Raw genomic sequence first — 57,671 nt, forward strand, 5'->3', positions numbered from 1 at the left:
TTCATGGCCCCATCGGGTATACTTGGTCGGGTGTAAACACACGGTAGCGTGTCCGAGCGGCCGAAGGTGAAGCACTCGAAATGCTTTGTACGGCAACCCCGTACCGAGGGTTCAAATCCCTCCGCTACCGCTGAACAGAAAGCTCTTACATCGCTGATATTGCAACGATGTAAGAGCTTTTCTTTTCTCAGAAAATCCGTTTTGGGTTCAAAGATTTTGTCCCTGCCTCAGTCACGTCCTCCAGATCGGAATCGAATAAGTCGGCGTAAACATCGAGGGTCATCGAAGCAGACTTATTGCCCAGCAACCGCTGGACGGCTTTGACGTTGGCCCCTGCACTGAGGCCAGGCTGTTGGGGGTATCCGGTTGCCGTATTTCTAATTGTCGCGGGAGTCGTGGCTCTCGTGAACGACCTGGTTAATTGGCAAGGGTGGCTACTGATCGGTCTCGGTGCTCTTCAGCTGTACCTGCAAAGCTGGTACGCACGAGATTTCCAGCCAGTGAACTCCGACGACACGCTCGGTGTGTGAGAGTCTCCACAGTCGGGCAGACCGTCGTATGAACTTGCGAAAGCTGACACACGAAGGTGTGAGTTGTACCGACGCTATAGAGATGAAGGATCGTGTTTACCGAAAGTTGGCCCTGGAAGCGTGAGCTTCTAGCGTGCGCTCAGCGATTGCGCGACGCAGCTGACGCGAGTAGCTGGCCTGACTGGCCACCTGGTGTGGAATCCGACGATTACGGTCCCGAGGTCGAGGCCATCTACACAATCGAGCGAGACATCATGATCGGTTGCTTCGCTCTACGACGCCTGCTCAGCATGCCGTATAAAGTGACGCAGGAAATCCGCAAGAAAACCGTTTCCGTCACGAGTTATCCGATTCGTGAAGGACAGCAACTACCAGATGCCATTGACGCTCTCAACGCATACGGCTTCTATAACCTCGACCAACCATCAGACCAGAACATCACCACTCAACAGATGTGTAATCTGTTCATACACAGCCATGTACTGCATTTCGTCTGGGACCTCATTCGCATGAGCCCTCAAGAGTCCCTCACGATAGATGAAGACGACGCCCGCGTTCACGGACCTGTGCAACTGACTGGTTTCCTAGTCGCGACTGATACCAGCAGCAAAACTCATCTCACTCGCGTTGACTTGGAAACCCTGACAAGAGCTTTCGAGGAGATGGGGCGCGACACTGTAATTGGCATTAGCTGGAGGCGGGACCATCGCGGCCGACGACGCATCCATTCCGTCGAAGGCGGTCTCTTCAAGGAATAGGGTTGATAAAATTCGGGGTTAGATAGCTTCTTGCAAGCATTCCGGATATGCGCAAATCGATATGGTTGAGATACCTTGACAAACGTCTCTTCGTGGCCTCATTCTATTTTGATTCGATTGAGGGCAAGTGACGCGCCGACCACGGCTGCTGTGATGCTTACGGCAACACAAGCGGCGAGAATCAACGCCAAAATTGCTATCGGGACAATGGGTGATAGGGCAGGATTGAAAACGTGGAGCGCAGTGGCCATCCGCGTGTAAACCAGACCTGTAACTGTGATCGCAAGGATTGATGCGGTCACTGCGGTGATTCCGGATTCGACCACGACTGCCCAGACTCCGGAGCGTTGGCGTACGCCGATTTTGGTAAGAAGTTCGCGTTAAAGGTATTCTCCTTCCACGAACTATGAGCCGAGACTAACAACCCAACAAGATTCAACCGTGGCATGGCTCCTTGGCACAGTGACACCTTAGTTTGGGTCCTCGCGGAGTACAAACAGGTCCCCGGCGAGCAATCCAGTACTTCGTATTAGCGAGTTGTAAATCGCATCGTTCGTTCCGGTTAACTCTTTCGAGTGGCCATCACAGCGTCGTGAGGGCGGTATCCGGTTCCTGTGCGGGCGTGTGTTTCTCGGACTTTGAAGCCCATTGATTCAAGTTCCTTGGTTAGTGCGCTGATTGACCAGTAGTAAGCCGTGGTTATGGCGAGATCGAATGCCTTCACTGAAGATCCGATGAAGAAGCCAACAAGAATGCTGCCAGCCGTGACACGTGCTAGTTCTCGAAGCGCGATATGAATTGTTTTCGGATTGTGGTGGATGAGTGAATAACAGCAAAGTACTCCACTTATGCTCCCGATGTCTAAGATAAGTTTGTCGATTGAACCAGTAACAAAGGCCACGCCTGGGTAAGTAGCCTGAGCATGATCGATAAATTCGGGGACTTGATCGATACCTTCAACAGAACAACCACGATGGTCGAGATGAGCGGTCCAATGTCCGGGGTCGCAGCCGGCGTCGAGGATTCTACCTCCAACTTGATCAGCCCAGGTCTCGATCAAGTGGCGATCAGCAGCATGGACAGCCTCCAGCGTTCCAAGCTGCACTGCGTATTCGTTGGCGCGAGCTGCATATGCGCTTCGAGTGCTCTTCTCCATGACTCAGACTCTGCGCTGCTGTCGAGAGACAGTTATTGTATCGACAGCCCTGGTGTATGCCTACCTCGAGGCAGCCGCTGGATACTCATCCAGTAGCAGCGCGTAGTCGAAAGTGTCGCACCAGCTGCCATCTCGATGCAACGCATCTTGTCTACGGTGGGCTTCCCGGCGCATGCCCACCCGCTCCATAAGCCTCCATGATGGTTCATTTGCCGCAAAGCAGGAAGCCACCACTCGGCGAAGCTTAAGATGTTCGAAACACACACGGATTTGGGCTTGAACGGCTTCTGTCGCTAGGCCACGTCCAACATAGGCGGGGTCAAGACACCAAGCTAATTCAGCCTGGGTCGCCTGCGCCTGGTCGATGATTTCATCCTGTCCCCATGCGTCACCGATTCGAATCATCAAGTCTCCTATCACCTGACCACAGTGCTCGATGACGATTGTCTCAGACATCTTGAGCGGAGCACCATAGACGGCACGAAACGCTCGGCAGTCAGCGATCGAACGACTTACCCAGCGCGAAACTGAAGCAAGGCGTCGATAGGACCAAATTTGTGGAAGATCCTCATCAACCACCGGCCGCAATGTAAGCCGTTCGGTACACAACGGCCAGGCTATTTTGGCCAGGCTTGGGCTCACGCATGTCTCCTTGTACGAACCATTAGTCCAGGCTACCAGTCGGCCACGTTCCATTCGATCTATGGGTCTCGATCCAGTGTTGCTTCAAAATGAGTCAGAACGGAGTTTAAACAAGTCTCCAGGCGAACAATGCAACTCATCCAGCCTCTATGCAAACCGATGATCAGCATTGGCCTTCGTCATTCAAGGAACCGGCCCTGTTCACAAGCTAGGTGCGCTGCACATCTGAAGACTATTTACAGACCGCTGACGACAAGAATGGCAAGTAAAACACCCCACTTGTATGCCGTAGCAGCGGAACTCAAGCGGTCGCCAGGCACTCCCCAAGTGCCACATTCAGTCCAACCAGTGCGGCAATTACTGGTAGCGCGACTACGCATAACAACGCCATCAACTGTCATAACCACTCTCGACGTCGAAACCCGCAGCCCGTAAATCCGAGGATAATCACTCACACCACAGCGACGGTCACCGCAAAAATTATGAAACAAAGAATGGTGCAGTCCTTGCGTCTTAGATCAACCATGGCATGCATAACGTCCCCATTTCGAGGGCCCTAATCTTCCGTTGAATTCAAACCGGGGTGGTCCGTGCCTGCTGGTCATATGGTGTTTCCGAACCAGCCGAGACGTAGACGGAGCGAGCGGCGACCAGCGTCGGACCTAAATCGAGGTTGAGCTACTGTAGTTGCTCTTGAAGTGCTACTCGTCCTGTTGTCCCATAAGGTCACCTTTACCTTCAGTTGAGCTGTATCAATGGCCCGAGCTTTCGACCTGTTCAGTGGACAATGGTCTGTTTGCATGTACTATGGGGCGTCTTCTTTACGATCATGGTGAAGCTGCGATGAATCATGTATCCGGTCGCCGTATTTCTAATTGTGGCGGGAGTCGCAGCCCTTGTGATCGACCTTGCCAATTGGCAGGGTGGCTGCTGATCGGGCTTGGCGCCCTCAGCTGTACATTCAGGGCTGGTATACACGCGAGGCCCAGCGCGTGAACCCCGACGACACACTCGGTGTGCGACTTGCAAACCGGCTGCCTCATGTTTCCGTCAGGCGGTCTGATTCCTCTTGATCTTGACTAGTAGCACAACTAAACCCAGAATTATCAGTCCCTATTTAGACTCTGGTGTGATTGGCTGCCTCGACATCGATCGCAGAATAGCGATGAGGTCTTCGACTGGAATGCGTTCCTCCTGGCTGGCCTCAAGAAGTGCTCGAAGTTGCTCGATGATTTCTCGTGGTGCACGTGAAGCGCCCGGAGCCACACGCGTTCCAGCGGCTGTTCGCGTGACGACCAATCCGTCTTGTTCGAGCATTTTGTAGACTTTTGCTGCTGTAGCCTGGGCAACGCCGAAGTCTCGTGCGGTTTGACGCACAGTAGGTAGTCGCTCGCCATCGCCGAGCACTCCAGAGTGAATTGCTCCACGAAAGAGCTCGAGAATATCGTTGGCCGTGCTCGGGTCAGTATTGCTCATCGCACTGCCTCAAGACTCCCTTGGGATGCTGCCCTGCGTGGCAGAAATGCCGCTCGAACAGTATCGGTGGCGATTCGAAGGCCTAGGGCAACACCAAGTCCTTGCAAGGCGTAGCCAATCAGGTTCATCGGTTCTGCAATCGCACTATAGTTTCCGTCAACGAAAAGCCTCGGATAGGACGCCGTCTCGGAAACCCATCGTTCATCCAGGCCGACCAGTGACGTGCCGGCTGAACCAACGTGCATCCACACGGCTCCTAGCGTTGTTAGGATCCCAGCCAGGAGTAGCCAACTCAATACCCGGGCAGTGGCTTCGCGCGGCGCCTTGACCGTCGACAGAGAAGTATCCGCAAACGAAGGCCGATTAGCATCGGTGCGTAATACCATAACGAAAACAACCACCGCCAGCACAAGCAGCAGGAGCGTTGCAAGGTGATTGGGCCAACCGGCACCAGCCACGTATCCAAAGTTTTCGTTGAAACGCATATAGATCGGCAAGATGCTGTATTCCGGGACCTCCCCAAAGAAAGGGCCACCTCGCGATGCCGATACAGCAATCATGATGTGCCACACGACAGTCACCGTGAGCACTGCGGAACCGATCGATACACACCTCAGCACTACCTGGGGTGTAAACGTGCGCCACGATCGCTGCGGCATGATGGCCTGTTCTCCAGGTCTGGGCCGTGGCACGTGGCGTAGCAATACTCCGGCAATCGCAACGACCACTACCACAACCACCAACGGCAACGGACGTCTCCACCATCCATCAAAGCCAGAAGAGTCGTAAACCAGGACATTAATCAGGCTGCCCAAGGTTGCGGCCGCCACTACAAGCAGCGCCCCTACAGTCCCTGACCAGATCAACACCGTTCTCCTCAGGCCTGCCCCTGGAAGAGAAATGACACGTCGTGGCCAAAGCCATGAAAGAGCAAAAATAATAATCCCGAACGTCAGTGCGACTTCTAAGGGAAGAATACTTTTAAGGTCATATAAAAATGAGCGGAACAAGAGTCCCTCCGATGGGTAGCGCATAGCATCACAATCATTGTTCTACTAAGTTAGCACAATATTGTACTAGATTCGCATTACAAGATCTCGCGCGAGTGACTTCTAAAAATATCCACAGAACTGTCAGGCCGCCCGATCTACCACCCCTGATTCTTCGCCTAAGTTTGTGGGCTCATTTTGGGCTCAAGGTGCTGTAAAACGTGGCTATTTTGAGTGATGTAGATGAGTCAGAAACCGCATAAATACGCCAGTTTCGCATATCCATGCGGGGCCATAAAGGACTTCTAATTCCTACGTTACCGCTGAACAGAAAGCTCCTACATCGTTGATATTGCAACGGGTAGGATCTTTCTTTTTTCCTCAGTCCCCTTTTGTTGGGCGCATTCTGGGCTCAAAGTTTTCTATTACAGTGTGATCTACATGTCATAACAACGACAACCTACGTCATTGATGAGGCACGAGAAATAAGGGACGGCTACATGAATAGCTCAGCTTCAGCGTCAACCATAGCGGAGCGTCTGCTCGCTGGTCCCAGAGGCCGCCGGTTCTTACTGGAATATGCGTTGGCTTCGGAACTCGCACAGAATCCGGTCCGTAGTGAAGAGTCCTTCGGATCTGCGGCATTCGACGCCGCCTACCGCCTGGATCCGGCTGTTATCAGCGGCAGCGCACGCAAGTACCAATCACTATTTGGCGAAGTTACCGAGCAGCCCGATATGCCAGTGGTAACTCCCGCCGAAGCCGCAGAGCGCTTGGACATGGTCGAGCTGTTGGAACCCACTCCGAAAACTCTACGCAGTGCGTTAGCAGTCGCTGTAGATACCGCTCGCTACTGGCAGGAACCTGATGGTGACGACGTGCTAGCGGCAACACCCGATATGCTACATGGCCTGCGGCGCGTGGCCGAACACATCGCAGCCTCACCACTGCCAGGATGGTGGTGGACTCCCGTTGATCGATTTACACAACACTGCGTGTTATGGGAGGGTGCTGCACCAGTCACCATTCCTGACGACGTGCATGCAACGCTACTTGCGGCCAGTGATCAGCAACGGGCCGAAGAACGCTTGGCTCTTCAGGAACGCGATCAGGCCCCAACTGCCAACTGGAGCGGTGAATGGTGGTCTCACCCACCGGTCACCATGCCCTCATCGACCCGCAAGCTGTTTGATGGAAGCCCTGCTGGCCTGTGGTTCGTCGAAGACAGCTTCGGCTGGGAAGACGCCGAAAGCATGAGAGTGTTCGTGCCGCAGGATATTTCCGTATTCGAGATTGAAGATGCTTCCGACTGGGCAAAGCTATGTGCCAGGTTTCCGATGGACGTCACCGCGCAGAAACGCCACGATTGGTACCGAACCACGGGACGAATAGGCCGGTGGATAACTCCCGGCTGGGTGCAGGTTGCAGAACATTATGACGCCGTACATCTTCAGGTTGGTGCGTATCTCTCGGCCGCGGGTATTGCTATCCCCGTCGACGACATCACTGATTCCGCCAGTGTGATCGCCGGATGGGACCCCGATACGACCTATTGGTTTTCCTCGAGCATTGCTTACGACTACGAACGCATCGGATGGTTGCTCGTTGAAGCTGGCGTCGACATGGTGTGGAAGCCAGTGCCAGCCCAGGAGACACATACCTGATTCGGTTGGCAGTCATGGCCTAGAGGACACGAGCATGCACAGCGCATTGGCTCATCGCAGCCGTAATTCTGGTTTGAGCTCCCTCACCAGACTTGATAGTTCGATCTGACCGGGTTTAGTCGATTTGCTCCGAAGGCTGGATATCGGCATCACCTCCGTCGGCTTCGGTATCTTCTGGTGGATGGTTCGGGAAATAGCTGTCGCCCGGAATGATTCCACGCTGCTCGGCACGGTCATTTTCAACCTGCATGAGTTCCAAACTATCGCCTGGTGCGCACCCACCGACGGCTCCCACTTTGTATTTGTCAGCGCCGGGGATCTTCGACATGAAGCTTGCTCTCACCACGGGGCCTCCCGTTGCATAGACAGTTGGATACTCACCGTGGTCAACGATACGTGTGCTCACCCCCAGACTTTCCCAGTAGTCGATTACTTTCTGGACATCGGCATCCATGTCATAGGAGCGCTGGTCAGTGCGTAGGCTGTAGGAGTAGTAAGTGCCGTCCTCGCCGTTGGGCAGGGTACAGGTTCCCGGCCACGGAGTCCCGGAGGACGACTCCCAGTTATCAGATGCTAATATTTCCGTCGTGGCGGTGACCAAGTCGATGGGGTCCTGGCGGGCTTGTTCAATGGTGTAATCCGCCTGGGCCGTCTCCGGCAATGCGGGTGCAGTCTCTCGCTGTTCGGAGGAGCACCCGGTGACGACTATGAGGACCAGAAGCCCGGCGGCTGCGGTCCTGCTGAGGTGCCATCTCAACCGACTGCGCAATGATTATTCCTGGTCTGTGTCTTCTGGTGGGTGGTTGTGGAAGTAGTTGTCACCTGGGATGACTTCACGGTCTGCTCGGCGTTGACGCTCTTCTTCCTGCAAGTCAAGATCGTAGCCAGCAACACACTTACCCACAGCTCCCACTTCGTACATGTCATCGCCTGGGATCTTTGTTAGAAAGCTTGCTCTAACAACCGGTCCGCCGGTGGCATACACCCGCGGTGAGACGACGTCTTTGTGAACAACGCGGACGTCCATCCCGAGCTTCTCCCAATGATCGGCTACTTTTTGTGCATCGGCAAGCAAATCACCTGAGCGCTGCGCAGTGAGTAAGTTGTAGGAGTAGCTAGCGCCCTCTTCCCCCTCTGAGGAGCGGCAGAATCCAGGCCACGGGGTCCCGGAAGACGACTCCCAATTGTCTGAGTCCAGTAATTCCGTGGTGGAGGTGACCAGATCGATGGGGTCTTGGCGGGCTTGTTCCACGGTGTAATCGTTTGTCATGGGCTCCTCTGAGGTTTCGTTACTCGCATCGGGGGCGGTGCTGCATCCTGTTATTCCCAGGGTAAGCAACAGGCAAATACCACCAACCAGGATACGCTGCAGACCAGTTCTCAAACTGCGATTATGGGGTGCTATGGGAAACTCCTGGGACGTAGTGTTGGCGGCAGGTTCGGTGCCTGGAGGTTAGCGTACGGGTGGAATGGGTATTGGCGAGGAGCCGTCTGGTTCGGGCATCGGTAATCTCACTGGGAAAGGGTTGGTCGCCTCATCATATGCGTACTGGAGCTTTTGGATGGTTTCGTTGACCTCAGCCAACCCTTCCTGAAGCGGGGTCGGGCCCTTGTCAATATAGGGACTCATCTCGTCCAGCTCACCGTTCAACGCGTAGCCCACATTGTCCAGATTTTCGGTATCCACATCATAATGCCCTGCCCCATCCTCACCATGCCCAGCCAAGGCTCCATGCTGGGTGGTCGGCAGCCCAACATCCTCAGTCCCAGTATCGCTGCCATACGAGGTCGCCCCAAACGCTGGAGCCATAACATCCGTGGTACGTACCTTACTCAGGTCACGGCCCATCCAAGCAGCGTTATCACCGTCTACATCCGGCAGGAAACCAATACCATCTTCCAGGCCAATAATAGTGCTACGGATTCGGATGGCATAGACGTTGTCGGCATTAAGTTGGCTGGCGTGGGTGATCTGACTCTGCATCCCAGGTGTGGCAACAAAGAACACATTGTCAACGTGCACCCCGGGTTGAGTGATCGCATGAGCAAGCGTGGGACCGCCGTAAGAGTGGGCCTTCCCATTAAGCTGGGGCGCGTCATCGGCACGGACGGCTTGGACACCTCTGAGACTCTCCGCGAGACGCTCGCCACCAACAGCAGCGCGTTGATTGACCAGGACGTCAAAGGAGTTCCATGACAATGGAAGCGGCATTGGAGGCGTTTCATAATCCATCCATGCAACCGTGGCCGCATCGTCACTCCGAGAGATCGACTCATGGAGGTTATTTGATGCAGTCATCCACTCTCGCATATTCGCTGTAGTGTTGCCCATGCCGGGCACGTTATAGGTGACCTGTGTAGCAGTATCCATATCGCCCAAGGCAATCGCCGCTAATGGTGGGTGCCCGAATTCGTACGAGACCAGGGAGGTTGTGCTATCCCCGAAGTCCTTCGTCGATAGTGTCTTGAGCTCACCCAAGGTGGTTTGCAGCCCGGTGAGCTCGTCCAAACGAGCCAACAGATCGTCGTGTTGCTCGAGCCATTGCCGATCGTTTTGCCGATGATTCAGGCTGATGTTGGGAATCATATTCTGGCCAACGTTGTGCGGGGCCTGTTGCTCGTGCCAGGCAATCCGCTCCCTGAGTGTTTCGATACGCTTGGCGACTCCAACCATGTCACGATTCAGCACTATTTGATTTGCTCTAGCCCGAGCGGCGTACGGGATCCCCTCAAGGTTGCCAAAGATCTGCGGTAACGCGTGCACGACCGTGTTCTGCTGGCCAGAGCCACCGGGGGTTAGGCCGTGCCACCACTCATTAATGGTCACCGGATCGATCAAGTGCAGCTGGTTGGCTAAGGCCGGAGACGACTCGAACAACTTGGCCAGTTGCTCTTGGTCGAGACGCTTGAGGGCCTTCAACAGTTGTTGGTCAGACATCGCCGGGACTAGAGCTGACACAGCCATGCCATTCAACACGGAATCCAGCAGCCCCACCCCGCCGGCGACCTCAAATGCATCAGCAATGTAATCGATCCATTGGGCATCGGTTTCACATTCAACAAGATAGTCTGCAAACCCGTTCAGCAAAGTAAACGTATCGACAGTAACCCAGGAACAGGTAGCACGGAATGCCGACCAGGCCGACTGCAGGGTTGAAAGCTCTTCATCCAGGATCCGGTTACAGCTTTGACTCGTGGCCACAAACTCGCGCAGCAGATTGGGGCGGGCAGAACTGGTGTCTTCCGAGCTTCCGCCGCTAGTACGGATCCTGCCCCTCGGTTCGAAGTTTGCCGTGATTGTGGGTGGGGTAATTGGGGTTTCCGATGGCTTATTCATCCACCGGTCAACGGTGGGCGCCCCTTGGGCAACAAAGGGATTCAGCCCCGATGCAGCACCACCCGTAGTAAAAGCATCCCACAGTGGCTGGCGCTGCTCCCACAGTGGCTGGCGCGTTCCCACTCAGTCAGGTCATCAAGGCGTTGCTGTTCCTTCTGGGCTTGAGCCTTTGCGGTGCTGATCTGTGTACTCAGACTCAACAAGACATTGACTAACACATTGGCGTCAGTGACCGCATCATCAGCGGCTTGAATAAAGAGTTCCTTGTACGCACCAGCGAAATCTTGAAGCGCGTGTTCAACGGCATCCGAACGTTCCTGACGCTGCCGCTCTACCCGCTCCTGCGCTTGCTCGAGGGCCTTAATTAAATTGTCTGCAGCAGTCTCATCAAAAGGAAGAGTACGCACAAAAACCTGCATCTCCGAAAATATCGTAAAGTTTGTGTGATCCAGGCGGAGAGATCGACACCACGATTAGCCTGGCAGTGTCAGCTGAGCAAGTCAAATCACCCACTGAAGTTCAGCATGAGAATACGGGGTCACAATGCGCTGTGTTTCCATCCAGGCAGGTAAGGGGTTGATGAGGCTATTTGAGTTCCTCCACAATGCTGTTGCCTGTTTCAGGCCGAGACTCCCAGGCCCATGACTCATGCAAACGCACACGACCGTCGTCAAGAATCTCTACGGTTGAATCGCAAACTCCCGTGGACGTTTCTTTGCTGGTGCTCAGATGTGCATAGCGGAAGTGCAGCTTCTCGCCGCGGCGGGTGCCCATCAGGTAACCACGAATAATTGAGCCGCCTGAGTATTCAGCCCAAATAATGTCTTGGTCCTGGTGATAGGTAAAGATCGTTGATTGCCCGACTTCACCGGTCGATGAGTTCTCTACACCAGCAAATATTCGCCCCTCGAGCGATACAGCTTCAGCATCCATGGCCTCACCCTAACAGCAAATAAGGTAGTCAAAGCTGACGATGCCCTTGGGTTGCGCCGTCATGCACCGCCAGTGTTGTCCGCCTCTAATAGAGCCATCACCTCGTGTAGTTTTGCTGGCCTGCCCCAGGCATCCCAGGAAACACATACCTGATTTGGTCGGGTCACATCCGTTGGTGTTGGTTGGTGAGTGTGACCGTGAATGAGCGGGAGCCCATAATCGCGTAGTCGCCACTGGTTAAAGCGCTGCTCTACCGTGTGGTCGCCCTTATACGGGAAGTGGGATAGCAAGACATCACCACGATTGTGCCGGATCTTGGCAAAGGGCTGCACCGAGGTAAATACTCCGAAATATTTTGACTGTTCTTTATGGGCATGCCGGTGCATGGGATGACAGGTGTCATGATTGCCTGGAACGAGATGCATGATAACCCCGGTCTCAAACTGAACGTGTTGAAGCAAGGAAAGCGCATGTTCACGACGGGAGCTCCACCCCATTAAGTCACCAAGAATCCATAGCGTGGAATCTTCGAGCACGGTGCTGATCACGGTTTCCACGATCATGTCATCGTAGTCATGCACATTGCTGTAGCCGCGATTTCTGGCGACAAGTTCGTCCCCTAAATGCAAGTCAGCGGTGAAATACATTCTGCTCATGTGGTGATTCCTTCGCCACGATCGTGGCGCGCTTCTGGCACCACGGTATTGACTCTATTCTCCGACATTGCTGTCAGGTACTTCTAGGCCAACGAGCATTATTCACGGGGAACGCGTTTGTTGCTGTGCTCACCAGCCCGATTGTCAGGGCGTAGAACCTGAGGGGAATACGCCACCGATGCACCACGTTTTCGATGAAATAGGACCCTGATTTTCGTAGACACAGTTAGCAGCATGCGGTAAAATTATCAGTGAGGGAAAAGGAAATCAGAGGTGAAAATCAGATTGAGAATTCCCTCACGAAAGCCCTAACGGGTAATCGGAAAGGCCAGCGGTCACCGGAAGAAAGAAATTTTTTCCAAAGGTGACCGCTAGTTTTTTGTCCGGACTCAGGCAGAGATTCAAAAAGCCGCGAATCCCTGTGCTTGCAGGGATCCGCGGCTTTCAGTATGCCGTTATTGGGCTTAGATTTCGCGCTGGTCTGGGCCGTTGTAGGCAGACAGTGGGCGAATCAGTGCGTTGTCAGCACGCTGTTCGATAATGTGAGCGGTCCACCCGGTAATGCGCGAGGCAATGAAGATCGGGGTGAACATTTCGGTGTCGAAGCCCATCAGGTGATAGGTCGGGCCGGCCGGGTAGTCGAGGTTGGGCAGAATGTTCTTGGCCTCTGTCATGGCGTTTTCCAAACCGTCGTAGAGGCCCAGGATCTCGTGGCGACCGTAGTAGTCGATCATCCGATCCAGTGCTGCTTTCATGGATGGCACACGCGAATCACCAGATTTGTACACGCGGTGTCCGAAGCCCATAATTTTCTTCTTTTCGACCAGGGCTGCTTCCATCCATGCTTTGGCGCGTTCGGCAGCCGATTCACGGGATTCGTTTTCGTCAATACCGATGTCATGGAACGTGTGCATCACGGCTTCATTTGCGCCACCGTGCAGGTTACCCTTCAACGCACCGATTGCACCGGTGACCGCCGAGTGCAGATCCGACTCGGTTGACGTGATCACACGTGCGGTGAAAGTCGAAGCGTTGAACGAGTGCTCAGCGTACAGGACCATCGAGACGCGGAATGCATCAACGACTTCTTCTGCTGGTTCTTCCCCGAAGGTCATCCACAAAAAGTTCTGTGAGTAGTCCAGGTCGTTGCGTGGTTCAATAACGTCCATGCCACGACGACGGCGCTGATCATAAGCAACGACAGCGGGGAACGCGGCAAAGAGTTCTTTGGCTTTGCGCAGCTCGACCGACGGGTCGGAGTTTTCGGCGTCGTCGTGACGAGCACCGATCACCGAAACCGCGGTGCGGGCAACGTCCATCGGGTGGGCATCTTTTGGCAGCAGGTCGATCGCGGCCTTGACAGCCGGATCCAGTGCGCGGTTGGCGCGTTCCAGCTTGATGAAGTCATCCAGTTGTTCCTGGGTTGGCAGTTCGCCATGCCACAGCAGCAGTGCAACTTCTTCAAAGGATTTTTTGCTGGCCAGATCTTGTACCGGATAGCCGCGATACAGCAGCGAGTTGGTCTCTGGGTTGACTTTGGAAATGGCGGTGGAATCGGCAACAACGCCGACTAGGCCTTTTCTGATTTCTTCAGTCATGGACATGGTTCTCCTCGGGGTTTAGAGGTTTTCGGCGTTGGCTTGAGTATCCAGGCCGGGCACTTCGAAGTTGAAGATCCCGGAGTCAAATGCGTTGTAGTCCTCGTAGGCCACCAGGTCATACAGTCTGGCACGAGTCAGCATCTGATCAACATAGGCATCCTGTGTGCCGTTAGCGGTGATCGTATCCAGGACACGCTCAGCAGCTCCCATGGCACTGCGTAGCAGCGTGACCGGGTAGATGATCATAGCTACGCCGACGTCGGCGAGTTGCTGGCGGGTGAACAGTTCGGATTTGCCGAACTCGGTCATATTTGCCAGCACAGGAACATCGACGGCGTTGGTGATCGCTTCGAATTCGGACAGGTCCTTCATGGCTTCCGGGAAGATCGCATCCGCCCCGGCATCCACCATGGCACGTGCCCGGTCGATGGCTGCGTCCAACCCGTCGATGCCGCGGATATCGGTGCGTGCCATGATGAGGAAGTTGTCATCAATGCGCGCATCGGCGGCAGCAGCGATTCGCTGGGTCATGGTCGCGGTGTCCACAACGGTCTTGCCATCCAGGTGGCCACAACGTTTGGGCAGGATCTGGTCTTCGATGTGCATTCCGGCCAGGCCGGCGTGTTCCAGTTCCTGGATGGTACGAGCCAGGTTCATGGTTTCACCGAATCCGGTGTCGGCATCCACTAGTGCCGGCAGATCCGTCATGCGGGCGATCTGGCCGGCGCGGTTTGCCACCTCCGGTAGCGTGGTCAGGCCGATGTCAGGCAGGCCCAGATCATTGGCTAGCACGGCACCGGAGATGTAGACGCCGTCGAAGTTTTTTTCTTCGATCAGTCGGGCGCTCAACGGGTTGAACGCGCCCGGGAACTGGCGCGCAACTCCGGGGGTGAGCATCTTGCGTAAGGCAACCCGCTTGTCTGCGGGGCTGACTTTTGAATACAGCATTTAGAAGAGTCCCTTCGGTGCGTCTGCCGGATTGATGTACCCGGGTTTGGCAACCACGTTGAGCTGATCGAGTTCACCTGCTTTGAGTTCATCAAGGCGCGCAACGACATCCAGGAAGCGTGTGATCTCCGCCTCTTCCACAATACCTTCTGCCAGGGTGCGGAATTTGTTGATGTACTGTTCGCGACCAAATGGCCGGGCCCCCAGTGGGTGGGCGTCAGCCACAGCGATTTCGTCGGTGATCACGGTACCGTCTTTCAGCGTGATCTCTACCGAGCCACCGAAGGCTTTTTCGTTGAGATCCAGCGAGTGGTAACGGCGCGTCCATTCTGGGTCTTCAACCGTGGAGACCTTGTGCCACAGTTCAACGGTGTCTGGGCGCTGTGCGCGTTCTGGCGCATAGGAATCAACGTGGTGCCAGCTGCCGTCTTGTAAGGCAACCGCGAAGATGTACATGATCGAGTGGTCCAGGGTTTCACGCGAGGCGTTGGGGTCCATCTTTTCTGGGTCGTTCGCCCCGGTACCGATCACATAGTGGGTGTGGTGCGAGGTCTTGATCAGAATTGATTCGACATTGGCCGGATCGGTGGCCTCTGGGTGTTCTGTATTCAGTTTACGGGCCAGGTCAATCCAGGCCTGTGCCTGGTATTCTGCCGAGTGTTCCTTGGTGTAGGTGTCTAAGATGGCGCGTTTTGCTTCACCTTGTTCTGGCAGTGGGACGCTGTAGCAGGCATCCGGGCCGTCGAGCAGCCAGGCGATAAAACCGTCTTCACCTTCATAAATTGGGACCGGTGAGGTCTGGCCGCGCAGTGCACGGTCAATGGACTCCACGGCCATCTTGGCGGCGAAGGCTGGTGCGTGAGCTTTCCACGTGGAAATTTCACCTTTACGCGACTGACGCGTTGCGGTGGTGGTGTGCAGTGCCTGGCCGACAGCCTGGAAAATGGTTTCGACATCGGCACCCAGCAGGGTGCCCAGACCGGCCGCTGCGGATGGGCCGAGGTGTGCGACGTGGTCAATCTTGTGCTCGTGCAAGCAGATGGCCTTGACCAGGTTGACTTGGATCTCATAACCGGTGGCAATACCCCGGATGAGATCGTGACCGGACTTTCCTGCGTGTTCGGCAGCTGCCAGAATTGCTGGGATATTGTCGCCGGGGTGGGAGTAGTCTGCTGCCAGGAAGGTGTCGTGGTAGTCGAGTTCACGAACGGCCACACCATTGGCCCAGGCTGCCCATTCTGGTGAAACTTTTTCTTTGATACCAAAAACTGACGCGCCGGCGCCGTTGGTGGTTGGTGCGTGGGTCACGGCCTGGGAGCGTGCAGAGATGATTGGTGCGCGGTTCAGCGATGCAACAGCAACCGAAGCGTTATCGATGATGCGGTTAATAATCATCTCTTTGACATCGTCAGTGACTTCGACGTCGTCAGCGGCGACTTTGGCAATTTTATATGCCAGTTGGTCTTCGTGTGGTAGGTTCTCGGCGGACGGGTAGACGCGTACTTCGTGGTTAATCATGATGTCCCTTCGGGGTTTCAGCGTGGGTCAAAATGTGGTCTAGTGAGGCCTGTAAATGCATAATCGTGGCTGCTCTAGCGACCAGCGGATCTTTCTTAGCGATAGCTTCGGCGATTCGGGCGTGTTCCACCGCCGAAGCGGCGAGACGTTGCGGATTGTCTTTGGCCATGCGACGTACTCGTGTCAGGTGAACTCGCAAATTTGAAAGCGCCCCGGAGATGTAACTGTTGCCGGCCGCGGAATCGATGAGCTCATCCATGGTGGCAATCAGTTGATAGTAGGTTCCGGGGTCCTCTAAAACTTGTGAGTCGCAGCTGATGGCCCGAAACTGTTGAGCCAGCGGCCCAAACTGTTCGGTCTGGTTGCTGGTGGCCGCCAGTCTTGCTGCTTCGGTTTCTAATACGCGACGTAACACGAACATATCGGCCAGATCGTCAAGCGAAACGTCCGAGACCACAGTGCCGCGGCCTCGTTGGGCTTCGGCCAAACCGTCGGCCACGAGTTTTGCAACGGCTTCGCGAACGGGAGTCCTGGAGACGCCGAGGCGTTCCGATAACTCCACCTCAGCCAAGACAGAGCCGGGTGGGAGATCCCAATTCAGAATGTCCTGCCGCAGCGCTTGGTAGGCTCGTTCACTTGCTCGCATAACTCACAGTGTATACATAGATCTGAGGTCTTGGCCAGTATTATGAGCTAAATTCCGAAAATATCGCGAAACTGTATACACGGAAAGTTCCACTGTGGTTGGTTTCATGTTTGCTTATGCGACTAGTCTCAGTCCTCGCTGACCCCTGTCTTGCGTGCATCCCTGCGACCAGTATCAGCTTTACCGATTGGAAGATTCACGCGCCGGCGGGTGGAGCCGGCCATCTGTTAGCTCAGATTGCCAAAGCTCACGGCGCTGTTGTTATCGGAACCGCAAGCCCTACGAATTGTGACTTCTTGGCGCAGATAGGGGTGGATGGAATCATTGATTATCGCACCGTAGATTGTGCCGAGGCGGTGGACGTCGAAGAACACCATTACGGCCGAGTTTAATCTGGTCAATCTATTGATATAGTCCCAGAGTGTCCAGCTAGCTTGTGCGCATTGGCTTGTCCGAAACCCAGTGCGAATCTGTCCTGTCGCCGTCGTCCACGGCATTTTCGTTGGGTCCCCGAACTGGTCTCATGTATCGTGTTGACGCTGTGATTCCCAGGATTGTGCCATTCCTGCCAGCACCTGATGGGGCATCGCTACGCGACGGACTGCTAGCTGGTTTAAGATCTTGGGCAATGCTGCCTGTGGACCTGTCCGAGAACCGTCGTGTTGGTGTGAATCACTTATGGAGATGGATGTTTGTATAAACAACATCGCGGGGCAGCGTACCAAGTGTTGGTACACTGCCCCGCGATTTAACGCCGTTCGCGTCGAGATATCAGCTGATAATTCCGTGCTGACGATTCCAGGTTTTAGCAGTAGTAAACGCCATGGTCATACTAATAATCCATACCGGAACCATGACGACGAAAAATACGATCCAACCAAGAACCGGAATCGCAAGAAAAAAGCTCGCAATAATATTTATTCCAAGGAATAGCACACCAAGGCCTACCCGGCCCTGCAGCATGAGCCCCAGGCCAGTAATCAGGAAGTCGACTGCAGCATAGAGCAGTGGATTACGTGCTTTGACTTGTATAAAAACGCCGGTCTGCTCTGCCTGCTGCTGTTGAACCTGCTGATTCGGAGCTGGCGACGGTGGTAAAGGAGCCGGAGCAAATGAGGCCTCACGGGGATAATGATTATTCGATTCTGGTGCCGAAGTTGCTGCTGATGTTGCATCAGGGGCCGGCGGTTCCGAGTGTGCCGGCGGGGTAATAGACGATTCTTGCGCCGTGTTGTTGTCAGACAAATTTGAATCTTGCGACATGAGTTATCCTCTGCATACGGTGTCGATTTCCAGACACATAATACCTATCTCATAAGGGCGTGCTCAAACATGTGTCGATTCATAAAAAGTTTCCGATACCAGCTGTGACTTCACGATGGCTCAGCAGATCTTAACGAACTGACCTATATGCAACTGTTAGGCACAGTTATTGGACATAAGGTCACTGGAGAACAACCACGGACAGCATGAGAATGGAAATCTTCAGCATGACGCCGTCGTGGTTATGACATGCTAGCTTGGGCTGCGCGTCGGTTGGCCCGAGCAATAAACAGTCCTGCGATCACGGCTCCGATGGCTATCACGCCCCAGATACCAACCACCGCCCAGGCGGCACCTGCAATGACCAGCGCTGGCACGAAAGTAACGGCGGAGATTTCTACCGGTGTGACGGGGATATAAGCCAGACCGAAGTCTTCTAGAGTATTTGATTTAAGTTTGGGATCAACGACACGCAGCATGGCAATACCGGTCGCCACCGCTCCGGTGGACCAACCCCAGGTGAATATAGAGCGTTCGAACCAGCCCTCATGCATGAGTCGTGGCGCAACCCACAAGCCCAGGAACAGGGTCAACGCAAGTCCGAAGACAAACATGATGAGCAGTTCGATGCCGAAGTCGGCAACGATTTGCGGTTGGATCGAGGCAATACCGGCAACGATCAAAATGTCGGTTCCAGTGCCTGAGATGGATTGCAGTGTGGGCTTGTCGATATAGGGGGAGACATTAATTTTTGTCATGGCAGCGCGGACCACCAAACCCAGCAGGAAGGCCAGGACAAACACCGGCACGGCCAGATCCGGCCAGATACCGCCGATCCACAGGGAGATCCCGTAACCTGCAGCAGCGATCATGATCACCACTGAGGCCTGAAAGCCCAAGGATTCGATCGAGGAACCAGTGAATGTGTGCTGCCCGATCGAAGGTCGTTTATTGACTTCGCGAATAACGCCGGTGCGTTCTTGTTCTGGTAATGAACTCATGGATCCATATGCTTGAACGTGCCCGCGTTTGGCTGCGAGCCGGGCCTGAATGATACCCCCGACGATGCCGATAATCAGCCCAACGGTCGCGGAGGTAAATGCCAGGGAACTAATCTCTGGGCTGACTGAAGAAAACGCATCTCCCATGGCTGCAGCGGTACCGTAGCCCCCGGCCCAGCCAGCAAACAGCACGACTCCCAATGAATCTGGTGCACCAAATACGGGCTGCAGCACCGCTAACACCAGCCCCATGCCCAGTGCTACCTGGAGTGCATACATCAGCACCCCATGGGCTGCGAATCCACCAACATTGCGATTGAGTTTACGAATATCAAAGTCATCGGTCATAGCCACGGCCGCGAAGACAACGGCGATGAGCACCGACGAATATGTTGATAATTGGTCAGAAAACGGCAGCCAGCCCAGTACCTGCGGGCCCAAAAGCAACCCGAGAATGCCTGCAATCACAGAAGCCGGGATCATCAACGCTTGCAGGGGCCGGATGATGGCGCGCAGTCCGGCGCCGATAATCAACAGGATGCCGATCAAACCTGCATCAATGAGAATGGTCCAGGGAGTAAATTCCATGGCTGAAAAGCTACAATGCGTAGTAATTAAAGACAACAGCTGGGGATCTGAAGGATATAAATCTTGAGTATGCGAATCATCACCGTAGGGAAACGACATGAGACCTGGGTTGCCGACGGTATTGATCGGTTCCTCAAACGACTCAAGAAGCCCTACGACGTCGACTTCGTATTGGTTCCACACGCCACCGCCGGTGAACAGCGCTCCCGCGAAGAAGAATCCGCAGCCATTGAGAAACACCTCCGCCCGCAGGACTACGTCATTCTGCTCGACGAACGCGGCAAAAATTTCACCTCCCCGCAACTGGCCAGCCACCTGCAGCAACTCTTTGATACCGGGCGGCACCCAACCTTGATTATCGGTGGGGCCTACGGCGTCAATGACCGGCTGCGAGCGCGCGCCAATACTGTGTGGTCCCTGTCAAAGCTGGTGTTTCCCCATCAGTTGGTTCGGCTGATGGTCGTTGAGCAGGTATATCGCGCTCAGGAAATTTCGGCTGGCCGACCGTATCATCATTCCTAGTGCTGGGTAGTCTAGCCACATGACTGATGCCGCTCTCGATGCGTTTTCCGCCGCGACACGTTCGTGGTTCCAGGCATCTTTTACAGCGCCCACCAAAGCCCAAATTGGTGCCTGGCAGACCATCAATTCCGGCCAGCACGCCCTGGTGATCGCTCCCACCGGCTCAGGTAAGACGTTGGCGGCGTTCCTTTCGGCAATCGACAAGCTGATTACCGCTGTTCCGGACGACGAGCCCCCGGCCAAAAAACGCACCAAGGTCTTATATATTTCCCCGCTGAAGGCCCTGGGTGTTGACGTTGAACGCAACCTGACCGCCCCGCTGGTGGGTATCACCCAAGCGGCGCGCGGGATGGGAGATGAGGTGCCCGAGATTCGTACCGGGGTGCGCTCGGGTGACACCTCGGCCCGGGATCGTCGTCGTTTAGTAACCGATCCGCCCGATATTTTGATCACCACGCCCGAGTCGCTATATCTGATGCTGACGTCTAAGGCACGTAAGACCCTGGCCGGGGTGGAAACGGTGATTGTTGACGAGGTGCACGCGCTGGCCGGCAATAAGCGCGGGGCACATCTTGCGGTGTCATTAGAGCGCTTAGATGCCTTACTGCAGGCCCCAGCCCAGCGCATTGGGTTATCGGCGACGGTGCGTCCGGCCGAAGAGGTGGCCCGATTTTTAGGTGGGGTCCAACCGGTGGCGATCGTGGACGGGGCGGAGCAAAAGCGCTGGGATATTACCGTGGCCGTGCCGGTGGCCGATATGACCCAGCCAGATACGGGGGCCTCGCCGGAAGAAAATGTGTCCATGTGGCCACACGTTGAGTCTCGGATTATGGAACTGGCCGATGATTACCGGTCCATGATTGTGTTTGTGAACTCGCGGCGTTCGGCCGAGCGGCTTACCGAGTCGCTCAATGAACTGTGGCAGGAGCGTGCGGATACCGCGGGCGAAGAATTTGCCCGCACCCACCATGGGTCCATGTCGGCTACCGCCCGCGCCGAGGTCGAAGAAGGGCTGAAGTCGGGCACCCTGCGATGCGTGGTGGCGACGTCGTCATTGGAATTAGGTATCGATATGGGCGTGGTCGATGCGGTAGTGCATTTGCAGTCGGCCCCGACGGTTGCTGCGGGTCTGCAGCGCGTGGGCCGTGCCGGACACCAGGTGGGCGAGGTCTCGGTGGGGTGGTTCTTCCCGCTGCATCGCGCCGATGTGGTCGACGCCGCAGTTGTGACCGAGCGCATGATGGCCGGGGCGATCGAGGCGATTTCGATCCCGGCCAATCCACTGGATATTCTGGCCCAGCACACGATCGCGGCCGCTGCCATGGATGAGTTGGTGGACGAGGCCTGGCTGGAACTGGTGCGTCGGGCCGCACCATTCACCACACTGTCACTGGATGTTTATGCCTCGGTGTTAGACCTATTGGCCGGAAAATACGTGTCAGATGAATTCGCACAGTTGAAACCACGGGTGGTGTGGGATCGCGAGGCGGGCACCATCACGGCACGCCCCGGCGCCCAACGCCTGGCAGTGACCTCGGGCGGTACGATCGCCGACCGGGGACTATTCGGCGTGTATTTGGCCACCGAGTCCGACGCCGCCAAACGCGTGGGCGAACTGGATGAAGAAATGGTCTATGAATCCCGGGTGGGTGAAACCATTATTCTGGGGGCCACCACCTGGCAGATCGAAGACATCACCCACGATCGTGTCCTGGTCACCCCGGCCTTTGGCCGCCCCGGGCGCCTACCGTTCTGGCGTGGCGACCAGCCCGGCCGGCCGCTGGAATTGGGCCGAGCCACCGGCGCGTTCCGGCGCGAGGCACTGGCCGACCCCAATATTGACGCCCGTCTCAAAGCCGCCGGACTGGATGCTAACGCCCGGACCAACCTGCTGAATTATCTCACCGAGCAGCGCGAAGCCACCGGGCATCTGCCCACCGACACCACCATCGTGGTGGAACGCTTCCGCGATGAACTGGGCGACTGGCGGATCATTTTGCACTCGCCGTTCGGCAAAGCCATTCACGCCCCCTGGGCGCTTGCCATTTCTGAACGCGTCAAGGCCGCCTACGGTTTCGATGCCAACGCGATGGCCGGTGACGACGGGATCATTGTGCGTATCCCGGCCACCGACGGCGAACCGCCCTCCAGTGAGATCTTCTGGTTCGAGCCCGATGACTTGCGCGACCAATTACGCCAGCACGTCGGCGGCTCAGCCTTATTTGCCGCACACTTTCGTGAAAACGCCGCCCGCGCGCTGCTGTTGCCCCGGCGCGATCCGGCTAAGCGCACGCCATTGTGGCAGCAACGTCAACGGGCCGCCCAACTATTGGCCGTGGCCTCAAAATACCCGCAGTTCCCGATCATTTTAGAAACCGTGCGCGAGGTACTCCAAGACGTGTACGACGTCGACGGCCTGCTCGAGATCCTCGACGATATTCGCACCCGGGTGTTGCGCGTCGTCGAAGTCCAAACCCCGCAGGCCTCCCCCTTTGCCCAAACCCTGTTATTCGGTTATACCGCGCAGTTCATGTACGAAACCGATGCACCGTTGGCCGAGCGTCGCGCCGCAGCACTGTCCCTGGATCCCGGGCTTTTGGGGCAACTGCTGGGTCAGGATATGCTGCGCGAATTACTCGACGACGACGTTATCGCCCAGGTGCAAGCCGATCTGCAACACACTTCTGCGTCGCGACGACTTACCGGGGCCGAGGGCGCCGCCGATCTGCTGCGCCTGCTGGGACCATTGACCACCGATGAGCTCGCCGCCCGGCTGCGTGATCCCGAGGACCAAGACGCACCCGCAGATCGTGCCACCGCCCGCGCCTGGGTCGAGCAGCTGGTTGATGACAAACGTGCCATCCCGGTGCGCATCGGAGCCGAGCACTACTGGACGGCCATTGAGGATGCTCCCCGACTGCGCGATGGGCTGGGCATTCCGCTGCCGATCGGGGTGCCCGCGGCATTTGCCGAATCCGTGACCGATCCACTGGGTGATCTGGTTGCCCGCTACGCCCGCACCCACGGCCCCTTCACCGCTCCTGAAGTCGCCCAGCGCCTCGGTATCGGCCCGGTGATTGCCCACCAGGTGCTCCAACGCTTGGCCGCCCAACAGCGGGTGACTTTTGGTGCCTATCTGTCCGTCCCACCACCCGGTGACGGCCCGGTGGCCACCGATGAGTGGTGCGATGTGGAGGTACTGGCCCGGATTCGCCGTCGTTCCCTGGCCCAACTGCGAGCCGAAGTTGAACCGGTGGAACACGCCGCCTACGCCCGCTATCTACTACAGTCGCACCAAGTGACACCCACCCCGCAGGAGCGCGGGGTCGATGGGCTGGCCATTATCCTGGATCAGCTCACCGGATTCACCGCACCCGCGGCGGTGTGGGAGACGGCGATCCTGCCGGCGCGCGTGTGGGATTACCGTCCGGCCATGTTGGATGAGCTGTTAGCCACCGGACAGTTTGTGATGGTCGGCGCCGCAGACCAATCGGTGGCCTTTCACCACGTGGAGACCATCGATCTGACGCTGCCCATGCACACCACCGATGACCGCACCGTCATCCACGAGGACATTATCACTACCCTGACCGGCACCGGCGGATGGTTCTATTCGGCCCTGCTCGCCCAATTAGCAGACCACTCGGGTGCCGACATTCTGGCCGCTCTGTGGGATTTATTCTGGGCCGGAGTCATCACCAACGATACGTTCACCGCCGTGCGGGCCACCTATTCTTCCGTCCCGCGCCGTGCCCCCGCCCAGCGTGGCTCGCCCCGGCGCACCGCCCGGCTGCGCCGGCTGAACCGGCTTGCCCCAGACACCGCCCCGTCCAGCAACCCCGCCCCGCCGACCGCCGTTGGGCGCTGGTCATTGCTACCCGAACGCACCGACGACAACACCACCGCGCTGCACGCCCAGGCCGAATACCTGCTGGACCGTTACGGGGTGATCACCCGCGGAGCGGTCAATGCCGAGGCCCTACCCGGCGGGTTCTCAGCGTACTACCGGTTACTATCCAAAATGGAAGAAGCCGGGCATATCCGCCGCGGCTACTTTATCGACGGGCTCGGCGCCGCCCAATTCTCAACCGCCGCCACCGTGGACGCACTGCGTGCTTTCGACCAGGAACCCACCCACCCACAGACAGTGGCTCTGGCAGCAACCGACCCGGCCAACCCATATGGTGCCACCCTGGACTGGCCCGAAACCCAAGGCCACCGTCCCGGACGCAAGGCCGGCGCCTACGTGGTGTTAGTCAATGGTCAATTGGTCTTGTACCTGGAACGCGGTGGTAAAACCTTGCTGCAGTTCTCCAACGACCACCTCGGCCTCGCCGCGACCGCATTAGAAACCGCCATCCGTCGCGCTGGCACCGACAAACTGGCTATCCAAACCGTCAACGGCGACCCGCTAGTGGGCACCGAACTCGCCGGCCATCTGGTTGAAGCCGGATTTTACACCGCGCCCAACGCCATCCGATTCCGGGCCTAAACTAGAACCATGCCCACTCCCCCACTGCCCGTACGCAACGGCGTCGGCCCCACCCGGCTGCGCATCCCCGCCAACACCCCCGGCACCATCCTTGATCACCTGCGCACCCGGTTCCCACACCTGTCCGATGACGCGCTAACCCAGCGGGTGACCAGCGGCGAAATCGTGGGCAATAACGGCACCCTCATCACCGCCGCCACCCCGGCGACTGACCACGAGTTCATCTGGTATTACCGTTCGGTACCCAACGAAACACGCATCCCGTTTGATCTCACCGTCCTGGCCGCCGATGAACACCTCGTGGTGGCCGATAAACCACACTTTTTACCCACCACCCCGGGCGGTCAATTCCTTCAAGAAACCGCGCTGGTGCGCTTGCGTAACCAACTGAATATCCCCGATCTGGTCCCGCTGCATCGCCTCGATCGGGCCACCGCCGGCCTGCTACTGTTCTCACCCAATCCGAAAACCCGCGGCGCCTATCAACAACTCTTTGAACACCGTCAGGTCACCCGCCAGTATCGCGCCGTCGTACACATACCGTCCCCCGCCGGGCTGTATCTGGAGCGTTTTCCGCTCACCTTCCGTAACCGGATCATCAAAACCAAGGGTGTTATCACCGCTCAAGTCGAGTCCTATGCCACCGCCCACTCCGGCCGTATCCAAGCCCCCCGGGTGGGTAAACGTCGTCGCAGTCACGACCCCACCACCGGCCCCAATGCCATCACCGATATCAAGCTGTTGGCCCATCAATTGACCGACGACGGCGGCGCACTGGCCCACCTAGCACTGGCTCCGAAAACCGGGCGAACCCACCAGTTGCGTATCCACCTTGCCGCGCTGGGTCACGGGATTTTGCATGACCGGTTCTACCCGGATCTGCTGGATCATGCGCCCGATGATTACGCCACCCCGCTGCAGCTGTTGGCCAATGGTTTGGCCTTCACCGATCCGCTGACCGGCCAGCATCGCGAGTTCAGGTCGCAGCGCACGTTGGCGTTTGCGCCTTAGGCATGCCACGCGCAGCCTGCGAGAAGCCCCTGGGGTAGCGTGTCAGACCGTAGAATGGCGTGTTGGAAAGTAAAATAGCTGGACTCAAGCACAAGAATATTCGGTGGGAGGAGTGCACGTGGCCAAAAAGCCATCAGAGTCGTCAGAGGCCCTGGCTCGGCTAAAGAAATCCCAACCATCTACCCGCCCTGGTACTTCGGCCGAACAGTCACTGGCTTCCGGAACTTCTGGTGGCGACGACGCCGATAGGCAACCGAAAGTGCCAAAGCAATCTTCTGCACGTTCTCGTACCGGTGAGAAAGTCGGCCTGCGCGATCGGCTCAATGCGTGGCTGGATTCCTTTCGTGGACCGACCCAAGACGATATCGAACGCGCCATTGCCGAAACACCTGATCGGTTGCAGGCTCGTTGGGAGAAGCTGCAGGATGATCGCCGCAAAGCTCGCGAAGAAGAAGAGCGTCTGCGGCAGTTGGCGCAGGATATTCAAGAAGCTAAAGATGCTTTGGAAACGCAGCGTGAGCGGGAGTCCGAGCGGATGGCCCGGTTGGAACGTGAACAAGCGGCATTTGCGCGTCGTCGTCAACAAGAGCGGGAGACTGAAGCGCTGCTGAAAGCTGCTCGAGAGTTAAAGTCCGATGATATTCCGGCTCCGGAGAATCGTCCGATGTTACAGGGCGACGACGAGTACCTCAGCGATGCGGAACTCCTTGAGCGTGCTCGGCAGAATCTGCCCGAGTGGCAGCGCATTGAACGGCTTGTCACCAAGGCTCGTGCCATCGAAGCTCAGGCTCCACCGCCGCCACCTGAAGATCAGCTCGAAGAGATCGATCATGACGAAGAAATAGTCCTGCCTTTTCCGGAGCCGATGACTGATGATCCCGAGCCTCAACACCTCGATGGTTTCCGTCGGATAACGCTGAGTATTAGCTGGGTGTTATTTGTTGTCGTCGGGCTATTTGCGTTGGGCTGGATGGGTCCGTGGCCTTCTATTGTGGATGCCCACGATGGTCTCTATAGGGGGTCGACCTCGCTGATGTCGATGGCCGCCTGGCACGTGCTGGCTTGGCCATTATTGTGGGTGTTGATGATGGTCTACACGCTGTATCAGTGGGCTCCGTCGCAACATTCGGCGATGCGCAATCGGGCCACGGCCTGGTATGTTTCCAACGCGATGCTGCTGGCGTCGGGCACGATATTGTTGGCACACTTTCAGGATTACGGCCTGGAGATCATTACGTCCTGCGGTGCGGTGGTGTTGTTGTATCGGGCGGTCAAGAACCTTAATGTGTATACGGAACGAACGAGCAAGGAACGCTTCTTGACGGATGTGCCGATCGGGGCGTTTACCGGGTGGATGCTGATTTTCTCGGCTACTACTGTGTTTACGGGGATGGCCGCCTGGAAGATTTCCGATTTGCTGTTCATTCCGGAAATCATGTGGGCGATTATCGCAACACTGATCTTGCTCGTGTTGTTGTCACAGTTATCACTCACGGGGCGTGGTCGCATGTCAGTGGTCTTGGGGTTTACCTTTGGTTTGTCCGCCATCGTGGGCTCCCGACTCTTTGGGGAAAATACTTCATTTCTCCTGGTGGGTATTGCACTGCTTGGCCTATTTGTCATCGTGGCGGCAACTGAGAACCGGCGTTATCAAATCTCCGTTGTCGAAAAGCGAGCGATGGAGCATCTCACCTATATAGATTCAGACGACAGCTACAACGCCCAGTGAAGATTCCGTAACAGTGGTTGGGTGGGGTCGAGCCATGGTGCGGGTTGGAAGTAGTGGGTGCCGTTGATGGTGTGGATGGCCCATTTGTCGTTGTGGACGGCAGCGTGGTGGTGTGCACACAGCGCCATGAGGCTAGCGCGGCACCCATCGACCACCGCGGCGTAACAGCAGCCGGCCAGGCCCGGTGGTGGCGACCCGGGACACTGCATCGGCCATGGCATCGGCAACGAAGTGGGCGTCGCCGTCGTCGTCGAGAGAAAAACGCACCACAATTTGGGGCACATTCGACAGAATCTGAATATCAGTGTGTTCAACGGTGGCGATGGATGACACTGCTGCGACGGCAGAATCCATGACTTCTTCGGGGTGGTGACCGGGGCGGATATCTCCGATGGGTAGGATCGCGCGGTATGAAGGCATATGTGACATTGTAGTTGTAGAGTGGAGCTCATGACGGTTCGAACTCCAGATCCTAATCCCGGTTGGCTCGACGAAACGGAATTGACTGCGGCACGCGCACGCTTGCCGATGATCTACGTTGAAGCAATCCCTGTCCGCCTCGATGATTATGGCCGAGTGGTGGAAGTCGGTCTGTTATACCGGGCCGATACCTCAGGCAATTTCCGCTATTCTTTTGTGTCCGGACGCGTGCTGTATATGCAATCGATTCGCGACACGCTCATGACCCACCTTGAAAAAGATCTCGGCACGCTGGCCATGCCGCAGTTGCCGATCACCCTGCAGCCGTTTACGGTGGCCGAATACTTCCCCTACGCGTCAAGCTCGGGGCTCACAGACGACCGCCAACATGCCGTGGCCCTGTGTTATGTGGTACCGGTGCGCGGTGATACACAACCGCGCCAAGACGCCTTAGATGTCGCCTGGATGACACCGGAACAAGCACTATCACCGGAGATCACCAATGAGTTTGAAGGTGGCCGGGGCAAACTTGTGACGCAAGCGCTAGCGTGGGCGAACTGGGGCTTCTAAGCTGGAGCTGGAGGATGTTATGACGAGTATTGATATTGGCGCGGAAGAAGATTTCCCGTTAGAAGAAGGCGTGTATATTGGCCACGAGGTGACCGGTGGCGAACCAATCGCGGTGTTCCGCACTGACGAGGGTATTTACGCACTCAACGACCGGTGCACCCACGGCAACTATTCACTGTCCGAAGGCTGGGTTGAAGACGGTACGGTCGAGTGCCCCAAACACGCCTCATCGTTCTGCTTGGCCAACGGCAAGGTCCTGAATCTGCCAGCCACCGAAGATGCCCCGACACATCGCATCGAAGTGGTCAACGGGCGCGTCCTGCTGACCCCACAATTTTAATGTCCAACGTGGTTCTTGTGGGCGGTTCGGTTGCCGGATTCTCGGTGGCTGCCGGACTGCGTGAGGCCGGGTTTCCGGGCGCCATCACGATCATCGATCCGCATCACACTGCCCTGGATCGACCGCCACTATCCACTGAGTATCTTACCGACGACGTCGACCTGGCCTTAGCCCCGGATGAGTGGTTCTCAGAACATTGCGTGACCTGGGTGCAAGACACCGCCGTACGCGTGGGCCAAGGATTTGTGGACACCGCGACCCGGCGCTTCGAGGCCGAGCACATCGTGATCGCCACCGGTGCCGTTCCCAAGACCCTGGACTTAGATAAACCGGTCTACACGCTGCGAACTGTGGCCGATGCTAACGCGTTACGCCACGCACTGGGCCCCGGTGTCAACGTGGCCATTGCCGGAGGCGGCCTACTGGCACCAGAGCTAGCCACTTCGGCCAAAGCTCTGGGTGCCAACGTGACTGTCTTTACCCCGCAGGTTCCGGCCGCCGAAATCTTCGGGGAGCTGGCCGAAACACTGTATGCCACCATGTGCCAACACGTTGAGGTGATTGAACGTCGGCTCACCGTGAATGAGAACCTGGACCGTTTCGATCTCGTCATTGCCGCCGTCGGGGTGGAACCCAATGTCGCCGTCGCCCAAGACTCCGGCGTGACTATTGACGATGGGATCGTCGTGGATGAGGCCTACCGCACCACCATCGAGGGGATCTATGCCATCGGTGATGTGTGCCGTATTCGGAACCAGCCGCGCCAGGACCACTGGGATCACGGACGAGCCTCAGCCGCGCGCGTGGTCAACACGATCATGGGTACCGAACCGAGCGCACCAACCCCGGCCTGGGTGTGGTCGGATCAATTCTGCCACGACGCCCAGGCTATCGGCCGGGTTATCCCGCAGGCCCACGAACACCTGGTGCACCGCGGGGACAATGCCATTTTCGTTGTCGACGGCGACTGGCTCATCGGGGCCGCCGCCCTGGACGAACAGATGATCATCCGTGCCGCTACACGCATCATCACCCGGGGTATTGCGGTTGATCCCGCCCAACTTGCCGACCCGGATATCCCCATCCGGCGTCTGGCGAAATAACCGCTAGCCACCGCATCACGGCACCAACTATGCTGGGCATGATATGACTCTGGTTGGCCGCGCGCTGGCACATCAACGCATCGCCAATACCCACCCAGCATGGGGCATCTTGCGCGCCCAGAATGCCCCGGTCATACTAGCCATTTTGGAACGTCGACTGGCCCGTGAACAACGCCAAATCCCGGCACCTGATTTCTTTGAACAAGTCACCGAAGATCTTGAAGAGCTCCGGTCCGAGGGTTTCGAACTCCCCCGCACCGCTCAGGATTATATCGCCGACTGGCGCCGATCCGGTATCCTCATTCGGCGACCCAGCACCCAGGTGCGAGAAGAAACCTTCGAACTGTCCCCTGGAGCGTTAGCTGCCATGCAATTCGTGGATGAGATACACACTCCACGTCGTACGGTGACCGAATCGCGGCTGGCCACCATTCAAAATATGTTGGCACAGCTCGTGGCCGAAACCGACCCGGACATCACCTCGCGTCTGACCACATTGGAAGCCAAAAAGGCCCGCATCGAAGACCAAATCCAACGCCTCACCCAGGGTGAACTCGAAGTACTCGACGCCGAGCGAGCCGTAGAACGGGTCGATGAGATCCTGAACCTCGTCACGGAAGTGCCCTCCGACTTTGCTCGAGTACGCCAAGAAATTGAGGGCCTCAACCATGATCTGCGCGAAAAACTCATCGACTCTCAGGATTCCAGGTCTCAGGTCTTAGAAGACGTATTTCGAGACGTCGATATTCTGGCAGACTCCGACGCCGGACGATCTTTTTACGGTTTCTATGCACTGCTGTTAGACCCGGAGCGTGGACTAGAATTCGAAGAGGCCATCCGCACCATCACCGATCGGGGATTCGCCCAACAACTGCCAGCTGCTCAATTGCGAGCGCTACGACGCATGCTACCCATTCTGCAAGAACGCTCAACTGAGGTGCACCAGATCCTGACCTCATTTAGCCGAAGCCTGCGCCGCTTCGTCCAGACCCAGCGTCTAGCCGAAGAGCGTCGTCTCCACCGCCAACTGCGCGCCGCGCTGAAAGATGCCCTGCAGATTTCCGAACAGGTTCGCCCCACCGATCAATACGACGTCGAACTCCAGCCGTCCCGGCTACCCCAGATTGCCTCCGTCTCCGCACTACGTTTAAACAACCCGGGTGATTACCGGGTCGAGACCCAACTGGAAGAAAACCACATGGGTGTCGTGTCGCTGGCCGAAATCCAACAACTGGCCCGCACCATGGATATCGATATGATATCACCGCACCACTAGAACAGCTTGCTTCATTGAAGATCACACCACAGCGGATCTTAATAGTAGAAAACCTGATCTCCCTACTCACGTTGCCACCCATGCAGGACACCGTCGCAGTTTTTGGCAAAGGCACCGCGGTATCGAGCCTGACACACCTGCCTTGGATACATACCGCCCAAGTCTACTACTGGGGTGATCTTGACACCCACGGATTCCGGATTTTGCATAGCCTCCGGGCTACCGGCGTCCAGACCTCATCGCTGCTCATGGATTTACCGACGCTACAACAGTTTCAAGACCTGTGGGCAACCGAAGCCAAACCCTTCCGGGGAGAACTTGACCTCCTGACAACTGCTGAGGCTGAGGCCTACACCTATTTACTTGCCAATCCCGGTGTGCGGTTAGAACAAGAGCGCATTGACTGGTCTTATGTCTTAGCAACACTGGCAGCGCAAGGTCTATTGAACGACCAGCTACACTAAAGTTCATGGCAGAACCCAGCGATTTTTCTTTTACCATTGGCACGCGTATGGACGGCGCGCACGGCCGCACCGGAACCATCCACACCCCGCACGGCGATATTCACACCCCGGCGTATATTCCGGTCGGGACCAAAGCCACGGTCAAAGCCGTGCTGCCCGAAGTGGTCAAAGACCTCGGCGCCCAAGCAGTACTATCCAACGCCTATCACCTCTACCTCCAGCCCGGTCCCGAACTATTAGATCTGCACGGTGGGCTGGGGAAATTCATGAACTGGGATGGCCCAACCTTCACCGATTCCGGTGGTTTCCAGGTCATGTCGCTGGGCTCCGGATTCAAAAAAGTTATTGATATGACCGGTCCTGAGGCGCAAAGCAAGGTCGGTTCGGACGACGCCGTTGCACCCGGTAAGGAGCGTCTGGCAAATGTCGACGACGACGGCGTGTGGTTCACCTCCCATATCAACGGTGACCGTCACCGGTTCACTCCAGAGGTGTCGATGAACATTCAACACCAGCTGGGCGCCGACGTCATGATGGCCTTCGACGAGCTGACCACCCTGCACAACTCGCGTGGCTATCAAGAAGAGTCCCTGGAACGCACCCGAAGCTGGGCCCAGCGCAGCCTAAATGAACATGCCCGGCTCACCGAACAACGCTCCCACCGGCCGTATCAGGCGCTCTACGGCGTCATTCAGGGCGCCCAATACGAAGACTTGCGGCGCAAAGCCTGCCGGGACCTGCGTGACATGCGCGCCGAATTCCACGGTGTCGAAGCCGGTTTCGACGGCTACGGGCTCGGCGGAGCATTCGAGAAAGAAAACCTGGGCACCATCGTGGGCTGGTGTGCCGAAGAACTGCCCGAGGACAAACCTCGCCACCTGCTGGGCATTTCCGAACCTGATGATTTATTCGCCGCAATCGAGGCCGGCGCCGATACGTTCGATGCTGTCTCCCCCACTCGTGTGGGCCGCACCGGCGCGTTCTACACCGAATACGGGCGCATCAACTTACCGCGCGCTGAATTTGCCGCCGATTTGTCACCGCTGCAAGAAGGCTGCGACTGCTACACCTGCGCCAACTACTCTAAATCCTATGTGCGACACTTGATCAAGGCCGATGAGATCCTGGCCGGTACCCTGATGTCGATTCACAACCTACGCTTCACTGTTCGTCTGGTCGACACCATCCGGCAGTCGATTATTGACGGCGACTTCTGTGCATTCAAAGAACAGATGCTGGGCCGGTACTACGACAAACAAAAGCGTCCGGTCTAAAGCTCTGGTATGCGCGGTTCAAAATCCATCCGCGGGAACTCGACGTCATCGTCGTCGTCCATGCTCAATGCGGCAAGAAATGTTTCGGTTATCGCGTGTTCACTGATCAAGCCCGTCACCTTCCTTCGACTCCAGGAATGCCGCTAATTGCTGCAGTGCTATGCGGTGGCCGTTGCGCGTACCGGTTAGCATGTCCTGTCCAACAAACGTCGTCGCCTGATTCGTGACGACGACGCGGGTGCCCTGGGATGCCAGGTCAAATTCCCAGGTCACCAGGCTGGTGGCCAATGGGCGGTCATCGGCGCGTAGCGTCTTCCGTGTAGACAATCAGTTGGGGCGGATCAACCAGCATGTAGTCCCCGGTGGGTACCGACCGCTGGGCCCGTACGCGCCGTTTATGATGCGGCCTGGCCTACGGTGTATTTCCGCTCGGGTGAGACTCCGTTAACCACGTAATCTCCCAGAATGCGCGCACGGTAGATCAATGGATTGTGGCTGGCCAGCACCCGAGCGTTGCGCCAGTGTCGGTCTAAAGCTCGGGTCTGTGACGTCGCCGAGGCGCCACCGACTTCAAAAATCTTGGTTGCAACTTCTAACACCACCGGGGCGATAACCTGCTGGGCCTGATATACCTGCGCGTACAAGGCATCAACCTCGGCTTCGGGGAGTTCTTCACCGCGCGCATCGGCGGCGAAGTGTTCGGCTAATACCGGTGGGATCGCACGGAAGATCGTTTCAATACCCGCAACTTTGGCGCTCAATTCGCCCAGCAGTTGCAACACTTGTGGATCCTGCTGCACGGTGTCGGCTGCCCCGTGACTAAATGTGCGGGTGCGTGATTGCACGTAGCCAACGCCGTCACGCAGCACCGCCTTGGCAATGCCAACTAACGTGGCTAAATGCACCGCCTGCCAGGCGGCCTGGCCAAATGCGGTCCGGTCACCGGAATCTATTCCGTGTCCGGGCGGGAAAATATCGGCTTCATCAACCACGACATCCCGGAAGTGCGTGGTGCCCGAGGCGGTGAGCCGTTGGCCGAAACCATCCCAGTCATCGACAATTTCAACTCCGGGCGCATCGGCAGCAATAATCAGCGACGCAGGTTCGTCGTCGTCACCGGTGGTAGCAACCAGAATCGCATCAGCGTAACCGGTGCCGGTTGAGTAGAATTTGGTGCCGTTGAGGATCCATTGTCCGTCGCGGCGCGACAGCCTGGTGGCGTTCTGTCCGTGGGTGTTGCCGCGCTCGGTAATGGCATTGCCAACAACCAGCCCTGTTCCAATCCGGGTCAACCACCGTTCGGTAAACGCTGCCTGGTCTGCGGGGCGGGAAAGCAGGTCTTCTACGAATCCCCAGTGGGAGCGTAATGCCTGGGCCAGGTTAGAGTCAGCGGCGGCTAGCGCCACGAAAAATTCATAAGCTTGCGGCAGTGACAGCCCGTAGCCACCGTATTCCGCCGGTACCCTGAGGCGGGTGAATCCGGCTGCACGCAGTGCCTGAATCGGGGTGATATCGATGCCACCGGCTGCGTCACGCTGCGGCGCGCTAGCCGCGATGTCGGCAAAGACCGGATTCAGGGTTTCCCACAGTTGGGTCACAACGACGTCGTTCGCGGAGGTCACTGATGAGGTAATGGTCTGCGTCATGTCAGACTCCTTGAAGATTCGTGGCGTCGGCTGACAGCGTTGCGCACGGCGCCATACTTGCTAAGAACGATTGAACTTAGCCGAATCATCACCTGGAGCACCCCACTACGGCGAGAGGGTTGCTGACTGATCAGCCAGGGCTTCGTTGATCAGCACTCGTGATTCTTCTCCACTACCTCAGCAGATTTTCTTCCGACTTGCAACATGCGGTGAAACACAACGTCTTTTAGGCGTTGGTCAGGGCACCGTAGTGCGGTTCAGCGGCCTTGACTTTACTGATCACCCAGATGGTCACCGGGGAGAAAATCAGTTCAACGGCGGTCTTCCACACCCAGCCGACCAGCACAAACACCACGTATTGGCCGAAGGTTTCAATGCCGATCACGGTTGCTGCAATCGCTGAGAATGCGATCGTGTCGAGCAATTCGCCGACCAGGGTGGAGGCTGCGATGCGCCCAAAGAGGTAGCGTTCCCCGCTGCGTTGTTTCATGGCGACCATGATCTTGGCGTTGGATAATTGTCCGACGGCGAAGCCAACCAGTGAGGCCAATACGATCAACGGCACCGGCCCCAGTGTGCGGGTCAGGGCTGCTTGGCCATCATAAAAATCGGCTGGCGGCAGGATGATAATGATCCAGTAGGTCAACGATGCAAACGCTGAGATGAGAAACGTTGTGAAGATGACCCTGCGTGAGGCTTTGAACCCATAGACTTCTGAAATAATGTCGCCAACAATGTAGGCGACCGGGAAGAGGAAAAACCCGCCGTCGGTCAGGATCGGGCCGAACTGGACTCCTTTTGCGGCACCGATATTCGACAGGATGAACACCACGGCCATAATGGCGAATAGCACCGGATAAATATGGGATCCAACAGGTGCGAAATTGCCTTGAGCGGATTTGGTGGGATGGGCTTTTTCGGTCACGAAGCGTCCTTTGCAAAACGATATATCGCGACGGTGTCACGGCCTCTACGGCCCCGTACTCAGCTGCTGCCCCAGCTGGCGTCCAAACTTCTTCGAAAGCACATTGTAGTCAAAGTTTTTCACCGTTTTTGAATGGGTCCACTCCGCGCGGCACAAAGATCAAGGTGAGGATAATGCCCATCGCCGACGCTGTGACCGTCATGGTCCACGACAGCTGCCATGTGCCGGCTGCCGCGGCGATGGCCGATAGGATCACCGGGCCCAGGAAGTTTGCCAGGTTGAACATCTGGGTGATCAGTCCAATAACTGCCGACGGCGAGCCGCCTGCGGGGGCGATATCAACAGCCTGGCGGGTGACGGTGGTAGGAACCAGTGCTCCAACGAATGAGAATATTGCTGCGGCGATCATGGCCCAGATGACGGTACCGGGCACTTTAGACCAGTCGGGGGCAAATACCATAGTCGACATGATCGCCATGGTGGTCAGCCCGGTGATTAACAGGCGGCGCGGCGGGTGGCCGCGCTGTAAGAGGATTCCGGTGAAAATATTGGCAACACCATTGACCCCACCGACCACGGCGGTGGCCAGACCAATGATGATGGCCGCATCGATGGCGGTGTCGATGTTGGCTTCGCCAAAGATGGTGGGCAAGAAGCTCAGGATCGCGCCCCACTGCAGGGTGTAGCTGGCAAAGATCAGCCCCAGTGCCCACGGCAGTGGGGTTTTGATCGACGTCACAATAATGCGGCCGATCCGTCTCAGATGCACTGTTCCGGGCGGGTCGGCGGGCACGATGGTTGCAACAACCGGGATGAGACTCAGTGTGGCCCCGCCCATGATGAACCACCAGATATTCCAGGACACGGTGGTGGCGTTGAGTAACACCGCCGAGATGCCAACACCGAGAAACAGGGCGATTCCTTGGAAAGCGCCCCACCAGCCCATTGCACTATTGACCTTGTCTTGCGGTGCCAACACGCGCACCAGTGCGGGGGCGACCACCGTAATGAGAATGAATCCGATGCCTTCAATGGCGCGTGTGGTCATCAGCCAGGCTGCACTGGTGGCGAATCCACCGGCCACCGAAGCTAAGCCTGCCAGCACCAGTCCGATCAGCAACGTATTTTTTGAACCGATGCGTTCTGCTACCACCGAAGCGGCCAGTCCACCCAGCGCGCCGGCCAGCTGGACCACCCCCACCAGCGCACCGGCAGCTACGAGGTCAATGCCAAGGTCGGCACGAATATAGTCCAGGGCAGAGGGAAGTTTCCACACGTGCATTGCCGCAAGAATGCCCGTAGCGACCACCACGGTCCAAGCCGGTATTCTCGATCCAGTTGTTGCCATAACCACACAGCCTACTCGGGGTCTACCAAAAGAGATTACAATTGGGGCAATGAGTTCCTGTTGCACCAGTTTGAAGGCCCGTTGTGACCACACCCGTTCCTGAAAAATACGATTCCGCACCCAGACGTCGCAAAAACACCGAACCGAAGGCTCGGCTGTCGATGTCGATCTATGGTTTCTTATTAGCCTGGCTGGTTCCCAACATTGTCATGGCCGGGATCGTCGTCATCCTGAATTTGTTACCACTGTCCGATACGGTGGGAGATCTGACGCCGCTGCTGACCATTGTAGGGCTTTCGGGTCTGATTCTTGGGTTGCCGTTGGCGTTGTTGACCAACTGGTTACTGCGACACCAGCTGAACCAGTCGGTACACGTTCTGGCCTATGCGGTAATCGGGATGCTCTATGGGCTGACCGTCTTATTGGCTGGCGGCGAGGGTCTGATCCCGCTGCTCATTCCGCTGGTTGGTTTCCCCGCCGCAATTCTCATGGCGCTTGGGCGGTGGACGGCCAGCTCTTTTGTTCATGTCATCGAACCAGCCGGTGAAGCCACTGTTGACAGCACCAAATAGTGGCCGCGTTATCTGAGCGCATAAATTCAGAAACATTGGCCTAGGCCATATAAGATGGGCGGCATGTATAGTATCCATTCACCTGCCATCACACTAACCATTGCGGGTTCTGAAGCCACCGGTGGTGCCGGTGCACAAGCGGATCTGCGCACCTTCCAAGAACTGGGAACCTACGGGACCGCCGCGCTGACTTGCATTGTGGCATATGATCCCGCCGATAACTGGAATCACCGACTCACCCGTGTTGATCCCACCGTGTTGGCCAACCAGCTGGAAGCCATTCAGGCGAATTTTTCTGGCCAGCTGGACACCGTGAAGCTGGGCATGATGGGTTCGGTTGAAACCATCGACGTCGTTGCCAATGCATTGCAATCCCAACAGTGGAAAAACGTGGTGTTGGATCCGGTGCTGATCTGTAAAGGACAAGAACCCGGTGCCGCCCAAGACACCGATGAAGCACTGAAAGCCAAACTCTTGCCGTTGGCGACCATGACCACCCCAAACCATTTTGAGGCCGAGCAACTGTCGGGCATCACGATCTCCAATCTGGCAGACCTCAAGGATGCCGCCCGCAAGATTCATGATGAATCCGGTGTTGCCGTCCTGGCCAAAGGCGGGGTGCGCCTGGATGGTCCAGAAGCCGTGGACGTGTTTTACGACGGCGAAAACCTGGAGGTGTTGGGCGTCGCCAAGATTGGCAACCACGCCGTATCGGGTGCCGGTTGCTCGCTGGCCGCCGCTGTGACCGCCGAACTGGCAAAGGGACGCACACCGTTACAGGCCGCCGAGCGCGCCAAGGACTTTGTGACCGCAGGAATCAGCCAGCGAATCTCAGCTGCCACCCCGTATGACGTGATGTGGCAGGGCGGACTGCGCAAGAAAGCCTAATCCCAGAATCAAGCGCAACGATTCTTTCATTGCAGCGTCTCGATTGGTCGTTGGTCACGGCGCAGCGGGTGATCTGCCGGAATCTGCACCAGAACAATCTGGATACCATCGGGATCAGCGATCCAGGCCTCAATCAGACCCCAGGGCTCGGTGCGCGGTTCTCGCAACATCGTGACACCTAAGTCACGCAGTCGCTGATATTCGGCTTCAACATCGCGGACCTGCAACCACAAAGAGACCATCGCATTGGTGCCCTGCCCCGGTGGTGTCGCATGCCCGGTAACCTCTAGCATTCCGTTGCCGTAGAAAAACACCAGACTGGGTGCCTCGGGCGGGCCGAATTCCCGATAGATCGCCAGCCCGAGCGTATCGCGATAAAACGCCTGACTGCGTGTCGGGTTGGTGGGGCGTAGCAGGGTGCGTCCAGACAAAATGTCCAAGGGTGCGATCCAATCCTTAGATGAAATCCCGGTCGATTGTGGTTGTCCAGGTCTTGGATCTCACCCTACGTTCTCCCTCGTAGGCGTCAAGTTCCGCATAAATCTGGAATGTCTCGGGCGTGGAGGTCAGCACGGTTTTGGTAAACGTGTAAATCGACCAATCATCACGTTGGAACCCCATAACCCATTCGGTTTCCCCGCGCACTGAATTTGGTTGGGAATCGCGGAAGGTATAGCGTTCCACCGCGCGTCGGGTGACATCCAAATCGATTTCTTTGAACCGAACCACACCCAGGTCTTTGACCACTTCCAGCTTGCCGGTTAGGTCCACCAGGTTGCGACTCACCGACCAGTCCTGCTCGCCGGGTTCAATCTGCACGGTTTGGTATGGTTTGGCCGCTTCTGGCCGATCAAATACGGGAACCATGGCCGGGTCATCGTTCTCGGAATCGTGAACCGGTCGCACCGGCAGGACCAATGAACTGGACATCGGGTCAATGGTCAGGCGCACCGGTGCTGGCGAAGGCCATACGACGGGCCAGTATGACGTCGACACTGAGACCCGCAGCCGGTGGCCGGCCGGAAACGACTGCGCCAAACCATTGAGTCTTACCTGATAAGTGTGTTCTTCACCTTTGCTCAGGGGTTTAGGTTGATCAGCACCATCGTAGTGGTTGAGATTCAAAATACCGTAGCTCACCCGGGTTGCTGCATCATCCGGGGCCACATCAGAGATCCGCACCGCAATCATCGCCACAGGTTCATCAGACGATAGTTTCAGCTCAACAAAGGGCTGGCCCAAGACTTCGAGCCGGTGTGGCAGCGGGTCGCTGTCAAAGACCAGCGCACCGCCGTCTTCTTCCCGCTGGTCATAGGGCATATCGGGTGGGGCGTTATAGGAACACCATTTGCCGCCGAATTGGCCCACTGACAGCGGGGATTCGACCGTGAGTTTTGGGCTCACCGGGAGCGCGGCACGTTCCTCTTCGGAAAATAAAATACGACGACGCCCCAGCGGGTACCGGGTTTCTACGATCCGGTCGCTGGGCCAGGTACGCTCCCCCACCCACCGACCGGGTCGATTGTCATAGGTGGTGGCTGGTTTGACGGTGTCTTGCATCCAGATCGACAATTGTGGGCCGTCCATTGCACCATTATCGGTGCGGTCCTTGAGCCAGTGGTCCCACCACGCAACGACTTCTTGAAGAAATCCGATCGCCGGACCGGGCTGACCCAGGTGCGGGTATTTGTGACTCCAAGGCCCGATGAGCCCACGGGTTGGTGATGTCAAACCGCGCAGCAATCGAAAGACCGCATTGGAATACCCGTCCGCCCAACCGCTGACGGCAAATACGGGGACTTGAATGTCACTATAGTCTTCGTTGATAGACCCGTGACGCCAGTAGTCGTCTTTGCGCTGGTGTTGTAACCAGGTTTCTAACCACAGTCCCGAATTGTCCAAGCGCTGAAACCACATGTCACGCCACTTATCACCCACCAGTTCCGGATCGGGCGGCGCCGAATTATAAGCGAACATCGTTGAGGCCCACGACAGATTGTCAGTAAGTAGGCACCCACCCATGTAGTGAACGTCGTCGGTATAGCGATCATCTGTGGAACACACGGTGACGACGGCTCCCAGGCTCTTGGGGCGCCGAGCTGCAACCTGCAAACCGTTAAAACCACCCCAAGAAATCCCCATGATCCCGGTGCGAGCGTTACACCATGACTGGCCGCTCAACCAGGCCAGTACTTCTTCAACGTCTTGGAGTTCTTGTTCTAAGTACTCATCAGTCAGCACGCCTTCGGAATCCCCGCTGCCGCGCAGATCAACACGTAGGCAGGCATAACCGTGTCCAGCGATGTAGGGATGGTGCATCGAGTCGCGTACTGCCGTCAGATCACGTTTGCGATACGGGATCATTTCAACGATGCCCGGAACCGGTTCCTGGTGCGCATTGGTGGGCTTCCATAGGCGCGCAGCTAAGCGGGTTCCATCAGACATCGGGATCCACAAGTGCTGGGTCTGTTCAACCTCATACGGCAGTGTCGTGACTTTTCGCATCGTGGTCCTCACAGTTTTCGATTTCGAATTGCAGGGCGTTGACGCAGGCCTCGTATATCTCCACGACTTGTTCGTCGGTCTGGCCGGTGGTGTACATGGTGGCCAACATGTAGCTGTAACTATCCTGGCTAAAACTATTGGACAGTTGCTGCCCCTGTGTGACATCGAGTTCAATGATGGTTCCAGGATAACGCTGTTCTAGCTCCGCGATGTCGCGGGCGCTGGGGAGCTTGCGGACGATACCATCAGCGAACCAACGGTACATCCATTTGGAAGCGGTTTTAAAATATCCTTCGCCTACCGGTTGACGTGGTTTGCGTCCCAGAGCCAGGTCAATCATTTGGGCGTGGTTGGTTAACCCATCAACAGAACGAAACAGCGGCGCATGCGACTGGGAATGCCTGGTGTTGACTTCCAATAAGACCAGCCGATCGGTGTTGACGTCCCAAAAGTACTCGACGTTAAACGTGCTGTTGCGTAATCCCAGCCCCGTCATCACACGCTGGGTCACTGACCGAATACGCCGGCACACATCTTCGGGTAATTCCGAAGGATAGCGATAGCGTAAAAAGCTCGAGGAGTTTTCATAGTGCAGGGAATCCACGATGCCGGTCAGATACACCTCACCGTCCCAGTTATACCCCTCGATCGTGCATTGGCTGCCGGTTGCGGCTTCTTCCACCATATAAGCACTGCCGGGAATCGCAGCAATCTCTTCTGGAAGGTCCAGCCGGGCTAAGATTTCGTCAAAGGCCGGTCCGGCGCGTTCCGGTGCTTCCCGGCGCTTGGCTAATACGGTTTGCAGTTGTTCATCAGAGGTCACGCGGTAGGCGCCTTCGGAGGAAAACGACTTGATGGGTTTTGCCCAGACTGGATACGACATGTGCGCCGGCAGGGTGGCTTTCGGGTCATGAAGATCGATCAGGTCAAATTTTGGGTATTCATCGATAAAGCGTTGTTGTTCCAGACGGCTCCAGTATTTGTGTTCGCATTTTACTGCGGCGTCCAGGTTCTTGGACGGTAGATGGTATCGAGCACACAGTATGGGCACCATCAGGCTGATGGGAAAATCCCAGTATCCAACAATCCCATCGATCGTCCCATCAAAGTTATCGAGTTGCCGCTGAGCCTTGTCCAATAGGGCTGGTAAATCGATTGTGCCGCTTTGCAGTTCGTCTAGGGTCATCAGCCCGTGAAAGACGAAATCCGCGGCGTCAGGAAGCGTGGCCAGTTCTGTTCTACCTAGGTCATCCAGGCCCAGAACAAATATATGCAAGGGCATTGTTCATCTCCTCCTGCGCTGCGCAAGACAGCCGCGCGGGACTGTTGCGCGTCAATCTAACACAGCAGACCGATGAGGCCGCCCATACAATTCTTCGAATTTCCTGCAAGAGTGCTCACTGCCTAGTCACTTGGGAACGTGAACGAGCTGAGGCTTACCTAGGTGTTCAACATTTCAGGGACGCAAAAGCCCGGCCAACTCCTGTGTTGACCAGGCTTTTGTGTCTGAGTTATTCGCGGTCCTCACCGACATCGCCGCTATGAGAGCCGAGCCCCTCGTTTTGGCGTTCAAGTCGAGCCGCCGAAGCTGCATCAGTTGCCCCTGGCTCTTCGGGTTGTTCCTCAGGTGTCTCGGCCGAAGCTTCAGCCTCAGGGGACTCCTCAGTTTCCTGTGACTGTTCTTCTTCCTGCGGTTCGGAGTCTTCCTCGGGCGCAGGCTCTGGGGTTGGCTCGGGTTCTGGTGCGTCGATGCCTTGTAGATCAGCACGTTTTGCTTGAGCATCCTCGACCAACCCCCGAATTTCTTCCAGATGGTTGTTGATCGCATCAATATATTCTTGTTTGGCTTCGCCCCAGGCAAGAGCCGCAACCGAGTCGTCGTTTTCAGTATCCGGGATAGCTGAGAGCATTGCCACCGTCTTTTGGGCATCCGAACGGATACTGTTCATTTCGCCAATGTATTTGGTCAACTCCGTGACGTCATTAGCACGCGGGGAATCTGGCAGGTCTTCAAGCGTCTCTAAAACGGGTTTGACCCGAGACGGCAGGGTGCACTCCGCGTCGGTCGAAAAGATGCCCAGCTCATCATGTCTAGCCTTATCCTGTGCAGCCAGCATGGCATCGAGTTTTTTCGGATCATCCACCGACGCCGGATCCACCACGGCGAAACCGGCCTCGACCATTTTCACGCCCAAATCACTGCCGCCCTGGTAGATTTGTGCCCACAATTCCCCGTTCGGAGCATTCGCATAGGCTTCAATTTCCACCTCAAGCGAAGTCCCCTCTCCTGCAAGACTTTCCAGATATTCCCGGGCTTCAGCAGCCATGCACGTATCCAGGGTGTCACTGACATCTTCTTCGGCCGGTAATGGTGCGCGCACCGCCTGGAACCGGATGACATCAAGTCCGGTCGTCCGGTTTACTTCCATGGACTGACCGGTCAATACGGTATTGACCACCACGGGGTCATCCCCGCGCGTCATGGCTTTGACCACCGAAGCTACGGTCAATGCGATGAGCAGTGCCGCGATGACGACGAAGGTGATCATCACCGGTGTTGTCAGGCGACTATTTCGCCGAATGGACGTTTTTGACATAGGCTTTTCTTGCTACTTTTGACGAGGATTGTGGACCAGGAGCTTACTAGCTCTGACAGATTCTACCGTGCAGATCCGCTGAGCTCCTATTTCACTGTAGGACCGGCTGGCTAAGCTGCCATACATGTTAAAAGATTTACCGGGTCTAGCGGTAACTTTCGTCGCTGCCGATATCAGTTGGGGTTTCACCCAACTGGCATCCTCGTACATTCTGGCCTTATGACAGATCATCGACCTGGATTGGGGCTGCCTGGAGGTCATTGCCGAGCTCGGTGCCAGGATCGCGTTCTAAACCATGTGCTAATAGGCCGCAAACGTCTTGTGAATCGCTGCACGATCCATGCGCTGTGCCAGAGCCAGCTGCAATAAGATACGTGCTTTCTGTGGGGCCAGATCACTATTTGCTACCAGTCCTCGCTCAATGAGTCCGGCACGTGTCATCACGGCGGGTTCGAAATATGCGCGGCTAGCTTGGACGACGACGATGCCATCGGCAATCGCTGCATCCACGGCGTCATCTAATGACTTGGTCAGTGTTCCGGGCGGGTATCCCACCACGACCAGACCGGTGGCGCCTGCTGCACGAAACGCCTCTAACGCCGTCGCATCAGCATCCGTATAGGCGTACACCATATCGACTCGGGGTAACGGCGTGCCTACATCAACAAAGGCCGACGTGGTGGTGTGGGGATGCACGGGCCTTCGCCAATATTCCACCACGTGATCTGCATGCAGCACGCCAAGCGGACCACGCACCGGTGATTGCAGTGCATCCAGCCGGTGGTTGGCCGCTTTTACCACATCGCGAGCACTGTGAATCTGCCGATTCATCACAACCGCGACCCCAATGCCATAAGACCGTGGATGCGCTGCCACCCGAAACGCGTCCAGCAGATTCAACGGCGTATCCGAACCCAGGGTGCTCCCGGGGCGTTGAGCACCCACCAGCACAATCGGTTTTGCAGAGTTGACCGTCAAATGCAAAAACCAGGCCGTTTCTTCTAACGTTCCGGTACCATGCGATACCACCGCCCCGCGGATGTCATCGTCGGCTAAGACCGAGGTCAGTCGCTCAGCCAGCTGCAACCAATGCCCAGAGGTCATATATTTGGAGCGAAGCGTACCAAAGGGTTCGACACGGGTCTGTGAGATCTGTTGTATTTCGGGGTGCCCTGCCAATAATTCATCAGCCGGCATCATCGTGCCGACGTCGAGATAATCCACAAAGTTATCCGGTGCGGTGCCGCGGTTTGAGATGGTTCCGCCGGTACCAATAAATACGATCGTCATTTCTGCCCCCTGGACTGAAAGTGTAACGGTCAAGATATACTCATAGATTTTTCAGGCCCTGGTAGCTGTCATCAGCCTGCTCAACTTTCTACACTGGAGATATTCAACGTGACGTCGACAGAAAGCGGGACGCCGTGAGTATCCATCACAAACTAGAACGTACCATTGCTGCAGAACAACGGGCGCTGAATGATCCACAAGATCGTCAACCCGCCAAGCGTTTACCAGGTGCCGCGTTCAAATACGCCATGATCCGTGCGATCAAACAATTCACGGTTGATAAAGGTACGGACCGGGCAGCAATTCTGACATACTTTGCCGTGTTGTCTTTGGCTCCCCTGCTGCTGGCCGTCTTCTCGATCATGACACTCTTTTTGGCTTCCGCTGCAGACCAGGTCGAAAACTTTGCCCAGGACCTAGTCACTCAGACTGTGCCATCTGAATATCAGGAGCTGGCGCTCAATCTCGTCACCACAATGACCCAGTCGGTATCCGGCGGGGTCATTGCCCTGATCATCGGTGCAGTGGTCGCACTGTGGTCGGCGTCCAAATACGTCCAAGCATTCGCACGCAATATTAACGACATCTATGGTGTGGTTGAGGGCCGTTCGAAGGTTAAGTTTTATCTGACGACGTTGCTGATCACGCTGATCATGGTGGTAACCGTCGTTGCTGCACTGATATCGTTAGCGTTGAATAAGACCATCATTGATACCGTGTTCGCGCCGATTGCTCAAGCTCTCGGCGCCCAGGAGGTTCTGACGACATTCACGGAGTCGTTCCTCCCGGTATGGGACTGGGTGAAATACCCCGTGGTACTGCTTTTGCTGATCCTGATGCTTGGCGTGCTATATCACTTCAGCGGCAATGTTGAGCGAAAGTTTAAACCTTTATCAATTGGTGCCATTGTCGCAGTACTTGGGATTGTCCTGGCCGGGGTCGCAATGATTATCTATTTGACGTACTTCGCCTCATATTCGTCATACGGTGCGATTGGCGCGTTGATGGCGATCCTATTTGTTATTTGGATATTCAATATCGTGATCCTCTTGGGGGCTGAAATCGACGTCGAAATCCTTCGTGCACGACAGCTGGTTGCCGGTATTCCTGCGGAAGAACAGGTCCAGATTCGTCCACGTTCCGTGTCCACCGTGGAGAAACAAACTGAAAAACATGTGGCCTCTGTTGACGACGGCAAGGTGCTGCGTCGGTCATTGTCGGTGGTGCATCGTCAGGACAGCCAAGACCACGAAACGAATAATGAACGACACGAATAATGCCTCAGCACTTCGGTCTTCGTAACGGGCTGCTGCTCATGTTGCCGTTGACATTCACCGGCGGACAAGTCAGCCTACTGTCACCGGGTGAGCACACCAAATAACAACTGATCGCCAAGCCATGTGCTTGCATGTTGTTTTGCGCAGCATCAACTGAGCCGGGAATGTCAGGATAGTCCGCTCCTTTTGGAACAGCCTGCTCCATCATCCGCTGTTTCTCGACGAGCCCACTGAATACGTATCGGTGGTGCTGTGCACGGTAGGACAACGTCTTCGTGACGGTTTGGGTATGAAAATTACCCTGATGGGAGGGACACCACCCATGACATTGGTGCTGTGCTGATAAAAACGCCGCCTCGAAACTATTTCGAGGCGGTGTTGGTTTGGCTCGGAAGTATTACTTTTTATCTTTGCCTCGGTCCAAGCCCAGACGAGTCAACGGCACACCGTCAATGGCGCCATCGATAGTGCGTTCTGCTTCTTCGTGGTCAACATCCAGTACGAGTGCTACCTCTGCCACGAGCATGTCTTTAGCTTCCTGGTACAGGTTGCGTTCCGCCATGGAGAGGTCTTTTTCCTGCTGACGGCGGTAGAGGTCACGGGCGACTTCTGCGACATTATCGAGGTCACCGGTCGCGAATTTTTCGCGTAGTGCTTTCAGACGACGGGACCACTGCTTTTCGAGTTTGTCACCGGTCTTGGCAAGCAGCGACATCAGTTTGCGCAACCGAGTGTGGCTGGCTAAATCACGGACGCCAATTTCTGACAGGCTGTCTTCGGGAACGGCGATCTGGAGGCGCTGGTCTTCTACTTCCAGTACCACGTACTCGACGTCTTCACCTTTGACCTTCCTGGTTTTACGCTCAACGACCTCCGCAGGACCGTGCTGAGGGTGAACAACGAATTTACCAAGGGTCAGACGCATGTGCGGTGGGCACCTTTCGTTCGGTAGGACAACGAGCTGTGCATGATAAACCGGAAAAGGACACAGCTGTCGCTAACAGTTTAGTAATGTCTACGTTAACAGTGGCGGCCGGGTTGGGCAAGACGCATAGCGGCCAAATTCGCTCACTGATGGAAATGTTCTTGAGTAGCTAAAAACTCGTACACGGCAACGTCGTCAACCCCGGGGAAAGCACCGGACGGCATTGCCGCCAACATGTGCGCATTGGCGCGCGCCGCAGGCCAGGCATAACCACCCCATTGGGCTTCTAATTCTGGAGACGGGGTGCGGCAACAGGTTGGATCGGGACAATGCGACCGCGAGCGCTCGGCGGTATCTGCTCCGCGGAACCACCGTGCTTGCTCAAAAGGAACCCCCACAGATAACGAAAACAGCGACGCCTGCGATGGCTCCACTACTGCCGTGCACCAAAAGGTGCCCACAACCGTATCGGTGTACTGGTTGAACGGTCTGAAACGATCACTCGTTTTGAAGACTTCCCGCGACGTCCAATACCGGCAGGCCGCCTGACCTTCGATGGCACCGATGGAATCAACTGGAAAATTCACCCCATCGTTTTCATAGGCTTTATGCAGCACACCTGATTCATGAACTTTTTGAAAGTGACATTCGACTTCCAGGTGATGGGTCGCCACATTGGTAAATCGGTGCGCAGCAGATTCATAGGAAACCGAATAGGCGTCTCGTATGTCTTCGATTGCAATATCGCGATTCGTTTTGCGCTCTCTGAGCATTTTGACCAGGGGCTTCTCAGGCATCATAAGCGCGGCTGTCATGTAGTTGGTATATACCCGCTGACGGAGGAAATCCTTATAGTCCACCGGCTCCCCATGGCCTAATACGTACGACACGAGCGCCTGTAGGGCCACAGAGCGTGGATCATGATCTGGATTGCGTGCATCGGCAAGAAAGATAATCCGATTCTTAAGGTCCGTCACGGAACGTGTCGAGTGCGGTAACGAGGAAATGAAACGCAGCTCGAAGTTCAAGTGATCAGCGATGTCAGCTATCGCGTGATAGGACAATGGACCAGCGTCGTGGCCCACCGCTGCCAAAAGTTCATTGGCTTGGGATTCTAGTTCGGCATAGTAATTATTGCGCTCCCGCTGTTCTTTTCGCATCGCAACATTAGCCCGACGAGCTTCTTCTGGTGTCGCGGCTTGTTCTGCGTGCTGACGACGTAGCTCACGGGTCAGCCCGTCAATAACTTCCAGAACTTCGGTGGGCATTCGCGAAGAAATTCGGATATTCGGAAGCCCCATTGCCTGCCAATGCCGAGTACGTTGTGCTTTTTCGACTGAAATTTCCAGCGCCGCTCGAGCTGACGGCGCCTCGGGCTGTAAGAGATCTGTAATCTCGACTCCCAAATGTCCTACGACCTCGGTCAGCAGCGATAACTTCGGTTCGCGCTTACCATTTTCGATCATCGATAGATGTGAAGCCGTAGCGCCGACCTTTTCAGCTAACTCATCCAAGGTCAAGGAAGCGGCGGTACGAAAATGCCGCAACCGGTATCCCAGAATGACCGGGTCGATCGAGGCTTGTGGAATCGTCTCAGCGTCTTGCCACGCGCTTGCATCAGAACCTGCCAGTGAAGTCATAGGGACAGCTTAGACAAAATCCGACTTTATTCACAGATCCACGACAAAATTCACCCGCAAGCTGGACAGCCGTCCAGCAGGAATAGGCCTCAGCAAGTCGGTGTCCACAAAAATTTTCTTGACCACATTTTCTTCAAATTTCGACGAAATCGCTAATATCAAGCAAAATCACAGGATTCTGACTATGCAAGATTCGTTGATATTTTGTTATCTCGCCATTCATTCTCGCGAAATGCGCGTAAGTCGCTTGAAAAACACGAAAACCTTTCGCTTCGGAAATTTTGCTATTTCTTTTCTCGCTACCCCTCTATTTTCCGCTGATCAACCACGGCAAAGTAGTGCCTACAGCGATTGCACAGGAGCAATGAGCTACCTAATCGAAACTTCTTTAGAAGTACCGGACCTCTGCAACATCAAACAAACTGTGAATTAGGGAGAACCATGGAACAGTCAAACACACAGGCAATACAGGCAGCAGCTGACCAGATCCAAGAAGATTGGAATGCTAATCCACGGTGGGCCAGCATCACCCGCGACTTCACAGCCGAAGACGTCGTGCGACTTCGCGGTCGAGTTCAGGAAGAACACACCCTAGCAAAACGCGGTGCCGAGAAACTCTGGCACCAACTCACCAGCGAGCATACCGAAGGCAAATTCACCAATGCCCTGGGTGCGATGACTGGTGGCCAGGCTGTCCAGCAAGTCAAAGCCGGTTTACGGGCGATCTACCTATCTGGTTGGCAGGTTGCCGCCGATGCCAACCTCTCGGGCCATACGTACCCTGACCAGTCCCTATACCCAGCAAACTCGGTGCCTCAGGTCGTTCGTCGCATCAATAATGCGCTGATGCGTGCCGATCAAATTGAATGGGCAGAAGGCATCCAGACTGTTGAAGATTACCTGGTACCCATAGTCGCTGACGCCGAAGCCGGTTTTGGTGGTCCGCTCAACGCATACGAACTCATGAAATCGATGATCACTGCCGGCGCTGCTGGGGTGCACTGGGAAGATCAGGTCGCATCCGAAAAGAAGTGTGGCCACCTGGGCGGTAAAGTCCTGATCCCGACTTCGCATCACGTGCGCACACTCAATGCTGCACGCCTAGCCGCCGACGTCGCCGGTGTTTCCTCACTGATTGTGGCTCGCACCGATGCTGAAGCCGCGACGCTGTTGCAGTCCGACATTGATGAACGCGATCATCAATTCCTGACCGGGGAACGCTCTTCTGAAGGTTTCTACTACATCAAAAACGGTCTGGAACCCTCCATTGCCCGTGCTAAGGCCTACGCACCGTATTCGGATCTGTTGTGGATGGAAACTTCCACGCCTGATCTGGATGTGGCTCGCCAGTTTGCTGAGGCTGTCAAAGCCGAATTCCCGGATCAAATGCTGGCTTATAACTGCTCGCCGTCATTCAATTGGAAAGCCAACCTGGATGACGAAACTATCGCTTCATTCCAGCGTGAACTGGCATCGATGGGTTATACCTTCCAGTTCATTACGCTGGCTGGTTTCCACTCGCTGAACTACTCGATGTTTAACCTGGCAAAGGGTTATGCAGACCGCCAGATGTCGGCATTTGTTGAGCTCCAGGAAGCCGAGTTCGCAGCAGAAAAAGACGGTTTCACCGCGACCCGTCACCAGCGCGAAGTTGGCACTGGCTATTTCGACACCATCTCTACCACCGTCAACCCAGAATCGTCCACCACCGCTTTGGCTGATTCAACCGAAGCACAACAGTTCTAGTCCGCCTAGACCAGATAAGGAGCACCCGCCATGGCATCGTCAACTATCCACCACACAACACCTGAAGGCACCAATGTGACCGTGTTCGGTGAACTGGATGCACGGCAGCGCGAAATTCTCACCGATCAAGCCCTAAATTTCCTGGCCTATCTACACACCAAACAAAATCCGCGCCGTCTTGAACTGCTTGAGGCACGCCAAGACGCTCGGGCCAAGGTGGCAGCCGGTCAACCGCTTGATTTCGAGAAATCCACTCGCAGCATTCGTGAGGATGATTCATGGCGGGTCGCTCCCCTGGCTCCAGGTCTCAAAGATCGTCGAGTCGAAATTACCGGTCCGGTCGATCGCAAAATGACCATCAACGCATTGAACTCGGGGGCAAAGTGCTGGCTGGCCGATTTCGAAGACGCTTCCTCACCATACTGGGCCAATATGGTCAACGGGCAAGTCAATCTTTACGACGCCATCCGACACGACATTGACTTCACCTCGGAACACGGCAAAGCATATCGGTTGAAGAAACCCGCACTGGCACAGATGCCAACCATCATTGTTCGTCCCCGAGGACTGCATCTGGAAGAGTCACATATCCTCATCGACGGCCAGCCGCTGTCAGGTTCACTGATGGACTTTGGGCTGTACTTCTTCCATAACGCTGACAAGCTCGTCAAATTAGGTCGCGGACCCTATTATTACCTACCAAAACTCGAGCATCATCTGGAAGCTCGCTGGTGGAACTGTGTATTCAACAAAGCCCAAGACTACCTGGGCATTCCACAGGGTACGATCCGGGCCACCGTATTGATCGAGACCATTACCGCCGCCTTCCAGATGGAAGAAATCCTCTACCAGCTCCGCAACCATGCCGCCGGTCTGAATGCGGGACGATGGGACTACATCTTCTCGATCATCAAAACCTTCCGCGACTCCGGACCCGAATATGTTCTGCCAGATCGAGCCGACGTTTCCATGACCCAACCGATGATGCGGGCCTATACCGACCTGCTCGTCCGTACCTGTCATAAGCGTGGCGCTTCGGCCATCGGTGGGATGAGTGCTTTCATTCCCGATTCTTCCAATCCGGAACGCACCAAAGAAGCCCTGGCGAAAGTTCGGGAAGATAAAACACGCGAAGCAAACGACGGCTTTGACGGTTCGTGGGTAGCACACCCGGGTCTAGTACCCACTTGCATGGGAGTCTTCGATGAGCTTCTGCTCGATGCACCACACCAGATCCGGACCAATAAACGCGACGACGTGGTCCCCTACGCTCAAGGGCTACTCAACGTGCAAGCCACCACCGGGTCGATCACCGAATCCGGGCTGGAAACCAATATCGAAGTCGGCATCCGCTACATGGATGCCTGGCTCAACGGTTCTGGTGCCGCTGCGATCAACGGGCTGATGGAAGACGCCGCCACCGCCGAAATCTCCCGTTCCCAGATTTGGCAGTGGATCCACTCGGGTTCCGAAGCCCAACGTGAAGACGGGTCGATGAAACCAATCACGGCTGAATGGGTCACACAAAAAATCGACGAAGTCTTTGCAGCATTGCCTCGTTATGACAACGATCGACTCGATGACGCAAAACAGCTCTTTGCCGAATCAGCACTGTCCGAAAACTTCGAGGACTTCTTGACCATACCCGCCTATGAACGCTACCTCGCCGCTGAGCTAGAAGTCAGCGTCTAAAACAACTTCCGCGTGTGCTCACAGTTCGTGGGGCCAACCATTACTAATGGTCGGCCCCACGAACTTTTCATGATTTTTTGGTAGCCTGCGGACGTCGCACACGACGCTCATGACGTCGTTGCACCCGCCAGGTAAGCATGATTGCCAAGACGGTCATCGCCACAACCGCCAACCAGACCGAAGACAATCCCATGACGACGTAAGCCCACGCACCAAGCAGAGCGCCGACGGCAATCGCCGACCACAAGAACAGATAACGTACGAACCGGAACAGATACACCGAAGAGCGCAAGGCAATCGCCGAGGCCAGGGATTGTCCCATTTTCACCAGGGTCCCAGTCATATACGTCAGTCCAACAGTCACCTCACCTCGTCGGGTGAAGGTTCCATTGACTGCTCCGGTGGCTGAGGCAATCACGAAGGGAGCATATGGCGAAAGCACCGGAATGCTGGCGGTAATTCCACCCAGCATCATGAGCAAAAACGCTGTCCAGACTGCCGAACCGTGCGGCGTTACCTGTTGAGAAAGCAAAGATTCTGCCGGAGGATGGAAACGTTTCGGACCAAAACGAACCGCAAAAGATGACAGCATCACCCCGACCACGAAACAAAAGATCAGCAGGGTTGCCACAAACCATTCATCAACATGGCCCTCAGCCAAGGCGGCCGCTGCACGTGTCGAGTTTCCGGACATGAACGAAACAAAGTATCCGCCAAGGTGAATGAAAAATAGGCCATCCACAAAGCCAGCATTGGCGGTAAGGCCTACGGCCAAAAGTTGTTGTCGCGTTGAGAGCGAAGCTGCCAAGTATTCCCTTTCGCTAAGATTCCCTACGCTTATTATCGCCAAAGATCTGTGCGGCAAGTGTTTCGAGACAATACTTAGAAAGAAACGGTGTACTCAACGCAGAAATTTTCCACACCAGCGAACACCAAGGTGGTGTGTCTCACAATACAAGCCGTTGACTGCCACTTAGGCGGCAGTCAACGGCTTGCGTCTGAGTGGATGGCCGGTTGGTTAGTTGGTCAGGCCATCTACGTATTCTTGATTCTCGGCAACCCATTCTTCAACGATTGGTTGGTAATCCTCGGTGTCTGGGTTCTCATTAAACATGACGTTTTCTAGCGAGTGGAGGGTATCGCCGTCCATCTCGAAGTTGCGCAGCCAATCGGCGACTTCTGGGTTTTCTTCCACGAAAGTTGGGTTAGCAAAAGTGTGAATACTTTCGGCTTCACCTAGTGCGCCTTCGGGATCTTCCAGGTCACGGATGGGGAACTCGTCGTAGGCCCAGTGTGGTCGCCACAGGGTCACCACAACGTTGTCACCATTATCAACGGCGGTGCGAAGTTCTTGCAACATCGCCGGGGTGGAGGACGTTGTATATTCCATATCCTCGAGGCCATATGTTGGAATGACTTCATCGGTGGTGATGCGGGTCAGACCTGCACCCGGTTCAATACCGATCAACTGATTATTGAACTCATCGGCGTTATCCGCTAACTCATCGAGTGAGGTGATGGGCGCATCTTCATTGACTGCAATAGTCAACGCGGCTTCATCATTCCAAACACCGAGGTCTTCCATCTGGTCGCCATATTCATTGATGTAATCTTCGTGTGTCGATGGCAGCCAGGCATCCATCAGGAAGTCATAGTCTCCTGACGCGACCCCAGAAAACGCCGGCGCGGGGTCAGCGTATTCAAGGCTCACCTCGTAGCCTTGTTGGTCCAGTACGTATTTCCAGAGTTCGGAGACGGCGATGCCCTCATCCCAGCCATTGAAAACACCGATAGTTACGGGGCCGCCTTGTGCTTCGCCATTACCTTCTTGTTGAGTGTCCCCGCCGTCGTCGCCACAGGCGACCAAGGCTAGTCCTGCAATAGAGAGCACCGCAGTTGTCTTATAGAAACGAGCTGAGATTTTCATGGTGTGTCCTAGGTGTCAGGTGGAGCGGATACGCTGGTGCCGCTGGCTTCCATACAGGTGGTGGAAGCCAGCGGCTGTCAGCAAGTTGACGGACCGACTACTGGGTCAGACCATCAACGTATTCTTGGTTCTCTGCTGCCCATTCTTCGATGATCGGACGGTAGTCCTCGACATCTTGGTTCTCGTTAAACATCACGTTCTCTAACGAGTACAGCAGTTCCGAGTCCATTGTGAAGTTTTCCAACCAGCCAACGACTTCGGCGTTGGCTTCATCAGCGGCCCATTCCGCGTTAGCGAAGGAGTGCAGATATTCTACATCGCCAAGCGAGCCTTCAGGATCTTCCAGGTCGCGAATTGGGAAGGCATCGTATGCCCAGTGTGGTCGCCATAGAGTAACGACGATATTCTCGCCTGCTTCAGTGGCATTTGACAATTCCTGTAGCATTGCTGGAGTACCTGATGTGGTGTACTCCATGTTTTCTAGGCCATAAGTTGGGATGACCTCATTTTCAGTGATCTGCGAGATGCCTGCGCCCGGGTCGATACCGACGATTTGGTTGTTGAACGCATCAGCGTTTTCGGCCAGTTCATCCAGGGAATCAATTGGCGCATCTTCGTTGACGGCAAAGTGTAGCGAGGACTCTTCGTTCCAAGTACCCAGGTCAACGATGTCATCGGCGTACTCATCCACGTAGTCAGCGTGTGTGATTGGCAGCCAGGCGTCCAGTGTCACATTGTAGTCATTGGTGGATAGGCCTGAGTAGACGGGTGCGGGATCTGCGTACTGAAGATCTACTGCATATCCTTCTTCTTCCAGTACGTAGGCCCACAGTTCAGATACTGCGATGCCTTCTTCCCAACCGTTGAAGACGCCGATTGTTATCTCGCCGCTACTCCCTGCAGCAGCTTCATCGCCACCAGTTGAATCCCCCGAGTCACCGCAAGCGGTGAGTGCCAGAGCGGCTACCGACAATGCGGCTGCAGATTTGAACAAACGTGACTTCAAAGTCAACATCTTCCTTTCGTGATTTTATTTATGAATTACAGGTAATGCAGTGCACTCAAGCACCAATTAGTGCAAGTTGGCCTTGGACTGCATTGAGGTGAGGCGGTCGAGGTACATTGCCAGGATGACGACGGCCAGACCGGACTCGAAACCAAGACCTGCGTTAATGCGGTTCAACGAGGCCACAACTTCGCCACCAAGACCGCCGGCGCCGACCATACCGGCGATAACAACCATCGACAGTGACAACATGATGATCTGGTTGACGCCAGCCATAATGGTTGGCATTGCCAGTGGCAGTTGAATTTGACGCAAGATCTTGCCGGGAGGCGAACCGAAGGCTTTACCAGCTTCGACAACTTCGCGGTCTACCCCGCGAATACCTAGTTCAGTGAAACGTACACCGGGTGCCATTGCAAAGATCACGGTGGCTACCATGCCCGGTACAACACCCACACGGAAAATCACCAGCGCGGGAATGAGGTAAACCATGGGTGGCATGGTCTGGATAAAGTCCATCAGGGGCCGTAGCACCTTGGAAGCGGTTTGCGACTTGGCAGCCAAAATACCAAGAGGAATCGCAAAGATGACCGCGATCAACGTTGCAATAGTCACCAACGCGAGCGTCGACATGGCATTAGACCACTGATTGACCCCGACAATGATGACGAAACCAATAACCGTTCCAAGGGCCAGCTGCCAGCTTCGCAACCACCAGCCCAAAGCAGCCAGCACCAGGGTGACAATCCACCACTCAGGTGTGGTGAGAAGCCACAACAGAAGGTCGTAGGCTTGGACCAGGATGGTCCGGATAAATGTAAAGAATCCTCCAAGGACCGCGAGGATCCAATCAAGGGCAACTTCAACCCAGTCGCCTAAGGGAATACGTGGCACTGGAATTTCCATTTAGTTTGCCTCCTCGACATCCGGGACAACCTCGGATCGCTGTGGTGTGAGTGCTTCCAGAAGTACGCCAAGTGGAATGTAGCCGATCCGTTGATTCGAATCAACGCTTTCGACTCCGATCGGCCCATTAGCCTCAATGACAACCGGCACTATATCTTGCAGCGTGGCGGTAGATTTGACCGTCAGAGCTTTCCGTTCAAAAGCTTGGCGATCACTGGCAGTCAGGCTTTCTTCACCAACCATGATGGCATCTGCCGTCAGTACTCGCGCACGGTCCACATCGGCGGTGAAAGAGGCGACATATTCATCGGCTGGTTCAGACAAGATCTGTTCCGGAGTACCAACTTGGACGATCTTGCCGTCTTTCATGACGGCGATACGGTCCCCGAGGAACATCGCTTCATTGAGATCGTGCGTAATGAACACAATGGTTCGGCCAAGCTGGTCCTGGATTTGTCTGAGTTCATCTTGCATCTCACGACGAATCAGCGGATCCAGTGCCGAGAATGCTTCGTCCATCAGCATGATGTCCGTGCCGGCAGCTAGCGCGCGAGCCAGACCGACACGCTGCTGCATACCGCCAGAAAGCTCTGAAGGATAGGAATCTTCCCACCCTTTCAATCCGACTGCAGCAAGCACCTCACGTGCACGATCATAGCGTTCTTTCTTATCGACACCTTGTGTTTCAAGGCTGTAAGCAGCATTTTCGACAACGGTCCAGTGTGGGAACAATGCGAAGTGCTGGAAGACCATCGAAATGTGTTTCGACCGCAGATCGCGCAGTTCTTTGGCTGACAGGGTCGACAGGTCGTGGCCCAATACTTCTACTGTGCCAGACGTGGCGGGTTGTAGAGCATTGAGTGTACGAATGACGGTTGATTTTCCGGAGCCCGAAAGTCCCATAACAACGAAAATTTCACCGGGGTAAACATCGAAGGTTGCATCGATAACCGCTGCGGTGCCTTCGTCTTCAACGTCCTGACGCGTCTCGCCGGCTTTCATTCTTTCGACGACAGCTTCAGGACGTTTGCCAAAAACCTTATAGACATTTTCAGCCCGTATGACGGGCTGGGCTGTGTTTGGTTCGCTCATGGTACTTGACCCACCGCCAGAACCTGGCGGGTGAGCTCCTCCTCACGTCCGTGTACAACTTGCTAACAAAATAAAATTAGGCCGAGCCTAGTCGTCTGGCTTGGATCACAAGTCAGAGTCGAGTAGACACAACCTCTTGGATTTCAACGGTAACAAGATTGTTCAGACAATTACAGGCTTCACTCAGACCGTTATCAGGAAGTGACTCTTCAGGTTGACAAGACGCAAAAATCCGCAAGGGACCCCTTGTGAGAATGCAATTTTTCGTGATATAGATCATGACAGTTGAGTTAAGATTCGAATCTATCTAGGCGTTACAACACCAAACCCAACTACGCGACCAGAACGTCTTGGGCGAGGTTCAGGTCGAACAAATTACCCACGAAGAGTTCGTCGGCAACCAACACCACGACTTGATGCCCCACTAAAATTCTTCTTAGAGCGAAGAGTGCGACGGTGTTCTTCGCTCAATAATTCGTTGGGCTGCGGCAGAGTTCCGGATAAATCCACAGCACATAGCCCTTGACATACGCAGGACTCCAGTATTGACGTATCTTCATATTGCGCTAAGGGTCGGCTCACCTTGCTGGATATTTCCCGACATTGTGGGAATCATGAGGCTATGGAGCCTAAGTTTCCTTCGATTCGCCACCCATTTTTGCACCCGATCGTGCTCTTCGTTGCTACAGGCCTCGGCCTGGGGATCCTTTTCTTCTTCACGGACTTGGATCTCCAACTAGCGATAACGGCTTATCTCGTCATCGGAATCACGTTGCTTATAT

52 protein-coding genes, 1 tRNA gene and 1 riboswitch (1 of these 54 running past the window's edge) are annotated in these 57,671 nt (G+C 55.8%); of the genes, 19 read left to right on the forward strand and 34 right to left on the reverse strand.

What is annotated here, in order from left to right; genetic code table 11:
* The first annotated feature begins 42 nt into the window (after window positions 1–42).
* A tRNA-Ser gene (locus K8V32_RS01710) sits at window positions 43–130 on the forward strand.
* A gap of 594 nt (window positions 131–724) precedes the next feature.
* Window positions 725–1,288: a hypothetical protein gene (locus tag K8V32_RS01720; protein WP_303901915.1), complete on the forward strand. Its 564-nt coding sequence runs from the start codon at window positions 725–727 to the stop codon at window positions 1,286–1,288.
* Between the two features lie 562 nt (window positions 1,289–1,850).
* Here K8V32_RS01720 and K8V32_RS01725 read toward each other — a convergent pair.
* The 4 genes from K8V32_RS01725 to K8V32_RS01740 form a co-directional block, all read right to left on the reverse strand.
* Window positions 1,851–2,444 carry a class I SAM-dependent methyltransferase gene (locus K8V32_RS01725; protein ID WP_303901918.1) on the reverse strand — a complete coding sequence of 198 codons (594 nt, stop codon included), beginning with the start codon at window positions 2,442–2,444 and terminating at the stop codon, window positions 1,851–1,853.
* A 60-nt stretch (window positions 2,445–2,504) separates the two neighbouring features.
* A complete protein-coding gene (locus K8V32_RS01730; protein WP_303901922.1) occupies window positions 2,505–3,086 on the reverse strand; it encodes a GNAT family N-acetyltransferase in 582 nt (193 codons plus the stop codon).
* A 1,113-nt stretch (window positions 3,087–4,199) separates the two neighbouring features.
* A complete protein-coding gene (locus tag K8V32_RS01735) occupies window positions 4,200–4,562 on the reverse strand; it encodes a GntR family transcriptional regulator (RefSeq protein ID WP_303901926.1) in 363 nt (120 codons plus the stop codon).
* Window positions 4,559–5,431, reverse strand: coding sequence for a hypothetical protein (locus tag K8V32_RS01740; protein WP_303901929.1), 873 nt, complete (start codon window positions 5,429–5,431; stop codon window positions 4,559–4,561). The genes K8V32_RS01735 and K8V32_RS01740 overlap by 4 nt, the downstream gene beginning before the upstream one ends.
* Window positions 5,432–6,051: 620 nt before the next feature.
* Between K8V32_RS01740 and K8V32_RS01745 the strand changes: the two genes are divergently transcribed.
* Window positions 6,052–7,215, forward strand: coding sequence for a hypothetical protein (locus K8V32_RS01745; RefSeq protein WP_303901932.1), 1,164 nt, complete (start codon window positions 6,052–6,054; stop codon window positions 7,213–7,215).
* 115 nt (window positions 7,216–7,330) lie between these two features.
* Here the strand turns inward: K8V32_RS01745 and K8V32_RS01750 are convergent, their stop codons facing one another.
* The 13 genes from K8V32_RS01750 to K8V32_RS01810 form a co-directional block, all read right to left on the reverse strand.
* The gene (locus K8V32_RS01750; protein ID WP_303901935.1) at window positions 7,331–7,984 is read right to left on the reverse strand and encodes a hypothetical protein; all 654 of its coding nucleotides are present in this window, start codon (window positions 7,982–7,984) and stop codon (window positions 7,331–7,333) included.
* A gap of 3 nt (window positions 7,985–7,987) precedes the next feature.
* A complete protein-coding gene (locus K8V32_RS01755) occupies window positions 7,988–8,485 on the reverse strand; it encodes a hypothetical protein (RefSeq protein ID WP_303901938.1) in 498 nt (165 codons plus the stop codon).
* Between the two features lie 183 nt (window positions 8,486–8,668).
* Window positions 8,669–10,675 carry an alpha/beta hydrolase gene (locus tag K8V32_RS01760; protein ID WP_303901941.1) on the reverse strand — a complete coding sequence of 669 codons (2,007 nt, stop codon included), beginning with the start codon at window positions 10,673–10,675 and terminating at the stop codon, window positions 8,669–8,671.
* Complete coding sequence (locus tag K8V32_RS01765; protein WP_303901943.1) at window positions 10,594–10,959, reverse strand: hypothetical protein; 366 nt, start codon at window positions 10,957–10,959, stop codon at window positions 10,594–10,596. The genes K8V32_RS01760 and K8V32_RS01765 overlap by 82 nt, the downstream gene beginning before the upstream one ends.
* A 178-nt stretch (window positions 10,960–11,137) precedes the next feature.
* On the reverse strand, window positions 11,138–11,485 hold the full coding sequence (locus K8V32_RS01770; RefSeq protein WP_303901946.1) for an avidin-fold protein: 348 nt from the start codon (window positions 11,483–11,485) through the stop codon (window positions 11,138–11,140).
* A 59-nt stretch (window positions 11,486–11,544) separates the two neighbouring features.
* On the reverse strand, window positions 11,545–12,141 hold the full coding sequence (locus K8V32_RS01775; RefSeq protein ID WP_303901947.1) for a metallophosphoesterase family protein: 597 nt from the start codon (window positions 12,139–12,141) through the stop codon (window positions 11,545–11,547).
* 464 nt (window positions 12,142–12,605) lie between these two features.
* On the reverse strand, window positions 12,606–13,739 hold the full coding sequence (locus tag K8V32_RS01780; RefSeq protein ID WP_303901950.1) for a bifunctional 2-methylcitrate synthase/citrate synthase: 1,134 nt from the start codon (window positions 13,737–13,739) through the stop codon (window positions 12,606–12,608).
* 21 nt (window positions 13,740–13,760) lie between these two features.
* Window positions 13,761–14,690, reverse strand: a complete 930-nt coding sequence (gene prpB, locus K8V32_RS01785; RefSeq protein ID WP_303901953.1) for a methylisocitrate lyase — start codon at window positions 14,688–14,690, stop codon at window positions 13,761–13,763.
* Window positions 14,691–16,208, reverse strand: coding sequence for an MmgE/PrpD family protein (locus K8V32_RS01790; RefSeq protein WP_524536671.1), 1,518 nt, complete (start codon window positions 16,206–16,208; stop codon window positions 14,691–14,693).
* Window positions 16,201–16,854: a GntR family transcriptional regulator gene (locus tag K8V32_RS01795; RefSeq protein WP_303901955.1), complete on the reverse strand. Its 654-nt coding sequence runs from the start codon at window positions 16,852–16,854 to the stop codon at window positions 16,201–16,203. The genes K8V32_RS01790 and K8V32_RS01795 overlap by 8 nt, the downstream gene beginning before the upstream one ends.
* 227 nt (window positions 16,855–17,081) lie before the next feature.
* Window positions 17,082–17,231, reverse strand: coding sequence for a hypothetical protein (locus K8V32_RS01800; protein WP_303901958.1), 150 nt, complete (start codon window positions 17,229–17,231; stop codon window positions 17,082–17,084).
* Between the two features lie 394 nt (window positions 17,232–17,625).
* Window positions 17,626–18,117, reverse strand: a complete 492-nt coding sequence (locus K8V32_RS01805; protein ID WP_303901961.1) for a hypothetical protein — start codon at window positions 18,115–18,117, stop codon at window positions 17,626–17,628.
* Window positions 18,118–18,359: 242 nt separating this feature from the next.
* Complete coding sequence (locus K8V32_RS01810; protein WP_303901964.1) at window positions 18,360–19,706, reverse strand: sodium/glutamate symporter; 1,347 nt, start codon at window positions 19,704–19,706, stop codon at window positions 18,360–18,362.
* Between the two features lie 63 nt (window positions 19,707–19,769).
* On the opposite strand from K8V32_RS01810, the gene K8V32_RS01815 reads away from it, so the two are divergent.
* The 4 genes from K8V32_RS01815 (at window position 19,770) to K8V32_RS01830 (ending at window position 27,460) form a co-directional block, all read left to right on the forward strand.
* Complete coding sequence (locus K8V32_RS01815; protein ID WP_303901967.1) at window positions 19,770–20,228, forward strand: 23S rRNA (pseudouridine(1915)-N(3))-methyltransferase RlmH; 459 nt, start codon at window positions 19,770–19,772, stop codon at window positions 20,226–20,228.
* Window positions 20,229–20,247: 19 nt separating this feature from the next.
* A complete protein-coding gene (locus K8V32_RS01820) occupies window positions 20,248–24,720 on the forward strand; it encodes an Lhr family helicase (RefSeq protein WP_303901970.1) in 4,473 nt (1,490 codons plus the stop codon).
* A 9-nt stretch (window positions 24,721–24,729) separates the two neighbouring features.
* Window positions 24,730–25,731, forward strand: a complete 1,002-nt coding sequence (locus K8V32_RS01825) for a pseudouridine synthase (protein ID WP_303901973.1) — start codon at window positions 24,730–24,732, stop codon at window positions 25,729–25,731.
* A 118-nt stretch (window positions 25,732–25,849) separates the two neighbouring features.
* A complete protein-coding gene (locus tag K8V32_RS01830) occupies window positions 25,850–27,460 on the forward strand; it encodes a TspO-related membrane protein (protein ID WP_303901976.1) in 1,611 nt (536 codons plus the stop codon).
* A 132-nt stretch (window positions 27,461–27,592) separates the two neighbouring features.
* Here K8V32_RS01830 and K8V32_RS01835 read toward each other — a convergent pair whose 3' ends face one another.
* Window positions 27,593–27,880, reverse strand: coding sequence for a hypothetical protein (locus K8V32_RS01835; RefSeq protein ID WP_303901979.1), 288 nt, complete (start codon window positions 27,878–27,880; stop codon window positions 27,593–27,595).
* A gap of 30 nt (window positions 27,881–27,910) precedes the next feature.
* Here K8V32_RS01835 and K8V32_RS01840 point away from each other — a divergent pair, with 30 nt between their 5' ends.
* The 6 genes from K8V32_RS01840 to tgt are packed head-to-tail and all read left to right on the forward strand — an operon-like array spanning window position 27,911 to window position 32,907.
* Window positions 27,911–28,450, forward strand: coding sequence for an NUDIX hydrolase family protein (locus K8V32_RS01840; RefSeq protein WP_303901982.1), 540 nt, complete (start codon window positions 27,911–27,913; stop codon window positions 28,448–28,450).
* A 19-nt stretch (window positions 28,451–28,469) separates the two neighbouring features.
* A complete protein-coding gene (locus K8V32_RS01845) occupies window positions 28,470–28,790 on the forward strand; it encodes a non-heme iron oxygenase ferredoxin subunit (protein ID WP_303901985.1) in 321 nt (106 codons plus the stop codon).
* Entirely contained in the window at window positions 28,790–29,893 is a 1,104-nt protein-coding gene (locus tag K8V32_RS01850) for an NAD(P)/FAD-dependent oxidoreductase (protein WP_303901988.1), read from the forward strand. Before K8V32_RS01845 ends, K8V32_RS01850 begins: the two co-directional genes overlap by 1 nt.
* A 43-nt stretch (window positions 29,894–29,936) precedes the next feature.
* Window positions 29,937–31,169, forward strand: a complete 1,233-nt coding sequence (locus K8V32_RS01855) for a DUF3375 domain-containing protein (RefSeq protein WP_303901991.1) — start codon at window positions 29,937–29,939, stop codon at window positions 31,167–31,169.
* Between the two features lie 14 nt (window positions 31,170–31,183).
* Window positions 31,184–31,633 carry a DUF2220 domain-containing protein gene (locus tag K8V32_RS01860; RefSeq protein WP_303901994.1) on the forward strand — a complete coding sequence of 150 codons (450 nt, stop codon included), beginning with the start codon at window positions 31,184–31,186 and terminating at the stop codon, window positions 31,631–31,633.
* Between the two features lie 5 nt (window positions 31,634–31,638).
* Entirely contained in the window at window positions 31,639–32,907 is a 1,269-nt protein-coding gene (gene tgt, locus K8V32_RS01865) for a tRNA guanosine(34) transglycosylase Tgt (RefSeq protein ID WP_303901998.1), read from the forward strand.
* A 99-nt stretch (window positions 32,908–33,006) separates the two neighbouring features.
* Here tgt and K8V32_RS01870 read toward each other — a convergent pair whose 3' ends face one another.
* The 4 genes from K8V32_RS01870 to K8V32_RS01885 form a co-directional block, all read right to left on the reverse strand.
* Window positions 33,007–33,234 (reverse strand): SRPBCC family protein, encoded by a 228-nt coding sequence (locus tag K8V32_RS01870; protein WP_303902001.1) that lies wholly within the window; start codon window positions 33,232–33,234, stop codon window positions 33,007–33,009.
* 68 nt (window positions 33,235–33,302) lie between these two features.
* Window positions 33,303–34,553: an acyl-CoA dehydrogenase family protein gene (locus K8V32_RS01875; RefSeq protein WP_303902004.1), complete on the reverse strand. Its 1,251-nt coding sequence runs from the start codon at window positions 34,551–34,553 to the stop codon at window positions 33,303–33,305.
* Window positions 34,554–34,601: 48 nt separating this feature from the next.
* Window positions 34,602–34,717: riboswitch (SAM riboswitch) on the reverse strand.
* A 62-nt stretch (window positions 34,718–34,779) separates the two neighbouring features.
* On the reverse strand, window positions 34,780–35,478 hold the full coding sequence (locus K8V32_RS01880) for a queuosine precursor transporter (protein WP_303902007.1): 699 nt from the start codon (window positions 35,476–35,478) through the stop codon (window positions 34,780–34,782).
* A gap of 109 nt (window positions 35,479–35,587) precedes the next feature.
* Entirely contained in the window at window positions 35,588–36,826 is a 1,239-nt protein-coding gene (locus K8V32_RS01885) for an MFS transporter (RefSeq protein WP_303902011.1), read from the reverse strand.
* Window positions 36,827–36,909: 83 nt separating this feature from the next.
* Here K8V32_RS01885 and K8V32_RS01890 point away from each other — a divergent pair, with 83 nt between their 5' ends.
* Both K8V32_RS01890 and thiD read left to right on the forward strand, forming a co-directional pair.
* On the forward strand, window positions 36,910–37,398 hold the full coding sequence (locus K8V32_RS01890) for a hypothetical protein (RefSeq protein WP_303902014.1): 489 nt from the start codon (window positions 36,910–36,912) through the stop codon (window positions 37,396–37,398).
* A gap of 63 nt (window positions 37,399–37,461) precedes the next feature.
* Window positions 37,462–38,286 (forward strand): bifunctional hydroxymethylpyrimidine kinase/phosphomethylpyrimidine kinase, encoded by an 825-nt coding sequence (thiD, locus tag K8V32_RS01895; protein ID WP_303902017.1) that lies wholly within the window; start codon window positions 37,462–37,464, stop codon window positions 38,284–38,286.
* Between the two features lie 26 nt (window positions 38,287–38,312).
* Here thiD and K8V32_RS01900 read toward each other — a convergent pair whose 3' ends face one another.
* The 5 genes from K8V32_RS01900 to K8V32_RS01920 all read right to left on the reverse strand — a co-directional run bounded on the left by K8V32_RS01900 (window position 38,313) and on the right by K8V32_RS01920 (window position 44,711).
* Window positions 38,313–38,726 (reverse strand): VOC family protein, encoded by a 414-nt coding sequence (locus tag K8V32_RS01900; protein WP_303902020.1) that lies wholly within the window; start codon window positions 38,724–38,726, stop codon window positions 38,313–38,315.
* A 16-nt stretch (window positions 38,727–38,742) separates the two neighbouring features.
* Window positions 38,743–40,791 (reverse strand): CocE/NonD family hydrolase, encoded by a 2,049-nt coding sequence (locus tag K8V32_RS01905; RefSeq protein ID WP_303902022.1) that lies wholly within the window; start codon window positions 40,789–40,791, stop codon window positions 38,743–38,745.
* Window positions 40,763–42,073 carry an ATP-grasp domain-containing protein gene (locus tag K8V32_RS01910; protein ID WP_303902025.1) on the reverse strand — a complete coding sequence of 437 codons (1,311 nt, stop codon included), beginning with the start codon at window positions 42,071–42,073 and terminating at the stop codon, window positions 40,763–40,765. Before K8V32_RS01910 ends, K8V32_RS01905 begins: the two co-directional genes overlap by 29 nt.
* Window positions 42,074–42,302: 229 nt before the next feature.
* Window positions 42,303–43,388, reverse strand: a complete 1,086-nt coding sequence (locus K8V32_RS01915; protein ID WP_303902028.1) for a thermonuclease family protein — start codon at window positions 43,386–43,388, stop codon at window positions 42,303–42,305.
* A 300-nt stretch (window positions 43,389–43,688) separates the two neighbouring features.
* Window positions 43,689–44,711 carry an asparaginase gene (locus K8V32_RS01920; protein WP_303902031.1) on the reverse strand — a complete coding sequence of 341 codons (1,023 nt, stop codon included), beginning with the start codon at window positions 44,709–44,711 and terminating at the stop codon, window positions 43,689–43,691.
* 101 nt (window positions 44,712–44,812) lie between these two features.
* Here K8V32_RS01920 and K8V32_RS01925 point away from each other — a divergent pair, with 101 nt between their 5' ends.
* The gene (locus K8V32_RS01925; RefSeq protein ID WP_303902036.1) at window positions 44,813–45,955 is read left to right on the forward strand and encodes a YihY/virulence factor BrkB family protein; all 1,143 of its coding nucleotides are present in this window, start codon (window positions 44,813–44,815) and stop codon (window positions 45,953–45,955) included.
* A gap of 397 nt (window positions 45,956–46,352) precedes the next feature.
* On the opposite strand, the gene K8V32_RS01930 is transcribed toward K8V32_RS01925, so the two are convergent.
* A complete protein-coding gene (locus K8V32_RS01930; RefSeq protein ID WP_303902039.1) occupies window positions 46,353–46,880 on the reverse strand; it encodes a CarD family transcriptional regulator in 528 nt (175 codons plus the stop codon).
* A gap of 143 nt (window positions 46,881–47,023) precedes the next feature.
* Window positions 47,024–48,520 carry a helix-turn-helix domain-containing protein gene (locus tag K8V32_RS01935; protein ID WP_303902041.1) on the reverse strand — a complete coding sequence of 499 codons (1,497 nt, stop codon included), beginning with the start codon at window positions 48,518–48,520 and terminating at the stop codon, window positions 47,024–47,026.
* Between the two features lie 441 nt (window positions 48,521–48,961).
* On the opposite strand from K8V32_RS01935, the gene aceA reads away from it, so the two are divergent.
* Window positions 48,962–50,266 (forward strand): isocitrate lyase, encoded by a 1,305-nt coding sequence (gene aceA, locus K8V32_RS01940; RefSeq protein WP_303902044.1) that lies wholly within the window; start codon window positions 48,962–48,964, stop codon window positions 50,264–50,266.
* Window positions 50,267–50,296: 30 nt separating this feature from the next.
* Window positions 50,297–51,958, forward strand: coding sequence for a malate synthase A (gene aceB / locus K8V32_RS01945; protein WP_303902046.1), 1,662 nt, complete (start codon window positions 50,297–50,299; stop codon window positions 51,956–51,958).
* Between the two features lie 67 nt (window positions 51,959–52,025).
* On the opposite strand, the gene K8V32_RS01950 is transcribed toward aceB, so the two are convergent.
* The 5 genes from K8V32_RS01950 to K8V32_RS01970 all read right to left on the reverse strand — a co-directional run bounded on the left by K8V32_RS01950 (window position 52,026) and on the right by K8V32_RS01970 (window position 56,889).
* Window positions 52,026–52,766 (reverse strand): YoaK family protein, encoded by a 741-nt coding sequence (locus K8V32_RS01950; RefSeq protein ID WP_303902049.1) that lies wholly within the window; start codon window positions 52,764–52,766, stop codon window positions 52,026–52,028.
* A 210-nt stretch (window positions 52,767–52,976) separates the two neighbouring features.
* Window positions 52,977–53,885, reverse strand: coding sequence for a glycine betaine ABC transporter substrate-binding protein (locus K8V32_RS01955; RefSeq protein WP_303902052.1), 909 nt, complete (start codon window positions 53,883–53,885; stop codon window positions 52,977–52,979).
* A 97-nt stretch (window positions 53,886–53,982) separates the two neighbouring features.
* Entirely contained in the window at window positions 53,983–54,900 is a 918-nt protein-coding gene (locus tag K8V32_RS01960) for a glycine betaine ABC transporter substrate-binding protein (RefSeq protein WP_303902055.1), read from the reverse strand.
* A gap of 57 nt (window positions 54,901–54,957) precedes the next feature.
* Complete coding sequence (locus tag K8V32_RS01965; protein WP_303902058.1) at window positions 54,958–55,797, reverse strand: ABC transporter permease; 840 nt, start codon at window positions 55,795–55,797, stop codon at window positions 54,958–54,960.
* Window positions 55,798–56,889, reverse strand: coding sequence for a quaternary amine ABC transporter ATP-binding protein (locus tag K8V32_RS01970; RefSeq protein ID WP_303902061.1), 1,092 nt, complete (start codon window positions 56,887–56,889; stop codon window positions 55,798–55,800).
* Window positions 56,890–57,511: 622 nt separating this feature from the next.
* On the opposite strand from K8V32_RS01970, the gene K8V32_RS01975 reads away from it, so the two are divergent.
* Window positions 57,512–57,671: the start of a heavy metal translocating P-type ATPase gene (locus K8V32_RS01975; RefSeq protein ID WP_303902064.1), read on the forward strand. 1,748 nt of this gene lie beyond the right edge of the window; only the first 160 of its 1,908 coding nucleotides appear in the window; its start codon is at window positions 57,512–57,514; its stop codon lies off the right edge, out of view.

The organism is Enteractinococcus helveticum (assembly GCF_020742345.1).
GTDB lineage: Bacteria > Actinomycetota > Actinomycetes > Actinomycetales > Micrococcaceae > Yaniella > Yaniella helvetica_A.

Bases quoted from the DNA above. Each gene is read 5' to 3' on its own strand.
- K8V32_RS01955 (WP_303902052.1), bottom strand. From the start codon at position 53,885: ATGAAAATCTCAGCTCGTTTCTATAAGACAACTGCGGTGCTCTCTATT.
- K8V32_RS01820 (WP_303901970.1), top strand. From the start codon at position 20,248: ATGACTGATGCCGCTCTCGATGCGTTTTCCGCCGCGACACGTTCGTGG.
- K8V32_RS01850 (WP_303901988.1), top strand. From the start codon at position 28,790: ATGTCCAACGTGGTTCTTGTGGGCGGTTCGGTTGCCGGATTCTCGGTG.
- aceB (WP_303902046.1), top strand. From the start codon at position 50,297: ATGGCATCGTCAACTATCCACCACACAACACCTGAAGGCACCAATGTG.
- K8V32_RS01775 (WP_303901947.1), bottom strand. From the start codon at position 12,141: ATGAGCAGAATGTATTTCACCGCTGACTTGCATTTAGGGGACGAACTT.
- K8V32_RS01965 (WP_303902058.1), bottom strand. From the start codon at position 55,797: ATGGAAATTCCAGTGCCACGTATTCCCTTAGGCGACTGGGTTGAAGTT.
- K8V32_RS01800 (WP_303901958.1), bottom strand. From the start codon at position 17,231: ATGGTGTTCTTCGACGTCCACCGCCTCGGCACAATCTACGGTGCGATA.
- thiD (WP_303902017.1), top strand. From the start codon at position 37,462: ATGTATAGTATCCATTCACCTGCCATCACACTAACCATTGCGGGTTCT.
- K8V32_RS01960 (WP_303902055.1), bottom strand. From the start codon at position 54,900: ATGTTGACTTTGAAGTCACGTTTGTTCAAATCTGCAGCCGCATTGTCG.
- K8V32_RS01970 (WP_303902061.1), bottom strand. From the start codon at position 56,889: ATGAGCGAACCAAACACAGCCCAGCCCGTCATACGGGCTGAAAATGTC.
- K8V32_RS01930 (WP_303902039.1), bottom strand. From the start codon at position 46,880: ATGCGTCTGACCCTTGGTAAATTCGTTGTTCACCCTCAGCACGGTCCT.
- K8V32_RS01795 (WP_303901955.1), bottom strand. From the start codon at position 16,854: ATGCGAGCAAGTGAACGAGCCTACCAAGCGCTGCGGCAGGACATTCTG.
- prpB (WP_303901953.1), bottom strand. From the start codon at position 14,690: ATGCTGTATTCAAAAGTCAGCCCCGCAGACAAGCGGGTTGCCTTACGC.
- K8V32_RS01835 (WP_303901979.1), bottom strand. From the start codon at position 27,880: ATGCCTTCATACCGCGCGATCCTACCCATCGGAGATATCCGCCCCGGT.
- K8V32_RS01875 (WP_303902004.1), bottom strand. From the start codon at position 34,553: ATGACGCAGACCATTACCTCATCAGTGACCTCCGCGAACGACGTCGTT.
- K8V32_RS01735 (WP_303901926.1), bottom strand. From the start codon at position 4,562: ATGAGCAATACTGACCCGAGCACGGCCAACGATATTCTCGAGCTCTTT.
- K8V32_RS01840 (WP_303901982.1), top strand. From the start codon at position 27,911: ATGACGGTTCGAACTCCAGATCCTAATCCCGGTTGGCTCGACGAAACG.
- K8V32_RS01855 (WP_303901991.1), top strand. From the start codon at position 29,937: ATGACTCTGGTTGGCCGCGCGCTGGCACATCAACGCATCGCCAATACC.
- K8V32_RS01915 (WP_303902028.1), bottom strand. From the start codon at position 43,388: ATGTCAAAAACGTCCATTCGGCGAAATAGTCGCCTGACAACACCGGTG.
- K8V32_RS01910 (WP_303902025.1), bottom strand. From the start codon at position 42,073: ATGCCCTTGCATATATTTGTTCTGGGCCTGGATGACCTAGGTAGAACA.
- K8V32_RS01805 (WP_303901961.1), bottom strand. From the start codon at position 18,117: ATGTCGCAAGATTCAAATTTGTCTGACAACAACACGGCGCAAGAATCG.
- K8V32_RS01845 (WP_303901985.1), top strand. From the start codon at position 28,470: ATGACGAGTATTGATATTGGCGCGGAAGAAGATTTCCCGTTAGAAGAA.
- K8V32_RS01935 (WP_303902041.1), bottom strand. From the start codon at position 48,520: ATGACTTCACTGGCAGGTTCTGATGCAAGCGCGTGGCAAGACGCTGAG.
- aceA (WP_303902044.1), top strand. From the start codon at position 48,962: ATGGAACAGTCAAACACACAGGCAATACAGGCAGCAGCTGACCAGATC.
- K8V32_RS01780 (WP_303901950.1), bottom strand. From the start codon at position 13,739: ATGACTGAAGAAATCAGAAAAGGCCTAGTCGGCGTTGTTGCCGATTCC.
- K8V32_RS01905 (WP_303902022.1), bottom strand. From the start codon at position 40,791: ATGCGAAAAGTCACGACACTGCCGTATGAGGTTGAACAGACCCAGCAC.
- K8V32_RS01725 (WP_303901918.1), bottom strand. From the start codon at position 2,444: ATGGAGAAGAGCACTCGAAGCGCATATGCAGCTCGCGCCAACGAATAC.
- K8V32_RS01810 (WP_303901964.1), bottom strand. From the start codon at position 19,706: ATGGAATTTACTCCCTGGACCATTCTCATTGATGCAGGTTTGATCGGC.
- K8V32_RS01745 (WP_303901932.1), top strand. From the start codon at position 6,052: ATGAATAGCTCAGCTTCAGCGTCAACCATAGCGGAGCGTCTGCTCGCT.
- K8V32_RS01825 (WP_303901973.1), top strand. From the start codon at position 24,730: ATGCCCACTCCCCCACTGCCCGTACGCAACGGCGTCGGCCCCACCCGG.
- K8V32_RS01790 (WP_524536671.1), bottom strand. From the start codon at position 16,208: ATGATTAACCACGAAGTACGCGTCTACCCGTCCGCCGAGAACCTACCA.
- K8V32_RS01885 (WP_303902011.1), bottom strand. From the start codon at position 36,826: ATGGCAACAACTGGATCGAGAATACCGGCTTGGACCGTGGTGGTCGCT.
- tgt (WP_303901998.1), top strand. From the start codon at position 31,639: ATGGCAGAACCCAGCGATTTTTCTTTTACCATTGGCACGCGTATGGAC.
- K8V32_RS01770 (WP_303901946.1), bottom strand. From the start codon at position 11,485: ATGGATGCTGAAGCTGTATCGCTCGAGGGGCGAATATTTGCTGGTGTA.
- K8V32_RS01755 (WP_303901938.1), bottom strand. From the start codon at position 8,485: ATGACAAACGATTACACCGTGGAACAAGCCCGCCAAGACCCCATCGAT.